This window comes from Clostridium tertium (assembly GCF_017873245.1).
Lineage (GTDB): Bacteria > Bacillota > Clostridia > Clostridiales > Clostridiaceae > Clostridium > Clostridium tertium.
In genome coordinates this window covers 1-54445 of record NZ_JAGGJY010000021.1, presented here as the reverse complement: position 1 = coordinate 54445, position 54445 = coordinate 1, and the positions used below count along the sequence as shown (strand labels likewise).

General features: G+C 28.2%; 47 protein-coding genes, 1 tRNA gene and 1 rRNA gene. 8 read left to right on the top strand and 41 right to left on the bottom strand.

The annotated features are described in order from the left end of the window. Positions 1-8: 8 nt before the first annotated feature. From J2Z25_RS17185 to J2Z25_RS17095, 19 genes are all read right to left on the bottom strand, one after another. The gene (locus J2Z25_RS17185; RefSeq protein ID WP_111928606.1) at positions 9-1529 is read right to left on the bottom strand and encodes an ABC transporter ATP-binding protein; all 1521 of its coding nucleotides are present in this window, start codon (positions 1527-1529) and stop codon (positions 9-11) included. A gap of 73 nt (positions 1530-1602) precedes the next feature. Further along, entirely contained in the window at positions 1603-2703 is a 1101-nt protein-coding gene (locus J2Z25_RS17180) for a BMP family lipoprotein (RefSeq protein WP_209741442.1), read from the bottom strand. Between the two features lie 106 nt (positions 2704-2809). Then, the gene (locus J2Z25_RS17175) at positions 2810-3832 is read right to left on the bottom strand and encodes a LacI family DNA-binding transcriptional regulator (RefSeq protein ID WP_209741441.1); all 1023 of its coding nucleotides are present in this window, start codon (positions 3830-3832) and stop codon (positions 2810-2812) included. 259 nt (positions 3833-4091) lie between these two features. Beyond that, positions 4092-4757, bottom strand: a complete 666-nt coding sequence (gene deoC / locus J2Z25_RS17170) for a deoxyribose-phosphate aldolase (RefSeq protein WP_209741440.1) — start codon at positions 4755-4757, stop codon at positions 4092-4094. A 22-nt stretch (positions 4758-4779) separates the two neighbouring features. Beyond that, on the bottom strand, positions 4780-6084 hold the full coding sequence (locus J2Z25_RS17165) for a pyrimidine-nucleoside phosphorylase (protein WP_209741439.1): 1305 nt from the start codon (positions 6082-6084) through the stop codon (positions 4780-4782). Between the two features lie 14 nt (positions 6085-6098). After that, complete coding sequence (locus tag J2Z25_RS17160) at positions 6099-7178, bottom strand: BMP family lipoprotein (protein ID WP_209741438.1); 1080 nt, start codon at positions 7176-7178, stop codon at positions 6099-6101. 204 nt (positions 7179-7382) lie between these two features. Then, the gene (locus J2Z25_RS17155; protein ID WP_209741437.1) at positions 7383-8132 is read right to left on the bottom strand and encodes a response regulator transcription factor; all 750 of its coding nucleotides are present in this window, start codon (positions 8130-8132) and stop codon (positions 7383-7385) included. Between the two features lie 13 nt (positions 8133-8145). Then, positions 8146-9897, bottom strand: a complete 1752-nt coding sequence (locus J2Z25_RS17150; protein WP_209741436.1) for a sensor histidine kinase — start codon at positions 9895-9897, stop codon at positions 8146-8148. Between the two features lie 492 nt (positions 9898-10389). Next, positions 10390-11991: a CTP synthase gene (locus J2Z25_RS17145; protein ID WP_209741435.1), complete on the bottom strand. Its 1602-nt coding sequence runs from the start codon at positions 11989-11991 to the stop codon at positions 10390-10392. Between the two features lie 171 nt (positions 11992-12162). Beyond that, entirely contained in the window at positions 12163-12465 is a 303-nt protein-coding gene (locus tag J2Z25_RS17140; RefSeq protein ID WP_008676563.1) for a hypothetical protein, read from the bottom strand. 126 nt (positions 12466-12591) lie between these two features. Then, positions 12592-13008: a YwiB family protein gene (locus J2Z25_RS17135; protein WP_209741434.1), complete on the bottom strand. Its 417-nt coding sequence runs from the start codon at positions 13006-13008 to the stop codon at positions 12592-12594. A gap of 243 nt (positions 13009-13251) precedes the next feature. Beyond that, complete coding sequence (gene spoIIR, locus J2Z25_RS17130) at positions 13252-13917, bottom strand: stage II sporulation protein R (protein ID WP_209741433.1); 666 nt, start codon at positions 13915-13917, stop codon at positions 13252-13254. Positions 13918-13975: 58 nt separating this feature from the next. After that, a complete protein-coding gene (gene ispE / locus J2Z25_RS17125; RefSeq protein WP_209741432.1) occupies positions 13976-14818 on the bottom strand; it encodes a 4-(cytidine 5'-diphospho)-2-C-methyl-D-erythritol kinase in 843 nt (280 codons plus the stop codon). 120 nt (positions 14819-14938) lie between these two features. Next, positions 14939-17563: a cyanophycin synthetase gene (gene cphA / locus J2Z25_RS17120; protein WP_209741431.1), complete on the bottom strand. Its 2625-nt coding sequence runs from the start codon at positions 17561-17563 to the stop codon at positions 14939-14941. Then, complete coding sequence (locus tag J2Z25_RS17115) at positions 17544-18380, bottom strand: cyanophycinase (protein ID WP_142691564.1); 837 nt, start codon at positions 18378-18380, stop codon at positions 17544-17546. The genes cphA and J2Z25_RS17115 overlap by 20 nt, the downstream gene beginning before the upstream one ends. 164 nt (positions 18381-18544) lie before the next feature. Continuing rightward, complete coding sequence (locus J2Z25_RS17110) at positions 18545-20128, bottom strand: DUF3794 and LysM peptidoglycan-binding domain-containing protein (RefSeq protein ID WP_209741430.1); 1584 nt, start codon at positions 20126-20128, stop codon at positions 18545-18547. A 375-nt stretch (positions 20129-20503) separates the two neighbouring features. Continuing rightward, entirely contained in the window at positions 20504-20740 is a 237-nt protein-coding gene (locus tag J2Z25_RS17105; RefSeq protein ID WP_008676552.1) for a Veg family protein, read from the bottom strand. A gap of 250 nt (positions 20741-20990) precedes the next feature. Further along, complete coding sequence (yabG, locus tag J2Z25_RS17100; protein ID WP_008676551.1) at positions 20991-21881, bottom strand: sporulation peptidase YabG; 891 nt, start codon at positions 21879-21881, stop codon at positions 20991-20993. Between the two features lie 85 nt (positions 21882-21966). Next, the gene (locus J2Z25_RS17095; RefSeq protein WP_209741429.1) at positions 21967-22968 is read right to left on the bottom strand and encodes a CotS family spore coat protein; all 1002 of its coding nucleotides are present in this window, start codon (positions 22966-22968) and stop codon (positions 21967-21969) included. Between the two features lie 105 nt (positions 22969-23073). Here J2Z25_RS17095 and J2Z25_RS17090 point away from each other — a divergent pair, with 105 nt between their 5' ends. Next, positions 23074-24192, top strand: coding sequence for a glycosyltransferase family 4 protein (locus J2Z25_RS17090; protein WP_209741428.1), 1119 nt, complete (start codon positions 23074-23076; stop codon positions 24190-24192). Positions 24193-24245: 53 nt separating this feature from the next. On the opposite strand, the gene J2Z25_RS17085 is transcribed toward J2Z25_RS17090, so the two are convergent. Genes J2Z25_RS17085 through J2Z25_RS17075 form a run of 3 tightly spaced genes read right to left on the bottom strand, consistent with a single transcriptional unit; the run spans position 24246 to position 27067 of the window. After that, positions 24246-25292, bottom strand: coding sequence for a CotS family spore coat protein (locus tag J2Z25_RS17085; protein ID WP_209741427.1), 1047 nt, complete (start codon positions 25290-25292; stop codon positions 24246-24248). Positions 25293-25308: 16 nt separating this feature from the next. Continuing rightward, positions 25309-26091 carry a hypothetical protein gene (locus tag J2Z25_RS17080; protein ID WP_245173466.1) on the bottom strand — a complete coding sequence of 261 codons (783 nt, stop codon included), beginning with the start codon at positions 26089-26091 and terminating at the stop codon, positions 25309-25311. Further along, positions 26075-27067 (bottom strand): CotS family spore coat protein, encoded by a 993-nt coding sequence (locus J2Z25_RS17075; protein ID WP_209741426.1) that lies wholly within the window; start codon positions 27065-27067, stop codon positions 26075-26077. Before J2Z25_RS17075 ends, J2Z25_RS17080 begins: the two co-directional genes overlap by 17 nt. Positions 27068-27220: 153 nt before the next feature. On the opposite strand from J2Z25_RS17075, the gene J2Z25_RS17070 reads away from it, so the two are divergent. Then, positions 27221-28342: a glycosyltransferase family 4 protein gene (locus tag J2Z25_RS17070; RefSeq protein ID WP_209741425.1), complete on the top strand. Its 1122-nt coding sequence runs from the start codon at positions 27221-27223 to the stop codon at positions 28340-28342. On the opposite strand, the gene J2Z25_RS17065 is transcribed toward J2Z25_RS17070, so the two are convergent. Continuing rightward, positions 28339-29451 (bottom strand): ABC transporter substrate-binding protein, encoded by a 1113-nt coding sequence (locus tag J2Z25_RS17065; RefSeq protein ID WP_209741424.1) that lies wholly within the window; start codon positions 29449-29451, stop codon positions 28339-28341. The two genes, J2Z25_RS17070 and J2Z25_RS17065, sit on opposite strands and share 4 nt — an antisense overlap. Before the next feature lie 131 nt (positions 29452-29582). Between J2Z25_RS17065 and J2Z25_RS17060 the strand changes: the two genes are divergently transcribed. After that, positions 29583-30470, top strand: coding sequence for a LysR family transcriptional regulator (locus J2Z25_RS17060; RefSeq protein ID WP_008676537.1), 888 nt, complete (start codon positions 29583-29585; stop codon positions 30468-30470). 7 nt (positions 30471-30477) lie between these two features. Here the strand turns inward: J2Z25_RS17060 and J2Z25_RS17055 are convergent, their stop codons facing one another. From J2Z25_RS17055 to J2Z25_RS17040, 4 genes are all read right to left on the bottom strand, one after another. Beyond that, complete coding sequence (locus J2Z25_RS17055; protein ID WP_008676536.1) at positions 30478-31443, bottom strand: polyprenyl synthetase family protein; 966 nt, start codon at positions 31441-31443, stop codon at positions 30478-30480. 308 nt (positions 31444-31751) lie between these two features. Next, positions 31752-32264, bottom strand: coding sequence for a Gx transporter family protein (locus J2Z25_RS17050; protein WP_209741423.1), 513 nt, complete (start codon positions 32262-32264; stop codon positions 31752-31754). A gap of 9 nt (positions 32265-32273) precedes the next feature. Next, positions 32274-32654, bottom strand: coding sequence for a NusG domain II-containing protein (locus J2Z25_RS17045; protein WP_097034113.1), 381 nt, complete (start codon positions 32652-32654; stop codon positions 32274-32276). 128 nt (positions 32655-32782) lie between these two features. After that, the gene (locus J2Z25_RS17040) at positions 32783-34657 is read right to left on the bottom strand and encodes an FAD-dependent oxidoreductase (RefSeq protein WP_097034112.1); all 1875 of its coding nucleotides are present in this window, start codon (positions 34655-34657) and stop codon (positions 32783-32785) included. Positions 34658-34974: 317 nt separating this feature from the next. Between J2Z25_RS17040 and J2Z25_RS17035 the strand changes: the two genes are divergently transcribed. Both J2Z25_RS17035 and J2Z25_RS17030 read left to right on the top strand, forming a co-directional pair. Next, on the top strand, positions 34975-35397 hold the full coding sequence (locus J2Z25_RS17035; protein ID WP_209741422.1) for an FMN-binding protein: 423 nt from the start codon (positions 34975-34977) through the stop codon (positions 35395-35397). A gap of 102 nt (positions 35398-35499) precedes the next feature. Next, positions 35500-36546: an FAD:protein FMN transferase gene (locus J2Z25_RS17030; protein WP_142691571.1), complete on the top strand. Its 1047-nt coding sequence runs from the start codon at positions 35500-35502 to the stop codon at positions 36544-36546. Positions 36547-36557: 11 nt separating this feature from the next. Here J2Z25_RS17030 and eutH read toward each other — a convergent pair whose 3' ends face one another. The 5 genes from eutH to tsaD all read right to left on the bottom strand — a co-directional run bounded on the left by eutH (position 36558) and on the right by tsaD (position 41874). After that, entirely contained in the window at positions 36558-37640 is a 1083-nt protein-coding gene (eutH, locus tag J2Z25_RS17025; RefSeq protein ID WP_209741421.1) for an ethanolamine utilization protein EutH, read from the bottom strand. Between the two features lie 179 nt (positions 37641-37819). Next, on the bottom strand, positions 37820-38230 hold the full coding sequence (locus J2Z25_RS17020) for a hypothetical protein (RefSeq protein ID WP_008676523.1): 411 nt from the start codon (positions 38228-38230) through the stop codon (positions 37820-37822). 200 nt (positions 38231-38430) lie between these two features. Continuing rightward, entirely contained in the window at positions 38431-39696 is a 1266-nt protein-coding gene (locus J2Z25_RS17015) for a S1C family serine protease (protein ID WP_209741443.1), read from the bottom strand. A 116-nt stretch (positions 39697-39812) separates the two neighbouring features. Next, complete coding sequence (locus J2Z25_RS17010) at positions 39813-40841, bottom strand: alpha/beta fold hydrolase (RefSeq protein ID WP_209741420.1); 1029 nt, start codon at positions 40839-40841, stop codon at positions 39813-39815. 22 nt (positions 40842-40863) lie between these two features. After that, positions 40864-41874: a tRNA (adenosine(37)-N6)-threonylcarbamoyltransferase complex transferase subunit TsaD gene (tsaD, locus tag J2Z25_RS17005; protein WP_209741419.1), complete on the bottom strand. Its 1011-nt coding sequence runs from the start codon at positions 41872-41874 to the stop codon at positions 40864-40866. Positions 41875-42099: 225 nt separating this feature from the next. Here tsaD and J2Z25_RS17000 point away from each other — a divergent pair, with 225 nt between their 5' ends. Continuing rightward, the gene (locus J2Z25_RS17000; RefSeq protein ID WP_008676514.1) at positions 42100-42732 is read left to right on the top strand and encodes a RusA family crossover junction endodeoxyribonuclease; all 633 of its coding nucleotides are present in this window, start codon (positions 42100-42102) and stop codon (positions 42730-42732) included. 14 nt (positions 42733-42746) lie between these two features. Further along, positions 42747-43334 carry a GDSL-type esterase/lipase family protein gene (locus tag J2Z25_RS16995; RefSeq protein ID WP_209741418.1) on the top strand — a complete coding sequence of 196 codons (588 nt, stop codon included), beginning with the start codon at positions 42747-42749 and terminating at the stop codon, positions 43332-43334. Between the two features lie 18 nt (positions 43335-43352). Here the strand turns inward: J2Z25_RS16995 and J2Z25_RS16990 are convergent, their stop codons facing one another. Beyond that, complete coding sequence (locus J2Z25_RS16990; RefSeq protein ID WP_209741417.1) at positions 43353-44306, bottom strand: NAD(P)/FAD-dependent oxidoreductase; 954 nt, start codon at positions 44304-44306, stop codon at positions 43353-43355. A gap of 310 nt (positions 44307-44616) precedes the next feature. On the opposite strand from J2Z25_RS16990, the gene J2Z25_RS16985 reads away from it, so the two are divergent. Continuing rightward, positions 44617-46410 (top strand): LTA synthase family protein, encoded by a 1794-nt coding sequence (locus tag J2Z25_RS16985; protein WP_245173468.1) that lies wholly within the window; start codon positions 44617-44619, stop codon positions 46408-46410. Positions 46411-46654: 244 nt separating this feature from the next. Here J2Z25_RS16985 and J2Z25_RS16980 read toward each other — a convergent pair whose 3' ends face one another. From J2Z25_RS16980 to J2Z25_RS16945, 8 genes are all read right to left on the bottom strand, one after another. Further along, the gene (locus J2Z25_RS16980) at positions 46655-47998 is read right to left on the bottom strand and encodes a TldD/PmbA family protein (protein WP_008676506.1); all 1344 of its coding nucleotides are present in this window, start codon (positions 47996-47998) and stop codon (positions 46655-46657) included. A 15-nt stretch (positions 47999-48013) separates the two neighbouring features. Beyond that, a complete protein-coding gene (locus J2Z25_RS16975; RefSeq protein ID WP_209741415.1) occupies positions 48014-49393 on the bottom strand; it encodes a TldD/PmbA family protein in 1380 nt (459 codons plus the stop codon). A 1-nt stretch (position 49394) separates the two neighbouring features. Further along, the gene (locus J2Z25_RS16970) at positions 49395-50888 is read right to left on the bottom strand and encodes a hypothetical protein (protein ID WP_209741414.1); all 1494 of its coding nucleotides are present in this window, start codon (positions 50886-50888) and stop codon (positions 49395-49397) included. 1 nt (position 50889) lies between these two features. Further along, complete coding sequence (locus J2Z25_RS16965) at positions 50890-52278, bottom strand: sensor histidine kinase (protein ID WP_142691579.1); 1389 nt, start codon at positions 52276-52278, stop codon at positions 50890-50892. Continuing rightward, a complete protein-coding gene (locus J2Z25_RS16960) occupies positions 52275-52955 on the bottom strand; it encodes a response regulator transcription factor (protein WP_195960123.1) in 681 nt (226 codons plus the stop codon). Before J2Z25_RS16960 ends, J2Z25_RS16965 begins: the two co-directional genes overlap by 4 nt. Positions 52956-53047: 92 nt before the next feature. Then, positions 53048-54028, bottom strand: coding sequence for a polysaccharide deacetylase family protein (locus J2Z25_RS16955; protein WP_008676501.1), 981 nt, complete (start codon positions 54026-54028; stop codon positions 53048-53050). A 196-nt stretch (positions 54029-54224) separates the two neighbouring features. Further along, positions 54225-54299 (bottom strand) — tRNA-Asn (locus J2Z25_RS16950). Between the two features lie 57 nt (positions 54300-54356). Then, positions 54357-54445 (bottom strand): 23S ribosomal RNA (locus J2Z25_RS16945); the annotation flags it as partial.

Genomic DNA, 54445 nt, shown 5'->3' with positions numbered 1-54445 from the left:
TTTTTCCATTAGCTTTCACCTCTCTTTATTCCTGCCATCATTAATCCAACTTCATTTTCATCTGTTTCAGAGGCATTTACTATTCCTATAAGTTCGCCATTGTTAACAATAGCAATTCTATCTGAAACATTTAGTATCTCGTCTAATTCTAATGATACTAAAAGTACAGCTTTCCCACTATCTCTTTGTTCAACTAGTCTTTTGTGTATGTATTCTATAGACCCTACATCTAACCCTCTAGTTGGTTGAACAGCTATCAACAAGTCAGGATTTGACTGAACTTCACGTCCAATAATCCCCTTTTGTTGATTTCCACCTGATAAAGATCTGGCCATTGATTTTCCACCTTCACCAGCTCTAACATCAAAAGTCTCAATAATATTATTTGCGTATTCAGTTATTTTACTTCTATTTATAAGTCCATTTTTAGAAAATGGTTCATTTTTATAAACCTTAAGAACCATATTATCTTCCATAGTGTAATCAAGAATAAGTCCTCTTTTATGTCTATCTTCTGGAATATGTGCTATCCCCTCATCAATTCTCTTTCTTATTGAAGTTTTGCTAATATCCTTTCCATTAAAGAATATACTTCCACTCTCTATACCTCTCATGCCAGTTATAGCTTCTACTAATTCCGTTTGTCCATTACCTTCAACTCCAGCTACACCAACTATTTCGCCTTTTCTTACATTTAAAGAAAAGTCTTTTAACCCTAAAACCTTTTTATTGTTTTTAACAGATAAATTCTCTAGCCTTAATACTTCATCTCCTGGATTTGCTTCTACTTTATCAACTTTAAATGAAACTTGTCTTCCAACCATCATCTTAGCCATATCAGCTTCTGTAGTTGTTTTAACATCAACTGTTCCTATACACTTTCCTCTTCTTATAACTGTACATCTATCTGCGGCTGCTTTAATTTCCTTTAGCTTATGTGTAATTAGAATTATTGATTTTCCTTCATTTATAAGGTTTTGCATTATTTTAATTAAGTCATCAATTTCTTGAGGAGTTAAAACGGCTGTTGGTTCATCAAATATAAGAACCTCAGCATTTCTATATAACATTTTTAAAATTTCAACACGTTGTTGCATACCAACAGATATGTCTTCAATTTTTGAGTATGGATCAACATTTAAGCCATAAGTTTTGGATAATTCATCAATCCTTTTAGCTGCATTTTTTATATCAATAGTTAAAAACTTCTTTGGTTCACAACCTAAAATTATATTTTCTGTTACAGTAAAGTTTTCAACTAGTTTAAAGTGTTGATGAACCATTCCTATTCCTAAATCATTTGCTACATTAGGACTAGAAATTTTAACTTCTTTTCCTTTTACTTTTATTACTCCAGCTTCTGGTTGATACATCCCAAAAAGCATCCCCATTAATGTAGATTTTCCTGCACCATTTTCACCTAAAAGAGCATGAACTTCACCTTTTTTTAGTTGTAATGTTACATTATCATTTGCTACAATTCCTGGAAACTCTTTTCGAATGTTAAGCATTTCTACTACATACTCCATATAATTCACCGCTTTCCTCTTTTCATATTTTCAAGGAAATTTAAAGGCTTTGCCTTTAAATTTCCTTATATAATTATTTAATTAAATCGCCTTTTTCACCAGCTACTGTGATTTTACCTTCTTTAATTTGATTGAATATTTCATCAACTTTATCTGTAGTTTCTTTACTTAAATTTGGATTTTCTTTTGGAATTCCAATTCCATCATTTTTAGCATCAAAAGTTAAAGTTTGTCCACCCGGGAATTTACCATCTAATTCAGCCTTAACCATTTCATATGAAGCTGAATCTACTTTCTTCATAGCAGAAGTTAAAATGATTGATTTATCATCTTTGTATATACCATCTGCATATTGGTCAACGTCAACTCCAACTATCCATGCTTCTTTTCCTGCTGTTGCTCTTGTCTTAGCTTCATTTATAGCTCCAACTCCAACTCCACCAGCAGCTGTAAATATAGCTTTAACTCCATTATCAAACATAGTTGCTGCTAATTGTTGTCCTGCTGCTACGTTATCAAATGAACCTTGATAAACTACGTTTTCTGCTTTAATATTCATCTTTGTTCCAAGATTTTCATTTGCATACTTAACACCTTGTTGGAATCCCCAGTTAAACTTTTGAACTAATGGTATTTCCATTCCACCTATGAAACCTAATTCACCTTCTTTTAATTGAAGAGAAGCAGCTACACCTGCTAAGAAACCAGCTTCATGTTCAGCAAAGAATATAGCAACTGCATTGTCACCAACTTTTTCTACTCTATCTGCTCCTGTTTTTCCATTGTTAGGAGCTCCGTCTATGATTACAAACTTAGCATCTGGATACTTATCTTGAGCTTGGAATATAGCTGTCTCAAATTTGAATCCAGGAGTAACTATAAATTTATAATCTGTATCAAAAAGATTTCCTATTTCTTTCATATAATCTGCTTCTGTAGTTCCAGCTGGCTTTAAATAATTACTTTCAATTTTTAAATCAGCTTTAGCTTTTTCTATACCTTCCCAAGTACCTTGGTTAAATGATTTGTCATCAATAGTACCTGCATCAGTAACCATACCTACTTTTAAATCTTTTTTAGCTTCTCCTTCTCCTTCATTTCCCTTACCGCCACAACCTACAAGACCAGTGACCATAAGAGCTGCAAGTGTTAGTGCTATTAGCTTTTTTTTCATAATAATCCCTCCATAAAATAATATATAGCAATCTTTGATATACAAAGAAGTGCGTCGTTAAATAATATTAATCATTGATACCGCTTACAAATCAGATTAAATTTTTTTATTGACCAACCTTATCTTCTGATCCATTTGAAATTACTTTAGGTGGTATCTTTATTCTTTTAATTTTATTTTTTTCATTAGATTCAAATATTTCTAGAAGCAACCTTATAGATGATTGTCCCAATTCTATTGGAGAGTCTTCTATATAAGTTAAATTAATACCTACTATATCTATAAGATCAATTTTATTAAATCCAACTAAAGCTATATCCTTAGGAATCTTCTTTTTTCTTTCAAATAAAGCTTTAATAACACCTAAAGTCATTCTATTACTACATGAAATTATTGCAGTAGGTGGATTAGTCATATCTAAAAATTCTTTAGTTAATTCATAAGCCTTATCTAAATTAAATTTTCCCTCTTTTATATAATGATCCATAATTGAAATATTATTTTCGATCAATGCCTTTTTATATCCATTAAGCCTATTTACTGCTGAACTTGAACTTATTATCCCTGTTATTATTCCTATTTTATTGTGTCCCTTATTTATTAATAACTTTGTAGCATCATATCCGCCTTTTATATCATCAACAAATACTCCATTTAAGTCTATATAATTTAGGTCTGCAGAAACCAATACAATTGGTATATTTATGCTATTTATCATATCAGTAAATATATCTTGAAACTCAGTATCTCCAAATCCTGGGGTCATAATAACTCCCTTTAATCTATGTTTCTTAACCTCATCTAGAGCTTTTATCTCGCTTTTCACATCATTATTTGTGTTAAATAATATTATGTTCAAACCAACTTCTTCTGCAACTTTACTTATACCTTTTATTATCTCACCAAAATATGAATTTGTTATATCTGGTACTATTATTCCTATAGTGTTTGTCTCTCTTTTCGAAAGACTTCTTGCTATTGCACTTGGAACATAATTCATTTCTTCAATAACTTTTAGCACTTTTTCTTTTGTCTCGTCTTTTACATAAGATGAATTGTTTAATACCCTTGAAATCGTTGCAGAAGATACACCTGCTTGTTTTGCTATATCATCTATAGTTACTGCCATTTCATTTCTCCTTATGCATCTCTGATCAAAATTAATAATTTTCTCCTATATGCATATTATATATCTATTATATTGATTTATACTAGTCCCAAATTCTAATAAATATAAATTTTGATATTTTTTTCTATTTTATAAGCTATGATAATAAAATTTTTCTATCTTTTAATTAAACTTTTCTAGAAATACAAGTAATATTACCCTATACCATTAAAATACTTCTTACTACATTAAAACTTAGCTATTATTAATTCAAAGGCATCTAATATCCCTTAACTTCTTCATTATTCATTATTTTAATTATAGAACTTGTACCAAGTCTTGAAGCACCCTTTTCTATAAATTCTTCTGCTTTTTCAATACTTTTTACCCCACCGGCAGCTTTAATCTTTATATCTTTTCCAACATACTTTTTGAACAATTCTATATCTTCAATAGTCGCTCCACCATTACTAAAACCAGTTGATGTTTTTATAAAGTCTGCTCCAGCTTTTGTAACACAATCACATAATACAATCTTTTCTTCTTCCGTTAAAAGACAAGTTTCTATTATTACTTTTAATATTTTATCTTCACATGCTTCTTTTATTTGTCTTATTTCGTTAATTATATAGTCATAGTTTTTTTCCTTTACCATTCCTATATTTATTACCATATCAATTTCATCTGCACCTTTTTGTATAGCATCTCTAGTTTCAAAAACTTTTGCCTCTGTTGTATTATATCCATTAGGGAATCCTATTACAGTACATATCTTTAAAGATTCTCCAACATATTCTTTTGCTCTTTTCACAAAAGAAGGTGGAATGCATACTGATGCAACTCCATATTTCATTCCATCGTCACATATAACTTTTATTTCGTCCCATGTAGATGTTTGTAAAAGTAATGTATGATCAACTGTTTTTAATATATCTTTTATATCCATTTCTATCTCCTAACTCCTTTTCTTACTCAATTATCTTGTGTATTATGTCTGCTTTAGCTGGCTTTTCATTGGACATTGTATATGCTGATAAAAGCATCTCTTCAGATTTTTCAATTCTGCTCATATCACTTGTATATATAGTAGCTAATATATCACCTTTATTAACATAGCTTCCCATCTTTTTAGATAATATTATACCTGCACCATAATCTATTACATCATCTTTAGTTTCTCTTCCTGCCCCTGCTAATAATGAAGCTATTCCTACCTTTTCTGCATTCAATTCATATACATACCCTTCTTCTTGCGCTTTTACTTCATGTGCTATTTCTGCAATAGTAAATAGATTCTTATCTTCTATTACGCTTACATCTCCACCTTGATTAGCTACAAGTTCTTTTAATTTTTCAAGAGCTTTTCCATTCTTAAGAACTTCCTCTAAAATAGCTCTTCCTTTATTTACATCCACCTCTATATTAGATAACTTAAGCATTTGAGCACCAAGTCTTAAACATAACTCTCTTAGATCTTCTGGACCTCTATCACTTAAAACTTCTATTACTTCTTGAATTTCCAATGCATTTCCTATTGCATATCCTAAAGGTTCTCCATTTAAAGTTATAGCTGCTGATGTATTTCTATTTAAGCCCTTACCTATAGAAACCATAGCTTCTGCAAGCTTTTCAGCATCTTCCTTAGTTTTCATAAATGCGCCATCACCATATTTAACATCTAATAATATAGCATCTGACCCTGAAGCAATTTTTTTGCTCATTATACTAGCTGCTATCAAAGGAATACTATCTATAGTAGCAGTAACATCTCTAAGTGCATATATTTTCTTATCAGCAGGTACTATATTCTGTGTTTGTCCAGCTATTACAAGTCCTGATTTATTAACAAAGTTTATAAAGTTTTCTTTTGATACATTTATATCAAATCCTGGTATTGCTTCAAGCTTGTCAAGAGTTCCTCCTGTGTGTCCTAGACCCCTTCCTGATAATTTAGCAACCTTTCCTCCAACTGCTGCAACCATAGGTACCAATATTAGAGACGTTTTATCTCCAACTCCACCAGTACTATGCTTATCAACTTTTATTCCATTTATTTCACTTAAATCAACAACATCTCCTGATTTAATCATAGCCATTGTTAAATTAACTGTTTCTTCTTTACTAAATCCATTTAAATATATAGCCATCAACAATGCAGACGTTTGATAATCAGTAACCTCGCCTTTAGTATAACCTTCTATAAAAAATTCTATTTCCTCTTTACTCAACTCTTTTTTATCTCTCTTCTTTGCAATAATATCAAAAGCTCTCATACTAAAACCTCCATTTATTCTTCGTATTTATTTAATTTAACCCAAGTTTCAAGTTCTTCTTTACTCTTAGGTATAGTTAATTCATCATTTACTATCTTTGATTTTATTTTGTTCACAGTTTTCATAACTATTGGATCTAATTCCACTTCTGATCCTTCCCTAGTAATATCTATAATCCCTTCTTTTAATCCTGATAAATGAACTCCATCATTCCAAGTATTATCATTCATATATTTGATTTCATTAAAAATAATTTGATTCATATATCTTGTAGCCGTAGAGATTATAACGCTCGGATCAAAATAGTTTTGATTTTCATCCACTCCAAAAGCATATCCGCCACTTTCCTTAGCTGCTGAGAATACCCCAAGCCCTGATGCTCCTGCTAAGTGTTGTATATATTTAACTCCTTTGCTATACATCAACAATGCAGTTTCTCTAGCCTTAAGCGGATTTTTAAAATCGTTTACTACTGCTGTAATTACTTCCCCATCTGGATTAATATATTTAAATCCAGCTTCAAACCCTATAGCTCCTTCTCTTAGATGTGGAACTTCCATTCCTAATATTACTCCTGCTTTACTCATATATCCTGTTTTTTCATAATCTTCTTTACTTAATATTCCTGAAATAACGCCATTTAAAAATGCTTGTTCTTCCCATCTTGTATAAATGGAACTTATATTTTTAGCATCAACCTTTGAATCTATTAAAGTAAACTTTTGATTAGGATATCTTTTTGAAACCGCTTTCACATCACCTTCTTGTTCAGGACCAACAGCAATTATTAATTGATATTCTTCTGTTTCTGCAAATTCTATTAAACTCTTTTCATATTCTTCAGGATATATAGGTTCTGAGTAATCAAATTCTACACCTAACTCCTTCTGTGCCTTTAGTAAACCATCGTAAATTAAATCGTTAAAGGATTTATCTCCTAATCCACTTCCAGTAAAAACAACAGCTACTTTTAAATTTTTTTCTTCTTTTGGTTTTAAGCTATTATTCATATTAACACCTAAGGATGCTACAAAAATTATTGTTATAACTAATATTAATGCTCCCATCAATATTCTATTTAAATTTTTAATCATTTAATCTCCTTTATAATGGATAATAACTTGCAATATCTTTTATTCAATATAATTATACATAAATAAAATCCCACTTTATATAAAGAATATTGATATTGAATAGAATTATTTGGATATAATTTTATTAACATTTAATTATTATCTATCTTATATCTGTAAAATATTGATTTTTTATAATTTATTTGACATTTCGTTATAACATTATCAATATCTATCTTCCTCTGGTGAAATTCCTGTATACCTTTTATAGTTTTTAGAAAAATATCCAGCATTAGAATACCCTACTTCTAAGGCAATTTGAGATATCTTCATATCTGTATTTTTTATTAATTCTTTAGCTTTCTTTATTCTATAAATAGTTAAATAAGTGCTAAAGTTTTCTCCTACTTCTTCTTTAAAAAGTCTAGAAAAATATTCGTGTGATAAATATATATGTTTTGCTACATCCATAAGAGAAATATGTTTTTTATAATTATCATCTATATACTTTAAAGCTTTCTCTATAGATCTTGAATATGCTTTAGGCTTAACAATATTATGTTTATCCAATTTCTCTTCATCCTTAATTTCGATCTTGGATTTTATTATTTCATTTATTTTATTTAGTATTTCACTAAGCTCCTTGGGCCTAATATCTGATTTTATTAAATACTCATAAACTCCACAACTTATAGCTTCCTTAGCATATGAAAACTCTGCAAAATTTGTTAGTATTATTATATACACCTCTGGTATCACTTCTTTTACTCTTTTAGACAATTCTATTCCATCCATAACAGGCATCTTTATATCTGTTATAATAACATCCGGTGGATTTTTCAAAGCAATATCATAAGCTTCTTTTCCATTACTTACGCTCCCTATTATATTGAAATCATCTGAAATATTTTTTATAGTATATCTAATCCAGTCTCTTATTGGACCCTCATCCTCTACAACTAGTATATTTAACATAATTCATCCTCCTTTATTTAGGTAATTTAAATATCACTATTGTCCCTTTTCCTTCTTGACTTTTTATCTCAATACCATATTCCTTTCCATAATTTAATTGTATCCTTTCATGAACGTTAATCAACCCTACCCTGTTTATAGATTCTTTATTCTTAAAAACATTATTTATTTGAATGCTACTCATTCCCTTACCATTATCACTTATTTCTATAATTATATATTCATGGTTTACATAACCGTTTATTTTTATTTCACCTTTATTATTTTCACTTTCCATACTATAAAAAATAGCATTTTCAACAATTGGCTGTAATATTAATGCTGGAACCATTGTATTTTTTATTTTTTCATCTATATCTATATCTACTTTGAATCCATCAGGGTATCTAATTTGCTGAAGTTCTATATAAGTTTTAATTATTTCTATCTCATCTTCTAATGAAATAAGTTCGCTAGCTCTAGGCAATATATTTCTTAATAATTTAGAAAATTTATATAACATCTCTTCTGCATCATCATTTCTATTCATAGAAACTAAAAATCTAACCCCACTTAAAGTATTATATAGAAAATGAGGATTAATTTGAGCTTGTAAAAAGCTTAACTCTGCTATACGTTTTTGTTTCTCTTTTTCCTTTATTTCCTCTATGGAATCATCTAACCATTTAACCATATCGTTAAAAGATTCCTCTAACATACCGATTTCATCATCCCTATCAACTTTAACTTTAACTTTTAAATTTCCGCACATTACTTTTTCTATTGTATTTTTTATATTTATAACAGGTTTAGTAACCCAAACAGAAATCTTATAAATAACTATAAATGAAACAATTACTACTAAAATTAAAGTAAGTAAGAATTTTTGTGTTATTTGCTTTATAGGTTGTCTAACTATATGTAGCGGTATTTCTTCAACTATTGACCATCCATATCTATCTAATGTACATACTATCTTCATAAACTCTACATTATCTCTTTTAAATATGGAGTACCACTCCTCTGTTTCTATGTAGTTTCCGTAATCTAATTCTTTATAATAATTTTCTCCTATTAGCCTTTTATCTTTACTTGATATTATATTTCCTTTTATATCTATAATATATATATTTCTGCCATCTTTAATAATCTTATTATACCTATCATAAAGCATTTTTTCACTTACATCCATGATAAGCACTCCTAAGGTCTCACCTGTAATTAAGTCCTTTATTACTCTCCCCATTCTAAATATACATTTATAAGGACCTATCCCCTCTTCGTCTTCAAATGTACTAATAAGAACAGTTTTACCATTAGCCTCAATTATTTTGTTATACCAAAGCTCACTCTTTATTGAGTCCATAGTATATTTATTTTTAGAATACGTACTAAAATTTAAACCGTTTTCAGAAATTAAATAAAGCTCTGGCTTCATATTATACTTTCCATATTTCCATACTTGTTCGTTTAATAATCCTTCTACATATTTACTTGAATCAATAACATCCTCTGTATTTTCAATTACTTCATCTGCTCTAATAGATAATGCACTTACTAATTTATTATCTTCAACAATGTTATTTCCAATCTCTTCAATATTTGATACTAATATAGAAATATTATCTGAAACCTCCTCCAAAATTTCGCTGTTCATTTTCCCCATTTCAACTTGAACTATCTTATTTGTATCCTTTATCGACCATGTCCCTATGACTATAGAAACAGTTATTATAAATAAATTTAAAAGTAAACATAACTTTAAAGTTATACTCTTTGTTTTCATAAGCTTAAATCCTCTTATAATATATTTGTATCTTTTATACAAATTATTTTACTAAAATTATCTCATATATGTCTATCTTTATTCCACTAAAAGTATTTAAATATATTCAAATATATAAATTACTATGATGATTTAATACTAAAAAATATCTAAGTAACTTATAGTATATAAATAAAGTCATTGTTCTAGTAACTTATTTATATATTGTTTTTAATAAAAAAAGCTGTATCAAAATAAGTTTTGATATTATCTAATAAAAAGGGAAGTTCTAATTCGAACTTCCCTTTTTGCGCATATATAAATAATAGATAAAAATTTCTATTCAAGTTTAAAAAAGTCTTTAAGTAAGTAAAATAAATGGTTTAAAAGGGTCTCACGAAATGCAATTTCCTTTAGAAAAATAAAAGATTAACTTTTTAAGTAAATAAATTTTACTTGAACTTAAATAAATTAAATTTTATATTAAATAGATTTCTGATATCTATTTAATAATTACTTTTTAACTAATGCAGCATTAATTAATCCAATAAATAATGGATGTGGTCTATTGGGTCTTGACTTTAATTCTGGATGGAATTGTACTGAAACATACCATGGATGATTTTTAATTTCAACAATTTCTACTAGTCTTCCATCTGGACTAGTTCCAGTGATATCCATACCAGCTTCCTCTATAGCTTTTCTAAACTCATTATTAAATTCATATCTATGCCTATGTCTTTCATATATTAATTCATCACTATAAACTTCATAAGCTCTACTATCCTTCTCTAACTTACAAGGATATAAACCTAATCTCATAGTACCGCCTAAATCTTCTATATCCTTTTGATCAGGCATTATATCAATTACTGGATATTTAGTCTCAGGATCAATTTCAGCACTATTTGCTCCTTCATAACCCAATACATTTCTAGCAAATTCAATTACTGAACATTGCATTCCTAAACATATGCCAAGAAATGGCACCTTGTTTTCTCTTGCAAATCTTATTGCTTCTATCTTTCCTTCAATTCCTCTATCTCCGAAACCTCCTGGAACTAAAATACCATTGCAATCCCCTAAAATTTCATTGCTATTATCTTTATTAACATCTTCTGCATTAATCCATTTAATCTCCACATTACAATTGTTAGCTAACCCACCATGATTTAAAGCTTCAACTATTGAAATATAAGCATCATGTAACTCTACATATTTTCCTACTAAAGCTATCTTTACATTTTCCCTTAGATTCTTTACTTTATGAACCATTTCTATCCACTCAGTATTATCTATGTCTCTACAACCCAATTCTAACTTTTCACAAACTAATCTATCTAATCCTTCTTTATGTAACATAAGTGGAACTTCATACAAGTGTTCAGCATCTAAATTTTGTATAACACATTTAGCTTCTAAATTACAGAACAATCCTATTTTAGATTTTATATCTTCTGATAACTCCTTTTGTGATCTACAAACAATAATGTCTGGTTGTATGCCTATACTTCTTAACTCTTTAACTGAATGTTGAGTTGGCTTTGTTTTTAACTCTCCAGCTTTTCCTAAGTAAGGAACTAAAGTTACATGTATAAAGCATACATTTTCTCTACCAACCTCATATTTAATTTGTCTTATTGCTTCAAGAAATGGCTGAGACTCTATATCTCCAACTGTTCCACCAATTTCAGTAATTACTACGTCTACTTCTTTTTCTTTAGCTACTCTATAAACTCTATCTTTTATTGCATTTGTAATATGTGGTATTACTTGAACTGTTCCACCTAAATATTCCCCTCTTCTTTCTTTAGATATTACAGACCAATATATTCTACCTGTTGTAACATTATTATTTTGACTTAAATTTTCATCTATAAACCTTTCATAATGCCCTAAGTCTAGATCTGTCTCTGCTCCATCATCCGTAACAAATACTTCTCCATGTTGATATGGACTCATCGTTCCTGGATCAACATTCAGATATGGATCGAATTTTTGTATAGAAACCTTAAGTCCCCTATTTTTTAATAATCTACCTAACGACGCTGCTGTTATTCCTTTGCCTAAAGAAGATACTACTCCTCCCGTTACAAATACGTACTTAGTTTTCATACTTTTCCTCCAAAAAAATAAAATTTTTTAATTTATTTTCTTGACACTAAATCCCCTACTTGATATAATCATAATTACCTCACTATTTATGATGGGTTTATAATGCCTAAATTTAATAAGTAGTATGATATCATAGAAAAATAAAAAATTCTAGTACTTTTTTATTTTTATTTATATTATTTTATTTAATCCCTCTTCAATTTTGAAATACATTTCTCTAAACTCTTTATTTACCAATAATTTTTCTTGAGCTTTATTAATATTATAATTAATACTCTTATCACTAATAACCTCAAGCATTTCTTTTACTTTTTCCTTATCAAGACATTTATAATTCTTTAATAACAAAAGAAATATATATTTATTTTCTTTCTTTTTTAATTTTTCATTAATTTCTATTGCGTCAATTCCTAAGTGTGCACATAAAACATTTATAACTATAGTTGTTTTGTCTAAGTTATTTGCACAATTCACAATATCACCTCTATTTTCTATATTATTTCCATTATTTATAGTATATATTCATTTCTATTTAAAAAATAAAAATCTTAGTAAAAAAGTTTAAATATCCCTTTAGTTACTAAGATTAATGATTTTAATTTAATTTGTCTTAACATTTACTGCTAATTTAGTTGTTATCGGAGGTTGTCCAGCAAGCTCCATTGAATATTTAGCTACTATGTCACCGCCATTTTCATTTATATCCACTTCTAAATATTCTGTATGTATTTGTAGATCTAAAACTCCATATGGAGTATTATATAATGATATAGAAGTCTCACCTTTCTTAAAATCCATTTTTGCACTTGTACTACCTTCCCTCTCAAGTAATAAAGCATCATCAAGCATAGTTAGAGTAGTTGTTGTTCCATTCATTCCTGATATTTCTGTCTCTTCATATACAGCTTTAAATCCATCTTCTGTTACAAAAAACTCTCCTGGGGTAACAACTTCTATAACATCATCCTTATCTAAATCATTAAAACTTCTTAATGATATAACTGCTTTCTTTTTCATCTAATCCCCTCCATTTAACTTTATATCTTTTAAATACTTTTGTAATTCTTCGTCCTTAATATCATAAAAACTAAAATAAGCTTGTCTAAATCATATATAAGCCTTTAAATTTAATAAAATATTTTTATTTAGTAATATACTTTAGCTTCATATTTAATTTTTATCATCTTATAATTTGTTTATAAAGTATAGTTTAAATTTATTATCATAAATTATCAAGATTTATATTTTAACTTTTATAGATTATTTCTCCTTGTCTTTAAACAGAACTTCAAATATTTTAGATTTAAATTTAATCTTAGCTTTTTTATTTTTATTTTTAGTTGTAGACTTTATATCATTTTCATCTTTATCTTTTCCTTCAGATATCTTTTTTTCAATTTCCTTAGAATCCACCGCATCCTTTGTTCCATCTACAAAACACAAAGGAGGAAACATTACACACCACCAATTTTGTCCTTTTGCTTCACCTATTAAAATTCTATAAGCCTCATATTCTCCTTGAGGAAAAACTAAGTCACCATAAACCTTATCAGGGAAATTTTCTCTTGAAAGCATACTTGTTACTTCATATGAATATCCATTTTCAATAATAGTATCTTTTGCAATAGATTCTATTGTAGATTTATTATTAACTATAAATTCTCTTGCTTCACTTAAATCTTTACAATCCTTTAATTTATCTGAAACATACTCTATAACTTTATCTCTTACCTTTAATTTTAAATTTTGATCTTCTTCACTATCGCTATTAGCTATAACATGAAATCTTATTATCTCATTTACAATATCTTCATAAGCCAATTCATTATTTTCTTCATTACCTTGTCCAATAATAGAGCTCGAGCATCCTGTAATACTAAATATAATAAATATTAAACAAATAATAATAAAAATTCTTTTTCTCATTTTTAAAACCCCCTTATAGCTAAATTATTGCCATATTTCGGAGGTTTATACTTACAAACTAATTTGTTCTTGTAATAAATACATCAGAGTACTTTTCTTTCATTTTTTCGAAGCATCTTTGAGCTTTAAGCATATCATCAAAAAATGCAAAAACAGTAGGTCCACTACCACTCATCATAGTTCCCATAGCTCCGTTATGCCTCATCTCCTCTTTAATATTTATAAGAATTTTATGTTTTCTCAAAGTAACATTTTCAAGTAAATTTTTCATATTGTCACAAACCATTTTTAGATTATCATTATTAATAGCATCTATTATTAAGTTTGTATTGGGATGATTTCTAGCTTTTTCTATATTAAATTCTTGATATACGCTATTAGTAGATACACCAAATGGTGGTTTAACTAGGACTATAACCTTATCTTTAAACCCCTTTAGCGCTGTAACTTCTTCGCCTATACCTTTACACAAAGCAGTTCCACCCTTTATACAATAAGGAACATCTGCACCTAATCTCAGCCCAAGAATCATTAATTCCTCATCAGATGCATTAATGTTAAATAGAGAATTCATTATCTTTAAAACAGTTGCTGCATCAGTACTTCCACCTGCCAAGCCTGCACATACTGGTATATTCTTTTTTATATTTATATTTACTCCACTATCTATATTATACTTTTCAATAAATAATTGGGCAGCCTTATAAGCTAAGTTTCTTTCATCCGTTGGGACATATGGTTTATTACATTTTATAGTTATTTCCTTTTTTTGCTTTTCTATAACTATTTCATCATACAAGTCTATAGATTGCATAATCATCTCTAATAAATGATACCCATCTTCTCTCTTTCCTACTATATCTAAAGATATATTTACCTTAGCATAAGCTTTCATTCTCATACTTTTTGTTTCCTTTCAACTATAATATGAATATTTTAAAATAAACTTCAGAGATAACTCTGAAGTTTATTTTAATTATATATTTTTTTAGTAATATAGTAAACTAGGAATACTCAAACTCTAATTTAAAGCTTCAATATTATATATATTTATTTCTTCCTTGTAACTTGAAAATTTATTTATAATACTTACCAACGGTTTCATATCTTCAAAAAACACTATTACTGTATCCCCACGCTTAGCCATATTAAGTGCTTTTTCAAATGCATCTTCTTCACTTAATATAACCTCATATTTCTTTCCATCACTATCTTCCATTATACCATCAACTATTAATTCAGCGACTTCCCCTTGTTTTCTTCCCCTTAAATCTTTATCTTCTTTAACTATAATATAGTCTAGATATTTAGATGATATCTTTCCTATTTCTTTTGCTGTGCCGTTAGTCCTATCTCCCGGAATACCTATTACTCCATATAACATCCCACTATTAATTTCTTTCACTGCTGAAAGAACTGAATTATACCCATCTATGTTATGTCCATAATCTAATATAACATTTATACCATTTATATCATAACAATTAAATCTACCTGAATTTTTATGTGAATTTAATAGATAGGTTGTAATTCCATTTTTTATCATGCAATAGTCTATTCCCATTCCTACTAGAGCTCCACATATTGCTAATATATTTTCAATATTAAAAGTTAATTTTCCATCTAAAGTTATCGGAACTTCTTTTATCCCGCATATAACATATTCCTTCCCTTTATTGGAAACTACTATATCATCATTTTCTAAATAAACGGATATATTACTTATTTTACTTTGTTTTAGGAGTGGGTTATTGGAATCCTTGCTAAAAAATATTATATTAGCTTTTATTCTATTTAATATTGATTTACTCCAATAATCATCAGCATTTAGTACAACATACCCATCTTCTTTAACAGCCTCTCCTACTAATGATTTAACATAGCATAACTCTTCCATGCTATCTACTCCATCAATCCCTAAATGATCTTCTCTTATATTGGTTATTACCGCTACATCTGCTAAATCATAGGCTAATCCTTTTTTAATCATTCCACCTCTTGCTGTTTCTAGAACTGCTACATCAACATCGTGATTTAATAAAACAGCTTTAGCACTATCAAATCCTGTATCATCACCACTATCTATACATTCATTGTTTATATATATCCCGCTAGTACTTGTCATTCCTACACAGTATCCCATTTTACTTAAAGTATGACTTATTACCCTTGTTGTCGTTGTTTTACCATTAGTTCCTGTTATTGAAATAACAGGTATATTATAAGGTCTATCATTATATAACATATTAACTATTTCTTTACCTATATCCCTTGGAATACCACTACTTGGATTTAAATGCATTCTAAGTCCTGGGGCAGCATTAACCTCCATGATTATTCCATTATTATATATAGGTTTTGATATATCTTCTGTACATATATCTATTCCACATATATCTAAATTTAGAGTTTTAGCAGCTCTTATACATAAATTTATATTTTCTTCACATATTTCATCCGTATAATCTATAGCCTCTCCACCAGTTGATAAATTTGCATTTTTCCTTAAATATATAGTTTCTCCAGAAGCTAAAATATCATCTAATACCTTTCCTTTTTCATTTATACATTTAATAACTTCTTCATCAATCTTTATTTTAGTCAATGATTTTTCATGATCTTCTCCTCTTTCAGGGTTATCATTTAATTTATCTATAAGTTCTCTTATAGTATTAATTCCATTTCCCTTTACATAAGGTGGCATTCTAAGAGATACAGCTACAACTTTGTAGTTAACTACACAAACTCTAAAGTCATTTCCTTTATAATATTTTTCTATAATTATATCTTTAAACTTATCTTTAACAGTATTATAAGCATTTAGCAATTCTTTTTCATTTTTAATATTAAGAACTACACCCTTCCCTTGATTTCCATACTGAGGTTTTAGCACAACTGGATATCCTATTTCTTCCGCGCTCTTTAATAAATCTATTATATTTTTTACTTTAAGTCCTTTCGCAACTGGGATATTCTGTATTCCTAATAGTTCTTTTGTTAACAATTTATTGCAAGAAATATCAACTGAAACACAATTAGTATTAGTTCCTATCGATGCTTCAATTACCCTTCCTTGCTTACCATATCCTATTTGATGAAACTCCCCATTTCCAAGAGTAATGACTGGCAATCCAACTTTATTAGCATAATCACATATTGATTTTGTACTAGGTCCCATTGTTTCATCTTTCAAAATATATTCTAATAATTCTATTCTTTCATCATAATTTATAGGTATCTTATTTATCAATGCATTTATTATATCAACCGCTAGCTTAGAGCTTTCTATCGCTACATTTTCATATATATATTGATAAATTATATAATAATGGTCATCCTTTATTTCTCTAGATTTCCCATAATGCACGTCTATTCCTAATTTATTCTGTATTGCTATAGTAATATGTTCACATATATGAGCTAAATATGTTCCTTCTCTTAACCTTTTTACGAATCCTCTTTCTTCGTTAATTCCACATCTATGTGTATTTAGTTCTGGAATCATACTAATAAGATTATCATTAAAATCTTCTATATCTTTACTTGGTGTTTCACAGTATCCTTCTAAATCTACATCTATTCTTATGCACTTTTTATGAGAATAGATATTTTTCCCTTTAAAGACCTTAGTCTCTATTATTTTCATCTTTACTATTATCCTCCTCAAAAGGTAACTTAGTTAGGAGATTAAATCTATCTCCTTCTTTTAATACATGTAAACTTACATTAAACATACTTAATACTTCATCATAGTATTGCTCAGATACATTGCTATGTGTTATATTTCTAGCGTCTAGAAAATATACAGCTCCTGTACCTACAACTTGTGCTATTCCACTATCTTTTACCACTATAGCCGTGTCCTCATCTATTCCAATTCCTAAAACTTCTGGATTTTGAGCTATTCCTGTTAATAACCTCCCAATTCTTCCTCTTTGCGCAAAATGTTGATCTATCATTATTCCTTTTACAAAACCAAGACCAGGTGCCATTTTTAAAGTACATTTTCTTGGGGACTCATCATCTTCCCCTTTAACCACCATAGTATCACTCATAACAGAAGCCCCTGCAGATGTTCCAACTATTATACATCCTCTAGAACTTGCCTCTTTTAAAGCATCATAAATAGGAGTTCCCCCTATTAAGCTTGTTATGCGTAATTGATCCCCACCTGTAAAGAATATAAGTGATGCTTCGCCTACCAGTTTTATATTTGCTTCCTCTAGTGAATCAGCCCTCTCTTTTATATTCAATCCTTTTATATTATTAACTCCTAATTGCTTAAATACTTTAGTATATTTTTCTAATGCTTCTTTTGGATATTCTGTTGCTATTGTAGCAATTAAAATATTATCTTTTTCTTTATCTATTGAACCACAGACTTTTTTTAATATTTCTTTATCGCCTTCTTTATCTTCTGCGCCTCCAATTATTATTAAATCGCCTTTAATTTTTTCTGACATTTTTTCACCTCTTATCTTATGCATTCCTTATTTTATCCACCCCAGCATAATATTATTCACTATAAGGTGTAATTACCATTTTTGTTGGCAAAAAAATAATGATTATAGAACAAATAAAAATCTATTCTATAATCATTATTGAATATTCTAATTATTATTATAAATTAAAATATGGCTCTACCTGGTATTATTAATTTATCTCCTGGTTTTATGTTTTCATTTCCATCTAATTCATTTAATTTATTTAATTCATCCATGGTTGTATTATATCTCTTTGCTAAATCCCACAAAGTATCATCTTCACCAACAACATATATAGTTATTGATGCTTTCTTTTCTTTGACTTCAGCTGGGCCTTCAATAACATCTATTACACATTCTTTATTTACTTTGTAACAAACCTTTATAGTAAGTCCAACATTAGCTCTTATAGAAATTGAGTTACCTTCTATATTAGCATCTAAAGTTTCTAGAGATACTTTAATTAATGCATTCATACCCTTTTTAGTATCTTTTATATCTGCAGCAGTAATAAATGGAACCTTACCTGTTACCATACCATAATTTAAGTCTTCACCTGCAAGTTTATAAATAACAGATACCTTAACTATTCCTTCAATTTTAACTTTATCATCCTCAACAATTTTATCTGTAATAATAGGATGACCAGTTACGCATATTATTTGTTCTAATCTCTCTTCTTCATTTTTTAGTTCTATGCTATCTTTAGCCATAGCTTCTATGTTTGTTATTGAATGTATAGCTCCAAACTCTTTATTATCTTTTTCAAGATCAATATTCATAGTTGGACAGTATGCATCTTTTAACATTTCAATCTTATCTCTTGAATAAACTTTAACTCTTCCTTTAACTAAGAACTCTATATCTACTACTCTATTTTCACCTAAATCATCTAAATTAATTGCACATTGTTGATCTTTAATACCTAAATTTAATGAACTAATCATATCACTTGATATTCCAGGCATTTCTTCTTCTTTTGATAGATAAACATCATCTTGTAAAGTTATAAGTTCCTTATTTTCTTTACCTTTATATAATACCTCAATTCTACAATAGCAACCAACATATACTTTATCTTCTACAATCTTGATTTCCTTTTTATGAACGTTCATTGCACACTTTAAAACTTCTTCAATTTCAGGTTTATCCATAGTTACCTTAAGCATAGATTTTCCTATTAAATCAACTTCTTTTTCCCCTTTTACACCATTAAGAGTTTCATCCTTTTTCCTAATTTGTATATCTTCTTTACCTTCTATATCTTTTACATATTCAAATTCGCCATTTTTATAAACTTCCCATTTTAAAGTTAGTATACCATCAATACCTACTTTTCTTTCATTCATCCAATCAGCTTCAATATGTTCTATCTCACCTTCAACATCGCATAATATATTATGTTCATCACTATTAAGATCAAGATAGTTGGCGAATTTATCAGTAAAAACAACTGAATGTATTTTATTTGATGGTGAATCTGTTATAGTTTCATCCTTTGGTAAATAGAATACTATATAATTTAATTGCCCTTCTACCATAATCTTGTCTCCAAGAATTTCCTTATTAGTTATGGTAGCTTTTGCATCTACTCCCAATACTTCTTTCATATCAGGATATTGTGAATCTCTTATTAGATATTCTCCCTTTAGTACATGATTAGTTGAATTTTCTCTAAGTAATTGTTCATAACGAACGACTTCTTTTATTACATCTATTTGTGACATATAATCCCTCCCATACGATACCTAGTATTATATATATTTATGACTATATATATTTATTCATACTTATTTAAAATGTTTCTAAAAATAAAAAAATCAAATTTCAACATTTTAATTACTCTTATTTACATTATAGGATTGTTTATCTAAATAAATGTCGAATTATAAAAACAGTTTAAGTTTTTTTTGTATTTTTTTAAATAATATGTTGACATATAATAAAATATGTCGTATTATAAAAGAGGTTATTGACCATATAACCTCTCATAAATTCTCAATACCCTTTTATACCATAGTTGAAAGATGGAAACCCACCATCTTTCTTTTTTTATTTCCATACAAAAAAATATGGAGCTTCAAAAAAAGAAGCTCCATTCTCTATAAAGCAAAATATAATTGTACTGTCTTAGTTAATACATCTGAATAGCTGTAAGTTACTGTTCTTTGAATATCATTCTCTAGTCTTACTACAAAAATGCTTGGGTGAGCACTTTCTATTACTCCGTTGTTTACTAGGATCTTTTTCCTCCCACCGTTTGCTTTTAGAGTTACTTTATCTCCTATATGGTCTTCTATATCTCTTTTTATAGCGGCGATAGTCTTTACTTTTTCCACATAAACACCTTCTTTCTAAATAATATTATACACCCAAACCCACTTTTTGTCAAACAAAATTTATATTTTATCACCTTTAATATAAGTTGTCAATGTAAACTTTTACCTTTTTTAGTGCTCTTTTATACATTTATTAGTATATCTATCTTTTGTTTTTTTATACATTTTATTTGTATATTTAATAAATTAGTCATATTTTAGTATAAAAATAAAAACCCACTGTATTTCAGTAGATTTTTAATAAAAAATTTTAAATATACGGTGACCTTGGGTATCCTTCCCTATATTTCCCTCTAGTTTGTAAACCTCCAATGCCTTTTGTTCCCGTTATTGTATTATCTATAACATCTGTTATTGAAACAACCTTATCAATTCTTGTATATGCTATTTTTTCGCACACAAATACAGGGTCTAGGCAATGAATTAATACCCTATTAGGTGAGCTTGCAAAATTTGCTCCTGCATCTAACATACACTCATAGCAACTTTGACATGCTCCTGCAAAAATTACTAATTCATCATAACTAGAATTATAATTTCTTAAAGCTTTTACAGACTCTATATAATATCTTGAATTTCTATAATTATCTAGATTTAAATAATCATCTGTTACTCGCAGAACACTATCATGTCCTGTTAAAACAACTATATCCGGTTTCATTTCTTTAACTAAATCAACTATTAACTCTGGTTGCTTTCTTTCAGGAATCGCTCTACCTATAGCCTCTAAGGACAACTGCTTATAAACCTTAAGACACATTTCAAGGTATTCACTATCACCATCTATGTGTAGTATTTTCCCGGGTCTCCCAAAAATTAATTCTTTATTTTGCTGTGTCTTAGAAGACTTACTCCCCCTTGTTAAATTATTTATCATATTCATGGCTTCTGTATCGCCCCTCATTGATACAGCTTTCTTTATAGCTTCCTCTACTCTTGTATTTAATATCTTTTCTTTTGCCCCTACATATTGCCCATCCACTTCTTCTAGATCTTCCTTTTTCGAATCTGCTATAATTCTTATACTAATACCTTTTAATACATAAATAGGATTACCATTATCATCTTCTTTAATATCTATTATTTTGAACGTAATGTCTTTATCATATGATTTCCTAACTACTAAATCACCTATCTCCATTTTTCCCTCTTAGCTTATTACTTTATATTATCCTATGTCGAATTTTCTTTATTTGTACATAAAAAAAGTGCTCTTGGCACTTTTTTTAATCTAATTTATACTCTTTTTTAAATTCTTCTAAAAACTTAAGCATAGCTTCTTGCTCATTTATTATAGATTCAATTTTATTACCAAAAGTATTTTGCCCCCAGTTTACTTCGTTATAATAGTATCTATTAGCTAGTCTCCAATACCTTTGTGGAAATTGTAAATACGCATATAATACCTTATATTCACTATCTAAAAGCGGTGAAACTTCATTATATGATTCTATAATTGCATTTGCAAAATTTATATCCCAGTCAACTCTTTTTAGAACTTTTATCATAAAATTAGACATATCAAAAGTTCTTACTTCTCTTTTACAGTAATCAAAATCAATTACATTACAATTATTGATTTCATCCAAAATTATATTATGATATGTGAAGTCATGATGGCAAAAGCTTTTTTCATTTTCTGCTATTTCACATAACTGCATATATTCTGATTCTTCTAATGTTTTTAAAGCTTTTTTACCTATCTCTTTATAGAATTCCATTGATTTTAAATATAGTAAATCAAAACTATTTTTATTATTCTTCTTTCTTACCATATCTCTCATTTTATCAAAGGACTTTATTCTTTTATTCATAAGGTGAGTCCATCTACCCAAATCACTCTTTAGCTTAGAATTTTCTGGAGGATCATATCCCTTTGATGCCTCATGTAAGCTAGCAAGAGTCTTTGCTGCTAATTTCACCTCTTCTATGTTATGAAAATCACATTCTCTACCCTCTATCCATTCAGATAGCGTATAAAGATCTTCATTAACTAGGGCATATGGTTCCCCATCTATGTTCAAAAAATATCTATCAACACCTTTAAAGCCATTATTTATTAAATGCTCCTTAGCGCCATAAACAAATAATAGCTTTTGAGGACCATAATTAATCTTCTTTAAACACCTTTCACCCTTATTAGTCTTTAAATAATATACTCCTTTATTTGCTTTTAAAACCTCAATTTTTACGTCAAACTGCCTTTCTATTTCAAATTCTCTCATCATAACGCTCACCCCCATTATATTTATATGACTATATGTATTCTTTTATTAACATTTTATTCCTATATTTAATATAATAAATTAAAAACAATGTGAAAGGATTAAATCATGAAGATAGGCATAGATGGCAGAGCTGCAAAATGGTATAGAGGGACAGGAATTGGCACATATACTTATCAACTTATAAATAGTATAAATAAAGTTGATAAAATTAATGACTACTTAGTTTTTCTACCCGAAAATTCAGCTCTAGATTTAAGTGATAATTTCAAAGTTGAATCAGTAAAGGCCACTTCGAATTCTAATTTTTGGGATGAAGTTAGAGTTCCTAACATTTTAAATGATACTAATATAGATATCTACCATGTCCCTCAAAATGGTGTTGGTCTTTCTCAAAGCATAAATTGTCACAAAACTATTACTTTGCATGATATAATCCCATTGAGAATGCCAGAAACAGTTAGTGATCGTTATTTATATATATTTAATAACGAACTTCCTAAAATAATAAATGAATGTGATGGTATATTAACAGTTTCTGAATTTTCAAAGCAAGATATATCAAAAGAGTTTAATTTTCCAGAGGATAAAATTTTTGTTACACATCTTGCTGCTGAGGATATATATAGGCCCTTGAATAAGTGTCAATGCAAAAAAATTATTGAAGAAGAATATAATATAAAAGATAATTTTATTCTTTATGTAGGTGGTTTTAGTCCCAGAAAAAATATAGTAGGCCTAATTGAAGCCTTTTCTCTTCTTTCTAGGAATACAAACAAAAGTCTTAAACTAGTTATAACAGGTAAAAAAGGAATCTCATATGACATATATAAAAAGAGAACCGTAGATCTTAATATCGAAGATGATGTTATTTTTACTGATTTTATTCCTCTTGAAAAGTTACCCCTTTTTTATAATGCATCTGAATTATTAGCTTATCCTTCATTTTATGAGGGATTTGGTTTGCCTCCATTAGAAGCAATGGCTTGTGGCACGCCAGTTATAACATCCAACGTGACTTCTCTTCCAGAGATCTGTTATGACTCGGCTTTGCTAATTAATCCTTATGATATAGATTCTCTAAAATCTGGGATGGAAAATGTTTTATACGATGACGCTCTTAAAGCAAGAATGATTAAACAAGGACTAATAAACAGTTCTAAGTATTCATGGAATATAACCGCTAAGTCAACACTTAAAGCTTATGAAAAAATTATTAAATCTTAATATATTTAAATTAAAAGGACATCAAATTTAAAAATATGATGTCCTTTTAATTATTAATAAAAATATTCGACCATTTCAGTTATAAAATTTTCTATAAAATCTTGTCTATGCTTTTCATTACCAATTTTATCTTTTAATCTATTTAAAAATACTTCGTATTCCCATTGCTTCTGTTTATAATAATAATCCCTTGATATTGTTATAAAATCCCTAGGGAAACTTATAATAGCATATATGAGTTTAATTTCTTGTTTGCTTAATTTTTCTATTGAATCATAAGAATCTAAAATTAATTTAAACTTATCAAAGTCATAACAACTATTTTTTATTACTTTTATTGAGTAATTTGCTATATCTACAGCTCTAGTATCTATCTTACAGTAATCAAAATCTATTATTTTAACATCATCTCCATCAATAATAAAATTATGATGTGCTAAATCATTATGACATAAAACTCTTTTATTAAAATCCTCTAACATTGAATTGTATTCACACATAGCTAAAAGTTCTATAGACTTTTGTATTTGATCAATATTACTATCAACATTTTCTAAAAATATTTTATCAAATTCACTTTTATGCCTAAATCTTAAGGCGTACTCTTTAATATTAATTAAATCTTCTTTTGCTTTACTAAATTGATATGGCAAATATTCTCCTAAATTTCCTTTAACTATCTCTGTACTTAATTTATTAAATATTCCTTTTGATGCTTTATGCATATTAGCTATGCTTTTAGAACACATCTCAACTTCAACAGGATTAGTAAATGTTGCTTCCCTTCCCTCTATCATATTTAATAAAACGTAAGTATTAGAGCCAAATTTATAAGTTATTTCTCTATTCTTACCTTCATAATAACTAAGTACACTATCGTATTCCTTTGATATATAATTTAAAGCTTCACTTATAAATCTTATTCTTTCTTCGCTTGAATCAGTAAGTTTTAAAATTTTTTTACCTTCATTTGTTAATAAAACAAATACTTTTCTTAGAGGTATTATATCTTCAATTTCTAAAGATAACGCTTCAAAAAATTCCTCGTTCAAATCATATTGGCATAATATCTCTCTGTCTACATATCTAAATTTATTCATACTTGAAAATCCCCCACTAAATTATTAAGCATCTACTATCCATTCTTTTAGCTTTATATAGCATTTCTAAAACTCTATCTTCATTTGTATCTATCTTTTTTAGGATATATCTTTCTAGCACTTTAAACTCTTCATTTGGATATGAACATAAAGCTCTTAAATACTGCTTACTGTCACTTTCCAAATCAGCAATTTTAATATAATAATCTATTACTTCTTCTATGCTAAATTCTATATCCTTCCTCTTTATTTTCTTTATATATGAATATATATCATGCTCTTTTAGATTGTATGTTAGATATTTTATTGTCCCTATAAATATTTTATTATTTTCTTCCACAAATAAATTATTTTCATCAACCCTACTTAAGCAAACTTCATAATTCCTCATACTCCTATAAATTAATTTTCTATAATTATTGGAATATATATGATTTAATGCTTTTCTTCCCTTATTTAATAACATTTCTCCATTTCTTATTAAATAGAAATCAATTGAATTTAAGTTGTTTTTATTTTCAATTTCTTTTATATACTTACCTATTAAAATCATTTGTGAGTTATAATTATCAATTTCCCTACCTATTGATGCTCCAATCCGAGGTAATAAGTTCTCCTTATAACACCCCATTCTATTATGAAATAAAACTATATTTTCAATTTGATTAAATGTACCTTCTAAATTTTGTTCTTTTACTTTGTTTGTCTTTCCATTTAATATATAAATATCTCTTTCTTCTAAATATGATTTTAGCTCTAACTTTTGCATCTCATCACCTCTATCAAATAAAGTTATCAACAAACTTTTCTCTTTCATTTCTATCTTTTAAATATTTATTTATCTTATTTAATAAAAACTCTTCTCCCCAAGGCTGCTGTTCCCAATAATATTGTAATCCTATTTGCCAAAACCCTTGCGGAAATCTAATAAATCCTTTTATAAGTTTTAATTCTTCTTCATATAACGAATGTGTTTTTGAATAACTATTTAATACAAGCTGAGCTTTATCATTACTCCAATTTCCATCCTTCATACACCTAATCAACAATGATGCTAAGTCATGTATATGAGTATCTAATAAACAGTAGTCAAAATCTATAATATTTAATTCACCATTCTTATCTATTAATACATTATGATTTGCATAGTCATGATGACAAAAGCCACGCTTAAGCACCTCATTCTCCATAATTCCAATATAATTATTCACTTTTAATTCCTCTATAGCCTTTTTACCTCTTTCTAATTCTTCATCTATGGCTCTTAAATATACTTCATCAAATTCAGATTTATAGGCTTTTTGATAAATTCTTTTCTTAAAATCTAGTATTTCATCGCATCTAGTTTCAAATACCTTTATCCAAGAAAACCAACCTATCCTCGGCCTCATAATATTGCTTGTTGTAAATCCTTCACTACATTTATGTAGTTCCCCTAGCTTCTGAGCTGCTAACTTCAACTCCTCTGAATTCTTATAGTTGCAGTTTCTACAATCAATCCATTTATTTAGATATGCGTAACTACTTCCAAGCTTTATATAGCCCAAATTTTCCTTAGTATTAATTATTTCAGGTATCTTATTAAACCCACGTTGTTTTAAATGATTTATTGCAGAAAAAATAAAATAAAAATGAGGAAATTGATATTTAATTACTTTAATACCATACTCCTCATCATCCGTTTTGATTCTATAACTATTTTTAACTTTTTCTATACTTATTATTTTTAATGGATAGTTAAATTCAATTTCTTTTTTTATATATAAAATATCCATGTAATTCTCCTTAATAATTACTCAATGCCATTATATGAAAGTCTATATTTTATTGTGTTTACTATCACAGAATTAAATTATTAATAATATTCTGTTATATATAAAAAAATAAATAATATCTATAAATATATAAGATAATTTAGGAGGATTAGTATGAAAATATCTATAGATGCTAGAGGAATTACCTTATACAATGGTAGTGGAATTGGTACTTATACTGAAAATCTTGTTAGAGAATTGCTTAATATAGATAAAGAAAATGAGTATTCATTATTTTGGACAGGTAAAAATTATGAAAGTTATAAAAGAGAAAATAGCCAAATAATCTTCACCTCAAGAAGGCATAGTGGATTTTACGAAAATTATTATTTTCCAAACTTTATTAAAAATAATAACATAGATCTTCATCATATCCCTCAAAATGGGATTGGGCTTTGTGAAAATTATGAAAACAACTGTATAGTTACTATACATGACTTAATTCCATATATTTTACCTGAAACTACTGGTCGAGGATATTTAGAGAGATTTTTAAAAAATATGCCTTCTATAATTGATAACTCCAAAGGAATACTTACAGTCTCAGAATATTCTAAAAAGGACATTTTAAAATTTTTTAATCACATTCCTGAAGAAAAGGTATTTGTTACTCCTCTAGCAGCAAACTCAAACTTCAAACCCCTTGATAAGGATTATTGTAAAAACTATATTAAAGAAAAATTCAATTTCAATAAACCCTATATACTATACATAGGTGGATTCAGTTTACGGAAAAATGCTCGAGGACTTATTTTAGCTTTTGATAAAATATCTAAAGATTTAAACGAGCCTCACATATTGCTTTTAGCTGGTTCACTTAAAGATGAAGGAAAGAAGCTTGCTGAGCTTGCAAAGTCATTGCCATCTAATGAAAATATATTATTTACAGGATTTATCGATGATGCTCTTCTTCCAACTCTATATAACGGAGCTGAAGCTTTTATTTATCCATCTTTTTATGAAGGATTTGGTTTGCCTCCTTTAGAAGCTATGAGCTGCATGACCCCAGTTATAACATCTAATACAACATCAATTCCTGAAGTTACTGGTGATTCATGTATATTAATAGACCCTTCTAATAAAACAGAGCTTGAAGAATCATTATTAAACTTACTAAATAACAATAATTTAAAAAAAGAATTATCAAAAAAAGGATATGAAAGAAGTCTCCAATTTTCTTGGAGGCAAACCGCCATCAAAACATTGGAGGCTTATAAAGAAATCTCTAAACACTAATTATATACGTTATATATTATTTCATTAAATTTATCATAACTTTTTATCTCTGGAGCCTTTTCCACTATATTGCTTAATATTAGGAAAGGGCTACTCCCTTGTACTTTAGTCCCTTCTTTATTTATATTTTTTGTCCTTAAAGAATATAAAGAACTAGGTACAAAATTACACTCTAACATTTCTTTTGATAACAACTCCTTATTAGTTGATGCATATGAAATAAAACTTTTTATTGCTTCTTTATTATTTTCAATATTTAAAGCTACTAAGTTTTCACCACCTATATCATAAAATTTATTTTCACCTATATTAAGACTTGGTGGATTTTTACACTCCCATATTCCATCTATACTATTGTTTATTAAATCCTTATAAAAATCTATAGAGGCAATTCTACAAATATAATTGCTATCATTTATAAAAGATTCATTATATATTGAATTTATAATATCATTAATCTGATTATTTTCGTAACTTTTTTCTTCATAATCAACTAATTGTGCAGCTAACAAAAGCCTTATATTTTCTTTATCTTGACTAGAAAATATATTTATATCTCCATTGCTCTTAGTATAAATATCTTTACCAATCTCTATTAATCTTTCCCAACTATTAATATCCTCAGCCTTATATCCAAACTTCTTTAAAATATCACTTCTTAGATACAATGCTATTGGATTAGATGTAAAAGGAACTGCATAATAGTTATCCTTTATTTGCACTTCTTCTAACCTACTATTATTAAAATTTTTATTATATGTCTCTATTATTTGTTTATTTTCATTCGTAAATTCTATTTTATCTATAACACTATTTAATTCCTTGAAATCTAAATGAACTATACTAGGTAATTCATTTGGAACAGTATTTAATATTTTATATAAATAATCTTCTTGCTTAACACTCACGACTTTAATGCTAACTTTTTTATTATTTTCCTCAAACGCCTTTGCAGTAGAAGTAAAATATGAATAATATTTATCTTCAACCCATATATTTATATTTCCTTTTATTATATGATCATTTCTATTAGTTACTAGTGTATTTACCAACAATACAGTAAATATAATTATTATAAGATATATTGATAATTTTCTTCTAATTTTCATCTAAATCACGTCCTAATATATAATTAATAATACTTAACCAACCTAAATTTAATAACATTAAATAACTTTGCTTTTTAATGAGTATTATACTATAATAATTAAATATATAAAATATTAGATAGGAGATTGTTATGCATATAGATAGTTTAAATTATTTTTTTCAAGTTGCTAACTCAAAAAGTATTTCAACTGTAGCAAAAAATGCGCATATATCACAATCTGCACTAAGTCAACAAATATTAAAATTAGAAAACAAACTAAATGTAAAATTATTGAATAGAAGTAATAAAGGTGTTAGCCTTACTCCTGAAGGAGAAATTTTATTTAAGTATTGTGAATCTATACTTAGTGCTTATAATAAAATGCAAGAGGAACTATTAAACTCTGTAAATAAAAAAAAGTACATATCAATTGAAGCTGTAGAATCAATTAGCTTAACCATTTTACCTGTTATTGTATCAAAGCTAAAAAAAGTATATAATTCATACACAATAAATCTTAACACTATAGAGTGTTGCACAAACACAAACTTGATAAATAATATATGTGATATATATATATGTTATAGAAAACCTGAAGATCATGAAGGAATTATTACAAAAGAGATAGGACTTGATGAAATCGTTTTGATATCTGATGTTAATTTTCCAATTAACTCTATAAAAAAGGATCAGCTATTTGATTTACCTATAATATTTCCTTCTGATAAAACTTGTTTAAAAAAATCATTATGTTTAGCTTTAAATTGTGATGAAAAAAAGCTAGATAATTTAAATATACTATACAGCACTAATTCATATTTTGCAGCATTAAATGGAGTCTTATCCAGCAAAGCTGTTACTTTTGTTCCAATGAGCATATATAACAATTATTGTTCAACAACTAATATAAAAAGAATAAGGATTGAAGATTTTTCTCTTTCTCTTCCAATATACATAAATTATTTAAATTCATTTTATAAAATAAATACAGAATTCGTAAAATCACTAAAAAACATATTAAAGGGTTACTTAATTTAGTAACCCTTTAATATGTTCTAAGTAATAACCACTCGGCTATTTCCCTTAATATATTTTTGTATTCATTATTAGGAAGCATATCTATTCCTTTAAAGCATTTTTTCATATATTTTTCAGCTAATTCTTTTGCCATTTTTATTCCATTATTTTCTTTTACTAAGTTTACTATATTCCTTACTTCATCTTCCGTATAAAAGTCTTTTCCAAGAACATCATCAAATGCTGATTTATTATTTTTATATGCATAAATTAATGGGATAGTATATATTCCTTGCTTCAAGTCATTTGCCGCAGACTTTTTAATACTATTATCATTTCCTTCATAATCTAAAATATCATCTATTATTTGAAAAGCCATACCTAAATTATGTCCTATTTTTCCAAGTTCCTTACTAACCTTATCATCTGCATTACATTCAGCTGCTCCTAAATATAATGAAATTGAAAACAATTCTGCAGTTTTTCCTGAAATTCTATTTAAATAATCTTTTACTGATAGTTTCATAGAAAACCTAGAATTTAGCTGATTTACTTCACCCATACAAATTTTTGACATTGCTCTCGAATCTACTTTTATAGCTTGCAATGAAGCACTTGTAGCCAAAATTTTAAAACATACACAGAAAAGATAATCCCCTATGTATACAGCATAATCCTTTCCATATTTAGATTGGATAGTTTCTCTACCTCTTCTAAGTTTAGAATCATCTATTACATCATCATGTACCAGCGTTGCCATATGTAGCATTTCAATCACAGCTGCAGTTGGAATAGATTTTTCTGTATCATTGGTCCCAAATTTTGATCCTATTAAAACAAAAGCAGGTCTTAACAACTTACCACCTGACTCTATTAATTCTATTATGGAGTTTTCGATTTTCTTGTCCTTGCATTTAACATTCTTTTTCATTAAATCCAATACATCAACAAGTTCTCGTTTTATCTCAGGATAATTATTCCAAATATTGTCCATTACAATCCACCTTCTTAGTGATAGTCTAAGTCATAGCCTTAGTATCTTTACCTATTAATATAGTTCAATCAATGATCTACATAATAAATAATAATATTAATAGTTACTTAAGTAAAATATCGAATTTAAATCATATATTGATTGAATTTTATATAAGTTTATAAATACTAACCTTATTTAAACATAATCAATTTATGATAAATTTTGTTAAATAAAAACCTTAATTATAATTTCTATATGTTTTTCTTATTTATATCCTAAAATCAAGAATATATTATTAAACTTAACCTAGATAATTCTATTCAGTACTATCTAAACATTGGTAATCTTCTTAAATGTGCTACAATATAATTTGCAGCTATTCCAATAAAAATTCCTGTGACTATTCCTACAGTTGATAAAATAGGCAAATATAACATAACTCCTATATTTTTTACTATTAGGGATGCAATTATTAATTGTCCTACATTATGAAATATTGCTCCTGCGGAACTTACACCTATAATACTAACTTTATCCTTAAATAAGTCCTTTACGATACTCATTGCACCAAAGCTTAAGATTCCTCCAGCCGTACTATACATAAATGATGATAAGTTTCCTCCAAACATAGTGCTTAATGAAAGTCTTAAAAATAGTACTAAAAAAGCATCTTTTCTACTATCTAAAGTATATAAAGCAATAACAGTAATTAAATTTGCTAATCCTAACTTAGCACCAGGTGTTACAAATGGTACTGGGATCATTCGCTCAATAATATGTAAAACTAAGGCTTGAGCTACTAATAATCCTATATATACAATTTTATTAGTCTTTTTCATAGCTCCTCCTTAATGTGATAGTATAATATCATCATCTATCTTCCCTTTAATTTCTATCATAACTCTATGTGGAAGACAAACTAAGCTTTGCCCTGGCTTCTCTATGTATTCAGGATTCATACAAACCTTATCAGGACAATCTGCTTCAATTATACCAATTTTATTATCTTTTACTTTTATAATATTAAACCCATCTTTAGTCTTTACTTCAATACTCTCTTCTCCCTTATGTTCAGATAAAGGTATAGTCTTATATATTTTTCCTGCAATTGTTATTTCCGCATATGTATTATTATATCCCTTTCCTATTGAGGCTCCTAAAATAATTTCTGGAAGAAATGATAAAACCATTAACACTGCTATTATAACAAAATCTAATTTTTTAAACATAAATTAATCATCTCCATTATAATATAATTGGATGAATTTGTAATATAGTTTTATATGTTATAAGGTAGAGTATGAAACTCTACCTTATAATATTATTTTAGTATTATAATACTTTACTACACTTATTTCTATACATTTTTATACATTGGTTGTTTTTTACCGTGCCAGAAATTATCTGCTAATCTCGTAATCCATGGCATTATATAATAATCTAATCCAAATGTTCTACCTGCACCACTCATTAATGCAATTGAACCAAAGAAGAACCAAAGTATATCCCAACCAGCCATAGCACATAAAACGAAGTTTACTACCATACCAGCTGAAACAGCACTAAATATGAATGTGAATAATCCTGCTATTAAACATAATCCCATTCCTATTTCCATTAATACAACAATTCTTTGGAACCATACAGCAACTTCTGGGTTTGGCATCATTACTTGCATTATTGCTGCGTACCAACCTGGAACTTCCTTAAGAATTGGTGTTGCAAATTCCGCTGCTGTTTCTGTACTTGCTGATGCACCTGAAGTAGCTTGTTGTAACCATTCAAATGGCATCTTAATATTTCCAGCTTTAGTCCAGCTATCAGCACCTATAGTTATATTCTTAAAGAAATCGCCTATGCTATCAGCTTTCCACATAGATTCCCATGTACTTTCACCTAATAATTTCTTTAATCCTTCAATTAACCATAAGCATCCTATATATAATCTTAAAGGTACTAACCATAATCTATTTGCTTTAGATGATAAATGACCTCTCATCACTGATCTTCTATCTTCCATAGTAAAGAATTCATGTTGTAAATAACTGTATATTGCATGTACATCATTTACATCAAATAAGTAGTGTATGTTAACTAAATGTTTCATTATCATTGCAAAAAATCCTGATAATTTAAGTCCCATTAAGTTTGCAACACAATATCTACCGCCAATTGAAACCATAAATCCATGATATTTTCCTTGGAATTTTTGCATTTCTTTATTTTCAATTGATGCAACTATATTTTTAACAACTGTATCTGCTGTTTGAACTGCAGCTTCAACTATTTGAGGAGTTCCTTTTCCAGCTTCTTCCTCAAAATAAGCCATATCTCCAACTACGAATACATCTTTCTTTCCAACAGCTTGCATAAATTCATTTGTTTGTAATCTTCCTGCTCTTGCTGTATCTAATCCATATTCTTTAGCATCTTGATTTGCTTGTATTCCACAAGTCCAAATTAATGTTCTTGTATTTATCTCTTCACCACTCTTAAGTACTATCTTATTTTCAGTAACTTCAACTATTGGTGAATTCTTTAATATTTCCATTCCATGTTTAACCATGTATTTCTCTGCTTTATCTGCTTGTTTTCTATCTAACATATTTAAGATAGTTCCCATAGCTTCAACAACTTTTAAAGTTACTTCACTTTCATCAACATTATATTCTCTTGCTAATCTAGTCTTCCACTCTAAAAGCTCTCCAGCCATTTCTATTCCAGTAAACCCAGAACCAGCTACTATAAATGTAAGCATTTCTTTTCTCTTAGCAGCGTTTCTTTCTAGACTTGCTTTAGCAAACATATCTTGTATATGCTTTCTTATTTTTAATGCATCTTCAAATGACCATAAAGTAAATCCATTTTCTTTTACTCCTGGAACGCCAAAGAATGCTGGTTCACTACCTGTACCTATTACTAAGTAATCATATGAATATTCTCCATATGTAGTCTTTACCACCTTATTATCTGTATCAACTTTTTCTATAAAGTCTGTAACTACATTAACCTTTGATTTACCAAAAATTTTGCATAATTCTACTTGAACTGATTCAGGGTGAACTCTTCCCCCTGCAACTTCATGTAATTCTGTCATTAAAGTATGATATGGATTTCTATCTATTAATGTTATTTCCACATCATTGTTTTTCTTATACTTCTTTGCTAGTTTTTTAGCAGTACGAACACCACCATATCCAGCACCAAGAACAAGTATCTTATTTTTTGACATGTTACACCCATCCCTTCATTTAAATAATTCTAAAATAGCATATTTAATTCTATACACTATTTTATAATATGTCTATATAGTACAAATTATTTTTTTGTGGTTTTTTTAACAATTTTTTTCACATGAATAAACGTTTTTTGAGGGTTAATCCCTTTAAATACAATACTTTGACTTGATTGTATATTTTTTAACACTATCATTTATACTTATATACTATAAGAAAATCGAATATCAAAGATGTATTTTTTTGTGTATAATTATCTAGTAATTGAAACAATTCAATGGAAAATTTAAATAATTTTGAGGGGGATTTTTTTATGAAATCTAAAAGAGTTATAAGCTTATTAGCAGTTGCTGCATTAGCTACTACTATATTTGTAGGATGTGGAAACAAAGAAGAAGCTAAGAAGTCTGGATTAAAAGACGGAACATATACTGAAAAATCTGAAAAAGATGAAAGAGGATATGAAGCATCTATCGAAATAGAAGTTAAAGATGGAAAAATCGCTGCGGTTAAATATGACGAAGTTGGCGAAAAAGGAAGCAAAAAAGATGATGCTGACTACAACGCTAAAATGAAAGAAGCTAAGGGTACTAACCCATCAGAAGCTTTCCCTAAATTAGAAGAATCTTTAGTTGAAAAGCAAGATGTTGCTTCAGTTGATGTAGTAACTGGTGCTACTAGCTCAAGTGATTCTTTCAAAACTTTAGCAGAAAAAGCTTTAGGAAAAGCTAAATAATCTCTTTAATATTAGGCTTTAGGTTTTTTACCTAAAGTCTTTTGTTATTTCTACAATTTTTACTTATAATAGATAGTGATATATTATTTAGGAGGAAGATCTATGAAGAAAAAATATTTAAATTATTTCACTATATCCATCCTGTTAATTTTTTCTCTTACAATTTTATCCGGTTGTTCAAAAGATAACAAAGTTACTGAACCCCTCTCTAAAACTGAACTTCTAATGGGAACAGTAGTCACTGTAACTCTTTACGATAGCAATGATGAAGGTATATTAGATAAAGTATTTACCAAAGTCAAGGAACTAGAATCTACTTTAAGTATTAATGAAAATGGTACCTTAGTAGATAAAATAAATGAATCCGCAGGAATTGAACCAGTAAAAGTAGATTATGATACATATACAGTAATAAAGAAAGGATTGGAGTATGCTAAGCTTTCCAATGGTCTATTTGATATTTCAGTTGGCCCAATAGTTAAACTTTGGAATATTGGTCTTCCTGAAGCTAAAGTTCCAACTCAAGAAGAAATAGACTCAAGAATTCCATTAGTAGGATATTCTGATGTTGAACTTAATGACGAAGAAAATACTGTATTCTTAAAAAGACAAGGAATGATGATAGATCTTGGTGGTGTAGCAAAAGGATATACTGCCGATGTTATTTCAGATATCCTTACTGAAGAAGGGGTTAAAAGCGCTATAATAGATTTAGGTGGAAATATCTTCGCTCATGGATTAAAAGTTGATGGCAGCACTTGGAGAATAGGAATACAAAATCCATTTTCTGATCGTGGAGATATAATCGGCACAATCACTGTAAAAAATAAATCAATAGTAACTTCAGGTATATATGAAAGATATATTGAAAAAGATGGAATCAAATATCATCATATATTAAGTCCTAAAACTGGCTATCCTTATGAAAATGAAATAGCTGGAATAACTATAATAAGTGATAAATCATCAGATGGTGATGCTTTATCAACTTCTGTATTTGCTATGGGTGTTGAGGAAGGTATGAAATTTGTTAATACACAAGAAGGCATAGATGCAATTTTTGTTACTAAAGATAATAAAATTTACATAACAGATGGAATAAGAGATATATTTAAATTAACAAATACAGATTTCACTTTATCAAACTAAGTAAAAAAGGGTTAAGATATTTTTCTTAACTCTTTTTTACTTAATTTTAATGCCAAAGACACACCTAAAAATCCCGATATAAGTTTTACTAATATATATATTAGTGTTATATCTTTTGCCTCTATTACTACATACCCCAATTGTCCGCCAAATACATATGCACCAGCTACTGAAAAAGCTGAACATACTAGCTTTCCTCTATCATCTAACTCATCAAAATTAGTAAACACAATTACAGCTGAGGCTAAACTACCAATTAAAGCACCTACTGATGCTGAATTTATATTTAATACCTTTTCTAACATAGCAATTTTATTTTTAAATACTACTTTTATTATCTCTAACATTACATTAGCTCCTGCTAAGAAAATAGCTATTTTCCCGACTATTGTTAATGTTTCTTCCAATGAAAGTAAATTTTTAATAATAACTACTCCTGTTATTGAAGTAAAGCCTTGTACCCCTAAACCAATTAAGCCTAATATCATTATAAATTTAGCCAAATATTTAAAACAAATTATCATTTTGTTTGGTTTTTTATATAAACCTATTACTATAAATATTGAAATTATAACTATAGGCATAAGATTAATGAGTATAAGAGATAATTTTATTTTCAGTAAAATTCCTCCAACCAATAATCCTATTGGTAAAACAACTATTCCACATAAAATCCCTTTACATAATATATCTATATTTTTTTCTTTTACTATTCCTAATGCTAAAGGTAAAGTAAAACTTATAGTACATCCTAATATCGATGATATTAATATTCCTGAAAAATATATTATCCCTTGATCTGTTGATATAGATTGTACAATTTTATATCCACCCATATCTACTGCAATAAAGGATGATACTATTATAGTTGGATCTACAAGGATATTTTTAAATATTGTTAAAATATATTTAATGATTAAATCAGAAATTATCGGTGTTATAGACAATATCCCTATCATAGATAAAGCTAGCGAACCCATACTTTTAATCCCACTTTCTATCCCCTTTGATAATCCGTACTTTCCTCCAAATATATAATCTATTACACCAACTAAAAAAAATATTCCTATACTATAAAGCATTATCTTCTCCATATTTTGCTCTCCTTAATAAAAATTGACTATATAAATGTATTATTATATCATTTTTTAAATCAATTCATATTTTCTCTTTTATACATTAAACTAAATTAATTTTATCAAAATTTATAATAGCAAAAAAGCCTCTTATAATATTATAAGAAGCTTTTTTTGCTATTACTTAATCAGTCAAATTAAAAATCGCATCCGCATGATGTCTTGTCTGGAAATGGTTTTGGAGGTTGATTTCCGATATTTTCAGGTTTTCCTATACATTTTCCGTTATAAGATGAGGTTTCTAATTCGGAATATTTTATTACTATATTATCTTTATAAATCTTTAACATATACTTTGTATTTGGACATAAAGGTCCTAATAAAAATTGTCCGTGACAATCTGTAAAAGTATGAGTTAGTGGATAAGGATATCTACATCCATCAACGATTTGTAATAATTTCACAACTGCATCTACTACAGGCATTCTATTACAATCCAAAACTGTTCCAAATATAACTGATCTCTTTTCCTCAGGTAATCTAACTATTGCCTCTATTTGTTCATTACATCCTGTCTTTAATTCGCATGATGTTATTCTTCCGCTCATAACTTTGCCTCCTAAGTTTGAATTTAAATTTAAATTTTGTATAATATAATCTATTCCATTATTTATAAAATGTTCTTTACGTTAGACTAGTTTTAATAAAAAAAGACTAGTTTTAATAATCTATACTTTCTTTACATCCGTATATCTTATTTATAACTAGTCTTATATATTAAAATTTTATTATGGTTGTTTTTAGCCTATTATTCCTTTGCTTCTAATTGAACATCAAAAGTTTTATTTTCTCCATTTCTAACTACTTCTACTTTAACTATATCTCCTTCTTTTTTAGTATCCCTAATAGCCCTTAACTCATCAAATGTTTTAATTCTTTCTCCATCGAATTTTACTATTATGTCTCCGCCCTTTAATCCTGCTTTTTCAGCTGGTGAGAACTCTGATACCTCAACTATATATAATCCTTCTTGCATATCATATTGCTTTGCTAACTTTTCATCTACTTCTCTTATTGATACCCCTAAATTTAATATAGGCTTAGATAATGCATCTATTCTATCTTTAACTTCATTTATTGGAATTGAAAATCCTATTCCTTCAGCTCCACCTGACATTTTTAATGTATTTATACCAACTACTTCTCCCTTAGTATTTATAAGAGGTCCTCCACTATTCCCAGGGTTAATTGCAGCATCTGTTTGTATTAAGTTTAATTTAACACCTGTACTTGTTTCTACAGTTCTATTAACAGCACTTACAAGTCCTCCTGTTACAGTTTGATTAAAGTCTTTAGAAAGTGGTGTTCCTATCGCTAAAACTTCTTCTCCTGGTTTTAATGCATCTGAGTCTCCAAGTTGTACTACTGCAGGAACTTTAACGTTATTATCACTTAATTTTAGCATTGCTATATCTTGATTTTGGTCATAATTCACTACCTTTGCCTTTACATCTCTACCATCTGATAGAGTAACAACTACTTCCTTTGCACCTTCTATAACATGATAGTTTGTTAATATATATCCTTCTTCGTTTATTATAAATCCAGAACCCATTCCATCTACTTGTTGAGGTATTATTCCACTATAATCAGTTACTCCATTCGCTGATACTATAACCACTGCTGGAGCAACCTTCTCAAAAGCTTCACTAGCTGTTAATGCCCCTTCAACAGTCTCAAAAGTTTGTGGATTTGGAGTTATTGCAGTAGCTCGCTGTTTTGTATTAGCACCTCTCATTGCATAATATATACTTCCACCACCTAGTGCTCCTCCTAGAAGACCTGCTATAAGAGCAATTGCTATAATTTTAAATCCACCATTTTTTTTCTTCTTCTTATTGTAATTATTCATATTATCTTGATTTGAATCAAATTTATTATTTCTTTCTAATATCTTATCTTCATCGATAAAATCTTCATTTATATTATCTGTCAGTGTAGAATTTAAATTATCGTCTCCAATATTATTAACATCCTCATAATTTTCTACATCATATATATTATCATCACTCATCACAAAATTCCTCCTAGATATTATATTAATAATTCCTTTTACAGATATTAATATACCCTTTTTCTGTGACAATTATATGACATGTATATGGCAATTATATGACACGTGATTATAATTTAATTCTTACTTGCCTTTTTTTCTAGTCTTTCAATTTCATTAGCCTGTTTAATCACTTGTCTTATTCCTGTTATAACAGTATCAGGATCATACATTGATATTATATTACTCTCTGAACTTATATTATATACTTTAGTCAAATTTGAATCTCCAAGTGAAGCTAATTGCTCTTGTCCGCTTTTTGCTATTAAATAATATGGTTTTCCATTAAATACACCATCTGTTTGACTACTATTTTCACCACTGCTTATGTTTTTTATCTCATTATACACTGCACTAGTATAACTACTTTTTGTTCTATGTACTTTAAATTCATGTAAATTATTTTCGTCCAATTTATTTTCAAATTCATCTGTATCACATGCTATACCAAGCTTATCTAACAATGTTGTAAATCCTACTGAAGATCCTAGCCCCTCTATCTTTCTTCTTACTTTTTCCATTGTAAGACTCTTTTTAAATGCGCTACTATTTATGGTATCTTCAATTAATGGATTTACTAATACTATTCCTGCTACCAAATCTGGATACTCTTTAGCAAACTCAGTTAAAACTAAACTTCCATATTCCTCTCCAACTAATATATAAGGAGCTGGTACAGCAGCTTTTCTAAGTAATATTCTTAAATCTTCTGCTTGTTCCTTTGGCGTCCTTATTGATCCACTATCACTATATCCATATCCTCTTCTATTATAGACAAACGTTGTTATATCATCATATTCTGATGTCAATTTATCTGTTATTGAATTCCACTGATTTAAATTAGCTCCAATATTTCCATCAAATACAATAGTATATTTACCTTCTCCATCAGTTCTATAATCTAACCTTTTATCATCTACCCTAGCATAATCTACTCTTTGCTTTAAGGTTTCCTTTGCTATAAAATTACTTACTCTTTGATATATAAAACCTAAAATAATCACTATTAATATTGCTAATAATACATTTTTTATTATATCCTTTGGTTTCATCTTATTTTTCATATTTACTTTGTAGACTCCATTTGAATGTGGTAAAAGCTTCACGTTAACCCATCCCCCTTATATATCATAGCTTCAAATTGGGTTTCGCATTTATATTTAATGGTGATTCTATTCCCTTAATAAAGTTAAAGTATGCTGCGCTTCCTATCATTGCCGCATTATCTGTACACAGTATTAGCGAAGGGAATAATACATCTATTCCTTCCTTAGATGCAGCTTTAATAAGTGATTCTCTAAGAGCTGAATTTGATGCTACCCCACCAGCTATTGCAATCTTATTAACCTGAGTTTTTTTACATGTTTTCAAAACATTTTGCTTTAACACATCTATAACTGCCTTCTGAAAAGATGCTGCTACATCCGCTCTATTTATTTCTATGCCTTGCATCTTACATTTATTTATATAATTTAATACAGCTGATTTAACCCCACTAAAAGAAAAATCTAATGTATCATCATGAAAATTAGCCTTAGGAAAATCTATAGCATTTTCATTTCCTTCCTTAGCTAGTTTATCTATTTTAGGTCCACCAGGATATCCTAAGCCTAATGCTCTTGCAACCTTATCATATGCTTCTCCTGCTGCATCATCCCTTGTTTGCCCTATAACATCATACACTCCATAATCTTTAACATGAACTATGAAAGTATGTCCTCCTGAAACTACTAAAGATACAAATGGTGGTTTTAAATCCTTATGTTCTATATAATTTGCACAAATATGACCTTCGATATGATTTACCCCTACTAAGGGTTTCTTAGAAGAATATGAAAGACCTTTCGCATACTGTAGTCCAACTAATAATGCTCCTACCAACCCTGGACCATAAGTAACTCCAATAGCATCTATATCATCTAATTTTACTCCAGCCTCTTCTAACGCTTCCATTACAACACCATTAACTACTTCAATATGCATTCTTGATGCAACTTCAGGTACTACTCCACCATACTTTTTGTGAGTATCTATTTGTGAAGCTATTATATTTGATAACACTTCTCTTCCATCTTTAACTACAGCTGCTGATGTTTCATCACAACTTGATTCTATTGACAATATTAACTTGCTTTCCATTTCTACTACCTCTTAATCTAACTATATTTATCTTAAAAATTCTAAAAGTATAATTCTTTTTCATTTTCTTGTTAAATCTATCTTATTATTGTATATTAAAATAAAGCTTATAGCTTATCATTATCACTGTTTATTATATAATGAATGACAAAATTATTCATTATTTTTTATTAGAATTAATGGATTTTTAAGGATATATTAATATTATTTAAAGGAGTTTACATAATGAATTCTTATGCAAAAGTAATTGTACCAGGATCCCCCATATCTAAATCTAATTTTAAACTACATAATAAGGATGGTAGGGCGATTCTTCCCTATAATACTGGAAAGTCACACGATAGATATGCACTTTACGAAGAAGAAATTGCTTACTATGCTAGATTACAAAATCCAGATGTTATACTAGATGAATCCCTTATAGCAGTTCTTAAAGTTTATTATAAAAGCGAAAAAAGACATCCTGATACTGCAAATATAACTAAAAGTATTTTTGATGGGATCGAAAAAAGTGGCCTTATTGTTAATGATGCCCAAATAACTAGAATTATTACAGAAGAATTTTACGATAAAGAAAATCCTAGATTTGAACTAGAATTCTATGGAGAAAGTCAATATGAAATTTCTTATTCTATTTTACCTAAAGAAGAACATTCCATCAAAAAGCTCTACTCCCCTATTAGAAAAGCTAATGGCATACAGCCTAAAAAAAATAAAACTGAAAATAAATTAGATACTAGTGATAATATTACAATGATATGTGAATTCTGTAATAAAAAAATTACTGATACAAATTTAATCACAGCAAATGGTGGTAAAACATTAATTTGTAGGTCTTGCTTTAATAAACTATTTTAGAAAGGAGTTTTAAATTGCTAAAAAATTCTTTTGTATTTATTGGGGACAGCTTAACTTATGGATATGGTGTGAATAAAAGCAATAACTGGGTAGAAAGATTAAAGCCATCTATATCCTTAGATATAATAAATAAAGGCATAAATGGAAACACAACAACAGATATGTTAAATAGATTTACGGAAGATGTTATTTCATATTACCCAAATAAAATTTTTATAATGGGAGGAACCAACGATTTTCTTTCAAATAGATCTCTAAACTCTGTTTTAGATAATTTAGAATTAATGCTAAAAGAAGCCTTGACCATAACAAAAGATATTATCATAGGAATTCCGCCAATAATAATAAAAGAAGATGCTTATAGACTTTTTATGCCATCTTCTACCTATAATTATTGTGAAGAACAACTCTCATTATTAAGACACTCTATAATTAAACTTTGTGATAAATATAAAATTAATTATGTTGATTTTTACAGTTTAACATTTAAATTTTCATCCAATAATATTTTTACTGATGGTATTCATTTAAATAATAATGGTCAATCTCTATTATTTAATGAATTCAAACAATTACTAAAAAATATGGATAATATGCTTTAATGCATACTATCCATATTTCTAATACATATATTTTTGTATATAATCAGCTACTATTTTCCCAACATGAGCGCCATTTGCTCCACTATTGAAAATATCTTTATCTCTACTTAATATAGTTCCACAAGCAAATATTCCATTAACCGAAGTTTCATAGTTGTTTACTATAAGAGTATTGTAACCTTTTAATAATATATTGGTCTTTCTTACAAAAGATATTTCTGGACAATATCCAACTGTTAATATTAAAGAATCACAACTTATATTACTTACGCTTTCATCTTCTATACTTTTAATATCTATACTTTCTATTCTCTCGTTACCATATAGCTCAACTACATGATGATTTCTTATTATATTCATATCAAATCCATTAATAAATTGACTACTCTTCTCATCTAAAAATCCATTCTTAGAATTATCTATAATAGCTTTTACTCTAGCACCTTCTATTAATAACCTTCTTGCAAGAATTAAAGACCAATCATTATTTCCAATAATTACAACCTCTTTTCCCGGAAGAAATCCTTGAAGATTAACTAGTCTGTGTGCTGAAACTAAAGTAAATATACCTGTATATTTATGAATTGGCATATTTATGTTTCCTGTAAACTTCTCCCTACATCCAGATGCTAATATTACAGCTTTAGCTTCAATCTCCTGAATCCCCTCTTGAGGATTTACATATGAAACCACCTTATTCTTAGTTACTTCTAAGACTTCAGTATTTAATTTATACACTCCACCTAGTGCTTTAAAATCTTTAATAAGTTGACTTCCAAGCTCTGGTCCTGTTATGTCCTTACCTAAATAATATCTTCCAAATCCATTATGTATGAATAAGTTTAAATTTCCACCTAAATCATTATTTCTTTCTAAAATTAAAACTTTTTTAATTCCATTTTTCAGAGCAGAAACTCCAGCTGAAAGTCCAGATGCTCCCCCTCCAACTATAATTAAATCATATTGAAGCATATATAACCTCCATAAATGTTAAATAAAACATATATATTATAACATATCGTATTCATCTTACACTATTTCTTGTAAAATTATCTCTAATATTGAAATTTATTTTTGTACTGGATGTAAAAATTAAAAAATCTAAATTGCTTTATAAAAACTACTATACTATAATTTAAGTATTGTAAACTTAATAGTACAGATTTTTAAGTATTATTCCCATAAGTGTTATAGTACTTTATATATTTGAGGTGATATATTGGACAAACTTATTGAAAAACTAAGAAACAAATTTACACAGGTACTTAACTTTGATGGTTTTATGAGAATAATATTATTCTTAATTCCACTTATAGCCATTGTATTTAAAAGCATAATATTTCAAGGTTTCGTAGTTAACCAAGATCCTTATTCCCTAAACTTAAGTCTTGGATATAACTCTGCAAAATCATTTATTAATTATTATTATGCCTTTACTTTAATTTTTATCAGCTTTTCCTTACTATTTAAAGGAAAAGGAAGGGTTATATATCTATTTATTATAGATATACTAATAACTTTATTAATATTATTAGACTTAGGATACTTTAGAGGATTCCTAACAATGCCATCTGCATTATTGTTAACTCAAACTGCTAATTTAGATAATATGGGTGGTACTATATCTTCAATGTTTAGTAATAAGGATTTCTTACTATTTATTGATTTTATAATACTAGGAATATTTGCTTTCTTTACTAGAAAGTCATACACAAGAGTTAAAAGGAGAGCCCCTATTACATTTATAGTTATACTATTATCAAGTATTATATATATAGGATATGTACCTTTTAATTTATACGTATTAAAGAATGAAGATGTGAAAAATGGATATATATTCTCAAATTATGATCCAACAAATACAGCTAGATATTTTTCACCTGTAGGCTATCATATTTTTGATTTATATAATGTTTATAAAGATTCAATGCCTTATGATTTAACTACTGAGGAAAAGTCCCAAATCGATGAATTCTTTAGTAAAAAAGAAGATTTACCTAATAATCAATATGCTGGAATATTTGAAGGCAAAAACTTACTAGTTATACAAGTTGAATCATTAGAAAGCTTTATATTAGGAAAAGAAATAAATAATCAAAAAATTACTCCTGTAATGGATGAATTAATAAAAACAGGACTATATTTCCCTAATATTTATGAACAGGTAAATGAAGGTACAAGCTCCGATTCTGACTTAATGATTAATACATCAATGTTTCCATTAAGAAGAGGAAGTACATTCTTTAGATATCCTTCTACTAAATATAATTCATTACCTCTTCTACTAGAAGAAAAGAATTATGATACAATAGCAATTCATCCTGATAAAGGTTCTTTCTGGAACTACGTAAATGGATTAACAGGAATAGGATTTAACAAATTTGTTGATTACTATTCATTCAATATAGACGAAGAAATAGGTCTTGGCTTATCAGATGAAAGTTATTTTAGACAAGTTGTACCAATGCTTAAAAACTTAGAAGATCCATTTTATGCATTTACAGTCACTTTAACTAATCATGGACCTTTTGATTTACCAAAGGAAAAGAGAGTGTTAAATTTAGACCCAGAATTAGATAAAAATGAACTTGGTGGATACTTTGAAAGTGTTAAGTATACAGACGCACAAATTGGAAAGTTCCTTGAATTATTAGATAAGGAAGGAATTCTTGATAATACCGTTGTAGTTATTGAAGGCGACCATACAGGTGTCCATAAATATTATAATAGCTCAATAGAAAAACTTTCTAATAAGGAAGATTGGTATCTAGATAATGGTCATCACACAATACCATTTATAATTTGGTCAAAGGATATGAAAGAGCCAAAGACTTTTGATACTATCGGTGGGCAAGTTGATATCATGCCATCATTATTATATCTTATGGGAGTACCAAATGATAAATATATAAATACTGCATTAGGTAGAAACTTACTAAATACAAATAAATCATTTGCAGTCCTTACAAACCTTGATGTAATCGGTGAAGGCTTAACAGATGAAGAAAAGGAACTATATAAGAATGTAGTTGAACTTTCAGATAAAATGATAAGAAGCAACTACCTAAATAATTGATAATTAAGAATGGATAATTTATAATTGTGTAAAAAACTCCATTAGTGGAGTTTTTTATTATAATAAAGCTATTTAAAGTACTAAAAGTCTTATATGATTATAAATTGAAAATTAAAACCTCACATTTTTTATACAAAAAATCTCCATAAAGTTATATACTCTATGGAGATTTTTATTTCTTACATGGTATAATTACGTCATTTAAATTTATACTTTATTCGCTTTTTACACATATAAATCACATTTATTTTCCAGCTATTGATAATTCAGTAATCTTGACAGATGGACTTCCTATACTACTCATTGGGAATTTTAAGTCACTTCCTACTACCTCTATATTTTTTAATAAATCAAAGAAATTTCCTGCTACTGTTATTTGTTCAACTGGATAATCCTTTTTTCCATCCTTTATATAAAATCCTTTTGCAGCTAATGAAAAATCTCCAGTTATTGAATTTGCACCTGAATGTAATCCAGCAAACTCTGTTATTAATAACCCTTCTCCAACATCTTTTAATAACTCTTCAAAGCTTTTTTCACCTTTTTGAATATATAAATTTGTTGGTGAAACTCCTACTGGTGATGCATAAGAATTTTTAAATCCATTTCCTGTTGATTTTGTATTTCCTTTATTAGCAGTTTTTAAATTGTGAAGTAAAGTCATAAGTTTACCTTCATGGATTATATCCTTTTTCTTCGTAGCAACTCCTTCATCATCAAAAGGAACTGATGCCAAGCCATTTTCTAAATGAGGATCATCTAATAGTGTTACTTGTTTACTTGCTATTATTTCTCCTTCCTTTCCTTTTAACAAACTTAGCCCCTTTTGAACTGCATCACCACTAAATACTCCAGCAAATGTTGAAAGTATTGAAACCATAGCCTCATTATTTATTACAGCTTTATATTTACCAGATGAAACTGACTTACCACCTATTCTTGAAATAGCCTCATTAATTCCATCTTGTGCTAATTTCTTCGGATCTACATCTTCTATAGAATTAGCAGTTACATATCCCATACCATCATGCATATCTTCTCCATTTTTTATTATTGGAACTACGTATGCACTTAGTAAATTAGATTTATTTTCTAAGTTTAATCCCTTTGAATTAATTATTCCATACCTAGCTTTACTATATCCTATTCCACATCCGCCAAAGCTAGTAACTCTATTATCTAAAGTTTTTGCCTCTTTTTCCATACTCAAAGCTAAATCTATTAGCTTATCAGCCGGAAGATTTTCTAATGCTTTATAATAAGTATTTACTTCTGCATATTCTTTATCTCCTTCATATATAAATTGAATATCTTCATTTTCAATAACTAACGCACTTTCCTTTGCATTTTTAACAAGCATATTTATAGCATCATCATCTAGTATTTCTGTATATGAGTATCCTATTTTATCATTTATTTTTCCTCTAAATGATAAGCCATAAGAAGTAGTTAAATTGTACTTTTCCACTTCTTCATTATATGCATTTATACTTAAACTCTCTCTATCTACATAGTAAACTTCATATTCATTAAAACCATTATTTTTGGCTTCTTGAAATAATTTATTTATAAATATATTTAATTCCACTTTTATATTCCCCCCTTATCTTCCACCTACTGTTATTTCCTTGACTCTAATCATAGGTTGACCTACGTTAGTTGGAATACTTCCTGAAACAGAACCACACATTCCTTGTCCTTGAGCTAAGTTTTTTCCTACCATATCTATATTCATTAACACTTCGCTACCTTTACCAATAAGGCTCGCACCTCTAACAGGCTCTTGTATCTCTCCATTTTTCACTATATATCCTTCTGATACAGCAAAATTGAATTCTCCTGTCACTGGATTTACTGATCCTCCACCCATTTTCTTTGCATATAATCCATCTGATATTGATTTAATGATTTCAGTTTCATCATCATTTCCTGCTGCAATATATGTGTTTGTCATTCTTGAAGTAGGTGCATATTTATAGTTTTGTCTTCTTGAACTTCCAGTTGCCTCCATGCCCATTCTTCTTCCATTTAATTTATCAATTAAATATCCCTTTAATATACCATTCTCTATTAATACATTTTTTCTTGTTTTGTTTCCTTCATCATCAATATTTAATGATCCCCATGCATTAGGTATAGTTCCATCATCAATTGCAGTAACTTTTTTTGATGCTATTTGCTTTCCTAACATATTAGTAAATACTGAATTTCCTTTTGCTACTGCAGTTGCTTCTAGTGAGTGCCCACATGCCTCATGGAATATTACTCCACCAAATCCATTATCTATTGCTACGGTCATTTTCCCTGCTGGACAATTCTTAGCATGCAACATAGTCTGTGCAACTCTAGATGCTTCTCTTCCATAATATTCTGGATCTATATCTTTAAATAATTCAAATCCCTTATGAGCTCCTGGTCCTTCATAGCCTGTTTGGTTTTCTCCATTTGCAGATGCTACAGAGCTTATCATTAATCTTGTTCTAACTCTCTTGTCTTCTGTAAGTAGTCCTTCTGTATTAGCTATTAATATATTTTGTTCTTTATCCAAATATCCAACAGATACTTGAGTTATTTCATCACTATATTCCTTTGCAGCTTTATATCCACATTTCATTACTTCTATCTTTTTTTTGGCACTTATTGAAGATGGAATATATATAATAGGATTATTATTATATATAACCTTCTCGTTAAGCACTACACTTATATCCTCTTTTAACTCTCCAAGGGCCAATGCTGCCTTTTGTGCAGTATCTAATAGAGCATTTAAACTAGTATTATTAGTATAAGCATAAACGCTTTTTAATCCCTTAAAAATTCTTATACCTATTCCATGCATTCTTCCTGAAATGGAATTCTCTACCTTTCCATTTAAAATACTTATAGATGTATCTATTGTATCCTCTTCAAATATTTCTGCAAAATCTCCGCCTGTTATTAAACATCTAGCTAATACGCTAGATAATATATTTTTTGATAACATACTACTCATCCTCCATACTTATTTCTTTTCCATCTTTAAAGGCCTTTGCCCATGAATCCACATAACTACCACTTGCCCACTCTGCCATTATTACTTCTTCATTATTATTTAAATCAATAGTAATTAAAGGACTTCCTTTAATATCCCTATCTTCCATTTCATAAACTAACAACTTGTCATTAAATAATATTATTGCCATTCTTCCAGTAGGCGATGTATATGCATCCCTTATAAATGGAAATTTTCCTTTTAAATCTTTCCATGAAACTAATAAAGTATCATAATTTAATATCTTCTTGTTTGGATTTAAGGATATTCTATATTCTATACCATCTTCAGTATTACCTATAGATGGAATCTTACCGACTAGATTCCATTTTCCTTCAATTCTTTTTATAGTAAAATTACTGTAATCTAAATTTGCATTCAAAGATTTTCTTTTTTCTTCCGATAAAGTCTCTAATACATCATTAAAATCTTTTTTATATTTTTCTTTGGCTTCATTAGAATATATTTCTTCGATATTAATCCCATTCTTAGAATTTATATTATCAATAGGAATTGTTTGATATATAGGAAAATTATTATTAAAGTTTTCTCCTTCGTACCTTTCAATTGCAATATAATCATTGGATATGAAGTTTATATTCTTATATATATTTGCATTATTATTTTCTAATGTCTGCATTTCTGCTCTTCCATCTAGTGAATGTGCTGAAAAGTACTCAAAATGATTTTTATCATTATCTACAACTTCACTTTTAATACTCCATATTCCATTCATTCTTGGGAAGATTATATTATCTTTCTCTAATATAGGCTGTAATTCATTATCTTTAAAGGATATCCACAAAGTTTTATATGTTTCTATACTGTAACTACCATCTTCTAATTGTTCTCTTGGAGTTTTTAATCCTAACATTATACCTACATCGCTATTATAATCTTCTAATATTAACTCCGGCTTAATATCATTTTCTTGATAATCTAAATCCTTTGGATTATCATCTATTTTTTTTAGTTTTAGTAACACTCCATCATAAAATAAATAACCATTTTCATTATCTACATAAATAAATTCTCCAATAATAGTATTAGAACCAATTATTGAGATTACATCCCACTTAGAATTTTCATCTAGTATATCTCCAAGTATATCCTCAAGCTTTAAATTTAGCTCATATGATAGAACATATGTCTTATCTACAACTTTTAATTTATATTTAGGATTAGAATATGAAACATTAAATACTGAGAAATTACTATTAGAAATACTTATTAAAGAATCTTTTAAAGATAGAATCTCCTCGTTATTTTCAGACTCATCACCTAATACATTAATATTATCAATTTCCCACACACCTTTTATCTTAAGGTTATTATTATTAGGAGCTTTTATGGCTTGTGTATCTTTTCCATTTACTTTACTACAACCAATATTTAATGTAAATATACTTATAATAATTATAGCTAAAAATCTTTTTATGATATTCATATTATTCCTCCTTATTTATCGGAATAATAATCTCAATTTTTGTACCTATTCCTACCTTACTATATATATTAAATACTCCATCATGTAATTTTATTATTTCATCACAAATGGATAAACCTATTCCATTTTGGGATTTAGAATTTTTGCCTTTAAAAAATTTTTGTTTTACATGCGGCAAATCTTCCTCTAGTATTCCACAACCATCATCTTCTATTACAAATTTAATTTTATCATTAAATTTTGTAGTTGTAAAAATTATACTTCCTTCTACTTCTGTGAACTTGAATGAATTATCTAGTAGATTAATAAATACTTGCTTTAATCTATTACTATCTACGTACATATTCCCATCAGCTTCTGTTATGAATTTAAGATTTCTATCCTCTTTATTTGCTCTAGGGCACATAAAAGATTCTATATGATTTATAAATTCATTTATACTAACACTTTGTAGTTCCAATGTTACTTTTTCATTTATAAGCTTAGAAAAATCTAAAAGTTCTTCTACCATTAAAGATAATCTATCTGTTTCTTTTTCTATTATTTGAAATCCAAGCTTTAGGGTTTCTTTATCTGTCTCATCATTATTTAAGGTTATAGTCCAACCCTTTATAGCTGTTAAAGGAGTTCTTAATTCGTGAGAAACAGATGATATAAACTCATTTTTTAATTGCTCTCTTTTTGATATTTCATTTGCCATAAAATTTAGTGTATTTGATAATTGCCCTATTTCATTTTTACTATCTATGCTACTTCTAATACTTAAATTTCCGCTTCCCATTTTTTCTGCAACTTCATTCAAATACTTTATTGGATTTATTATACTATTAGCTAAAATTATACTTAAGAGTATTCCTACTATCAAAACAGCTATTGATATTCCTGAGAAAATTATCATTATATTAGTTATTACTCCATCTATGGCTTCTAAAGACGTTATAAACCTGATGACTCCTATTATATCTCCATCTATAATCAATGGATATGACACTGCCATAACTTTATTCCCATAATAATCTACTTTCCCTATCCATCTTGCAGATTCTCCTTTAAGCGCCTTCGATACATCTGGTGCATTAATTAACTTTAAATCCTTAATTCCAATAGAATCCATTAATAAACTTCCATCAGCATCAAAAATTTCAACTTGTGCATTATTTTCATTCCAAAATGTATCAACATTATCATAAATAGTCTCAACTAATGATTTCGAAGAAAAATACTTTGTATAGAAATTTATTGAAACTTGTATTCTATTTTTCAATAAATCCTCAGTATTATCATAATAATATTTTCTAACAAATATCATAAGTAAAATATTTAAAAACATTACTGTTGAGAAAATAATAATAAATATCCCTTTAAGTAATTGATTTTTTATACTTCTCATTCTTTCGATTTCCACCTATATCCTATCCCCCATATTGTCTCTATATATTTAGGTTCTGATGCATTATCCTCAATTTTTGCTCTTAATCTTCTTATATTAACATCTATTATTTTTGCATCTCCAAAATAATTTTCTCCCCAAACTAAATCTAATAACTCATCTCTTGTAAATGCCTTATTAGGATTTTCTAAAAATATTTTCATAAGTAAATACTCCTTTGGAGTTACATCTATTTCAATATTATCTTTTAAAACTTTTTGTGAGTATAAATCTATCAGAAATGGTCCTAATTCTAATTTATCTTTATCTTCATCTCCAAGCCTCCTGAGTAAAGCTTTTATTCTTAAAACAACCTCCAATGGATTAAATGGCTTTACTATATAATCATCTGCCCCATACTCTAACCCCATAATCTTATCCATATCTTGCCCCTTTGCTGTAAGCATTATTATTCCCATATCCGGAAATTCACTTCTTAATTTGTTACAAACTTTAAATCCATCTATCCCTGGCAGCATTACATCTAATACAGCTATTTTAGGATTTTCTATATTTGCAAGCTTTAATCCTTCTTCTCCCGTTGATGCTTCAATAACTTGCAAATTATTTCTTTGTAAATTTATCTTTAGAAAAGCCCTTATACTTTCTTCATCCTCTACTAATAATATTTTATTCATTTTATCACCTCTAAACATAATAATATTATTAACTCTTTTAATCTCTTATAATCTTATAAATAGAAATAAGAGACGGTTTACCGTCCCTTTTATTATTTCAATGTTCTAAACTCAAATCCTTCTAATTTTAAATAATCTATTGCACTTTGTAAATATTCCACAGTTCCCTTTTTAGCATCTGTATCATGCATTAATACAATTATAACATCTTGACTTCCAACAGTCTCTTTTAATTTGTTTAATAAATATTCCTTTGGAAAATCCCTGCCTTCAGCATCTCCATTTAATGCATTCCAATCCACTTGAAAAATCCCCTTATTTTCCAACACTCCATCTAAATGTTCTGTTCCATTCCAACTAGCATGTCCACCAGGCATTCTTATCAACCTTGTAGAAAAATCTTTTCCTAATATTTCTTTTAATATTTTATCATTTTTCTCAAAATCTTTCATAAATGAATCAACATCTACTGTTCTATTTGGATAAAGTAAATGATAATCATGGGAATAGCCATGACTTCCTATAGAATGTCCTTCTTTTGCCATTCTCTTCAGTAACTTTTCCGATTCGTTATTCTTCTCAATAGAACTACCTAATGTAAAAAATGTTGCCTTTATATCATTTGCTTTTAATATATCTAAAATTTTTTCAGTAGAATGCTCAGATGGTCCATCATCAAATGTAAGATATGCAATTTTTTTATTATCTTCTCTATAAAAATTCCACTTATACATAGTTTCTGGTAAAACCTTTGAAGCATCATCTGCATTAGGATCTTGCTCTAATGAAAGATATTCAGAATTATCTAATACATTAGTATCTACATTATTTTGATTTTCTTCAGTAAATTCATTTTCATCGTCTATATTCTCTTGATTATCACTGGAAGAGTCTGATTTATTCTGATTAGAATTATTATTGTTACTATTAGTATTATTAGTTACAGCCTCTGCTTGTGTAACATTATTTTTTCTAAGATCATTAACTGTAAATGAAATCGCAAATGTTGATATTATTAAAACAAATATAAATAATATAAACCTTTTTTTATTTTTTATTCTACTTCTACTCATTATAAAACCACTCTTTCTATTTTTATAAACAACTGCTTGTCCTATAATTCAATTATATAGAAGTTTTTTCTGCAAATCATTACAATTTGTTAACCAAAGGTTACGAAAAAGTTACATTTTTTTCTATTAATAAAATAAAAAAGAGTTTTATAACAATAGATTTAAATCTACTCTTATAAAACTCTTAAAATTTAAATGGCTCCGTGGAGAGGATTCGAACCTCCAACCTATCGGTTAACAGCCGAGTGCTCCACCATTGAGCTACCACGGAATAATTCAGAGTGTTCTCTGAAAATTGCACATGAATTAAATTCAAGCCTATTTTTTATTGGTCAAGCCCTCGACCTATTAGTATCAGTCAGCTAAATATGTTACCACACTTACACCTCTGACCTATCAACCTTGTGTTCTTCAAGG

What these genes read in the sequence shown, in the direction of transcription:
- J2Z25_RS17185 (WP_111928606.1), bottom strand. Translation starts at nt 1,529, where the DNA reads ATGGAGTATGTAGTAGAAATGCTTAACATTCGAAAAGAGTTTCCAGGA.
- J2Z25_RS17180 (WP_209741442.1), bottom strand. Translation starts at nt 2,703, where the DNA reads ATGAAAAAAAAGCTAATAGCACTAACACTTGCAGCTCTTATGGTCACT.
- J2Z25_RS17175 (WP_209741441.1), bottom strand. Translation starts at nt 3,832, where the DNA reads ATGGCAGTAACTATAGATGATATAGCAAAACAAGCAGGTGTATCTTCT.
- deoC (WP_209741440.1), bottom strand. Translation starts at nt 4,757, where the DNA reads ATGGATATAAAAGATATATTAAAAACAGTTGATCATACATTACTTTTA.
- J2Z25_RS17165 (WP_209741439.1), bottom strand. Translation starts at nt 6,084, where the DNA reads ATGAGAGCTTTTGATATTATTGCAAAGAAGAGAGATAAAAAAGAGTTG.
- J2Z25_RS17160 (WP_209741438.1), bottom strand. Translation starts at nt 7,178, where the DNA reads ATGATTAAAAATTTAAATAGAATATTGATGGGAGCATTAATATTAGTT.
- J2Z25_RS17155 (WP_209741437.1), bottom strand. Translation starts at nt 8,132, where the DNA reads ATGTTAAATATACTAGTTGTAGAGGATGAGGGTCCAATAAGAGACTGG.
- J2Z25_RS17150 (WP_209741436.1), bottom strand. Translation starts at nt 9,897, where the DNA reads ATGAAAACAAAGAGTATAACTTTAAAGTTATGTTTACTTTTAAATTTA.
- J2Z25_RS17145 (WP_209741435.1), bottom strand. Translation starts at nt 11,991, where the DNA reads ATGAAAACTAAGTACGTATTTGTAACGGGAGGAGTAGTATCTTCTTTA.
- J2Z25_RS17135 (WP_209741434.1), bottom strand. Translation starts at nt 13,008, where the DNA reads ATGAAAAAGAAAGCAGTTATATCATTAAGAAGTTTTAATGATTTAGAT.
- spoIIR (WP_209741433.1), bottom strand. Translation starts at nt 13,917, where the DNA reads ATGAGAAAAAGAATTTTTATTATTATTTGTTTAATATTTATTATATTT.
- ispE (WP_209741432.1), bottom strand. Translation starts at nt 14,818, where the DNA reads ATGAGAATGAAAGCTTATGCTAAGGTAAATATATCTTTAGATATAGTA.
- cphA (WP_209741431.1), bottom strand. Translation starts at nt 17,563, where the DNA reads ATGAAAATAATAGAGACTAAGGTCTTTAAAGGGAAAAATATCTATTCT.
- J2Z25_RS17115 (WP_142691564.1), bottom strand. Translation starts at nt 18,380, where the DNA reads ATGTCAGAAAAAATTAAAGGCGATTTAATAATAATTGGAGGCGCAGAA.
- J2Z25_RS17110 (WP_209741430.1), bottom strand. Translation starts at nt 20,128, where the DNA reads ATGTCACAAATAGATGTAATAAAAGAAGTCGTTCGTTATGAACAATTA.
- yabG (WP_008676551.1), bottom strand. Translation starts at nt 21,881, where the DNA reads ATGGAGATAGGTGATTTAGTAGTTAGGAAATCATATGATAAAGACATT.
- J2Z25_RS17095 (WP_209741429.1), bottom strand. Translation starts at nt 22,968, where the DNA reads ATGATGAGAGAATTTGAAATAGAAAGGCAGTTTGACGTAAAAATTGAG.
- J2Z25_RS17090 (WP_209741428.1), top strand. Translation starts at nt 23,074, where the DNA reads ATGAAGATAGGCATAGATGGCAGAGCTGCAAAATGGTATAGAGGGACA.
- J2Z25_RS17085 (WP_209741427.1), bottom strand. Translation starts at nt 25,292, where the DNA reads ATGAATAAATTTAGATATGTAGACAGAGAGATATTATGCCAATATGAT.
- J2Z25_RS17075 (WP_209741426.1), bottom strand. Translation starts at nt 27,067, where the DNA reads ATGGATATTTTATATATAAAAAAAGAAATTGAATTTAACTATCCATTA.
- J2Z25_RS17070 (WP_209741425.1), top strand. Translation starts at nt 27,221, where the DNA reads ATGAAAATATCTATAGATGCTAGAGGAATTACCTTATACAATGGTAGT.
- J2Z25_RS17065 (WP_209741424.1), bottom strand. Translation starts at nt 29,451, where the DNA reads ATGAAAATTAGAAGAAAATTATCAATATATCTTATAATAATTATATTT.
- J2Z25_RS17060 (WP_008676537.1), top strand. Translation starts at nt 29,583, where the DNA reads ATGCATATAGATAGTTTAAATTATTTTTTTCAAGTTGCTAACTCAAAA.
- J2Z25_RS17055 (WP_008676536.1), bottom strand. Translation starts at nt 31,443, where the DNA reads ATGGACAATATTTGGAATAATTATCCTGAGATAAAACGAGAACTTGTT.
- J2Z25_RS17050 (WP_209741423.1), bottom strand. Translation starts at nt 32,264, where the DNA reads ATGAAAAAGACTAATAAAATTGTATATATAGGATTATTAGTAGCTCAA.
- J2Z25_RS17045 (WP_097034113.1), bottom strand. Translation starts at nt 32,654, where the DNA reads ATGTTTAAAAAATTAGATTTTGTTATAATAGCAGTGTTAATGGTTTTA.
- J2Z25_RS17040 (WP_097034112.1), bottom strand. Translation starts at nt 34,657, where the DNA reads ATGTCAAAAAATAAGATACTTGTTCTTGGTGCTGGATATGGTGGTGTT.
- J2Z25_RS17035 (WP_209741422.1), top strand. Translation starts at nt 34,975, where the DNA reads ATGAAATCTAAAAGAGTTATAAGCTTATTAGCAGTTGCTGCATTAGCT.
- J2Z25_RS17030 (WP_142691571.1), top strand. Translation starts at nt 35,500, where the DNA reads ATGAAGAAAAAATATTTAAATTATTTCACTATATCCATCCTGTTAATT.
- eutH (WP_209741421.1), bottom strand. Translation starts at nt 37,640, where the DNA reads ATGGAGAAGATAATGCTTTATAGTATAGGAATATTTTTTTTAGTTGGT.
- J2Z25_RS17020 (WP_008676523.1), bottom strand. Translation starts at nt 38,230, where the DNA reads ATGAGCGGAAGAATAACATCATGCGAATTAAAGACAGGATGTAATGAA.
- J2Z25_RS17015 (WP_209741443.1), bottom strand. Translation starts at nt 39,696, where the DNA reads ATGAGTGATGATAATATATATGATGTAGAAAATTATGAGGATGTTAAT.
- tsaD (WP_209741419.1), bottom strand. Translation starts at nt 41,874, where the DNA reads ATGGAAAGCAAGTTAATATTGTCAATAGAATCAAGTTGTGATGAAACA.
- J2Z25_RS17000 (WP_008676514.1), top strand. Translation starts at nt 42,100, where the DNA reads ATGAATTCTTATGCAAAAGTAATTGTACCAGGATCCCCCATATCTAAA.
- J2Z25_RS16990 (WP_209741417.1), bottom strand. Translation starts at nt 44,306, where the DNA reads ATGCTTCAATATGATTTAATTATAGTTGGAGGGGGAGCATCTGGACTT.
- J2Z25_RS16985 (WP_245173468.1), top strand. Translation starts at nt 44,617, where the DNA reads ATGAGAATAATATTATTCTTAATTCCACTTATAGCCATTGTATTTAAA.
- J2Z25_RS16975 (WP_209741415.1), bottom strand. Translation starts at nt 49,393, where the DNA reads ATGTTATCAAAAAATATATTATCTAGCGTATTAGCTAGATGTTTAATA.
- J2Z25_RS16970 (WP_209741414.1), bottom strand. Translation starts at nt 50,888, where the DNA reads ATGAATATCATAAAAAGATTTTTAGCTATAATTATTATAAGTATATTT.
- J2Z25_RS16965 (WP_142691579.1), bottom strand. Translation starts at nt 52,278, where the DNA reads ATGAGAAGTATAAAAAATCAATTACTTAAAGGGATATTTATTATTATT.
- J2Z25_RS16960 (WP_195960123.1), bottom strand. Translation starts at nt 52,955, where the DNA reads ATGAATAAAATATTATTAGTAGAGGATGAAGAAAGTATAAGGGCTTTT.
- J2Z25_RS16955 (WP_008676501.1), bottom strand. Translation starts at nt 54,028, where the DNA reads ATGAGTAGAAGTAGAATAAAAAATAAAAAAAGGTTTATATTATTTATA.